Annotated in this window: 48 protein-coding genes (1 of these 48 cut by a window edge); 21 read left to right on the top strand and 27 right to left on the bottom strand. The window is 68.0% G+C overall.

The features are described from left to right. From ACF8NF_RS24225 to ACF8NF_RS24200, 6 genes are all read left to right on the top strand, one after another. Nucleotides 1-447, top strand: partial view of an FAD/NAD(P)-binding oxidoreductase gene (locus ACF8NF_RS24225; protein WP_392451403.1) — the end only. The gene continues 744 nt to the left of window position 1, outside the view; only the last 447 of its 1,191 coding nucleotides appear in the window; its start codon lies beyond the left edge, outside the window; its stop codon occupies nt 445-447. Nucleotides 448-498: 51 nt separating this feature from the next. After that, on the top strand, nt 499-927 hold the full coding sequence (locus ACF8NF_RS24220; RefSeq protein ID WP_012204259.1) for a DUF1641 domain-containing protein: 429 nt from the start codon (nt 499-501) through the stop codon (nt 925-927). 183 nt (nt 928-1,110) lie between these two features. After that, the gene (locus ACF8NF_RS24215; protein ID WP_013803501.1) at nt 1,111-2,022 is read left to right on the top strand and encodes an O-acetylserine/cysteine exporter; all 912 of its coding nucleotides are present in this window, start codon (nt 1,111-1,113) and stop codon (nt 2,020-2,022) included. Between the two features lie 255 nt (nt 2,023-2,277). Then, the gene (locus ACF8NF_RS24210; RefSeq protein WP_310037743.1) at nt 2,278-2,604 is read left to right on the top strand and encodes a DUF3649 domain-containing protein; all 327 of its coding nucleotides are present in this window, start codon (nt 2,278-2,280) and stop codon (nt 2,602-2,604) included. After that, nucleotides 2,601-4,244, top strand: coding sequence for a PepSY-associated TM helix domain-containing protein (locus ACF8NF_RS24205; RefSeq protein WP_392451402.1), 1,644 nt, complete (start codon nt 2,601-2,603; stop codon nt 4,242-4,244). The genes ACF8NF_RS24210 and ACF8NF_RS24205 overlap by 4 nt, the downstream gene beginning before the upstream one ends. Beyond that, nucleotides 4,241-4,573, top strand: a complete 333-nt coding sequence (locus tag ACF8NF_RS24200) for a DUF3325 family protein (RefSeq protein ID WP_392451401.1) — start codon at nt 4,241-4,243, stop codon at nt 4,571-4,573. Before ACF8NF_RS24205 ends, ACF8NF_RS24200 begins: the two co-directional genes overlap by 4 nt. 1 nt (nt 4,574) lies before the next feature. Here the strand turns inward: ACF8NF_RS24200 and hpaI are convergent, their stop codons facing one another. Genes hpaI through ACF8NF_RS24180 form a run of 4 tightly spaced genes read right to left on the bottom strand, consistent with a single transcriptional unit; the run spans nt 4,575 to nt 9,513 of the window. Continuing rightward, nucleotides 4,575-5,381, bottom strand: a complete 807-nt coding sequence (hpaI, locus tag ACF8NF_RS24195) for a 4-hydroxy-2-oxoheptanedioate aldolase (protein ID WP_392451400.1) — start codon at nt 5,379-5,381, stop codon at nt 4,575-4,577. A gap of 30 nt (nt 5,382-5,411) precedes the next feature. Next, complete coding sequence (locus tag ACF8NF_RS24190; RefSeq protein WP_392451399.1) at nt 5,412-6,911, bottom strand: NAD-dependent succinate-semialdehyde dehydrogenase; 1,500 nt, start codon at nt 6,909-6,911, stop codon at nt 5,412-5,414. 34 nt (nt 6,912-6,945) lie between these two features. After that, nucleotides 6,946-8,475, bottom strand: a complete 1,530-nt coding sequence (locus ACF8NF_RS24185; RefSeq protein ID WP_034398286.1) for a UxaA family hydrolase — start codon at nt 8,473-8,475, stop codon at nt 6,946-6,948. 42 nt (nt 8,476-8,517) lie between these two features. Continuing rightward, nucleotides 8,518-9,513 carry a Bug family tripartite tricarboxylate transporter substrate binding protein gene (locus tag ACF8NF_RS24180; protein WP_392451398.1) on the bottom strand — a complete coding sequence of 332 codons (996 nt, stop codon included), beginning with the start codon at nt 9,511-9,513 and terminating at the stop codon, nt 8,518-8,520. 137 nt (nt 9,514-9,650) lie between these two features. Between ACF8NF_RS24180 and ACF8NF_RS24175 the strand changes: the two genes are divergently transcribed. Both ACF8NF_RS24175 and ACF8NF_RS24170 read left to right on the top strand, forming a co-directional pair. Then, nucleotides 9,651-10,580: a LysR substrate-binding domain-containing protein gene (locus ACF8NF_RS24175; RefSeq protein WP_392451397.1), complete on the top strand. Its 930-nt coding sequence runs from the start codon at nt 9,651-9,653 to the stop codon at nt 10,578-10,580. Nucleotides 10,581-10,633: 53 nt separating this feature from the next. After that, on the top strand, nt 10,634-11,647 hold the full coding sequence (locus ACF8NF_RS24170; RefSeq protein ID WP_392451396.1) for a hypothetical protein: 1,014 nt from the start codon (nt 10,634-10,636) through the stop codon (nt 11,645-11,647). 411 nt (nt 11,648-12,058) lie between these two features. On the opposite strand, the gene ACF8NF_RS24165 is transcribed toward ACF8NF_RS24170, so the two are convergent. The 5 genes from ACF8NF_RS24165 to gorA all read right to left on the bottom strand — a co-directional run bounded on the left by ACF8NF_RS24165 (nt 12,059) and on the right by gorA (nt 17,012). Next, the gene (locus tag ACF8NF_RS24165) at nt 12,059-12,373 is read right to left on the bottom strand and encodes a 2Fe-2S iron-sulfur cluster-binding protein (protein WP_392451395.1); all 315 of its coding nucleotides are present in this window, start codon (nt 12,371-12,373) and stop codon (nt 12,059-12,061) included. Next, nucleotides 12,370-13,605: an FAD-dependent oxidoreductase gene (locus ACF8NF_RS24160; protein ID WP_343740842.1), complete on the bottom strand. Its 1,236-nt coding sequence runs from the start codon at nt 13,603-13,605 to the stop codon at nt 12,370-12,372. The genes ACF8NF_RS24165 and ACF8NF_RS24160 overlap by 4 nt, the downstream gene beginning before the upstream one ends. Continuing rightward, entirely contained in the window at nt 13,602-14,654 is a 1,053-nt protein-coding gene (locus tag ACF8NF_RS24155; RefSeq protein WP_288898828.1) for a xylose isomerase, read from the bottom strand. The genes ACF8NF_RS24160 and ACF8NF_RS24155 overlap by 4 nt, the downstream gene beginning before the upstream one ends. A 114-nt stretch (nt 14,655-14,768) precedes the next feature. Next, the gene (locus tag ACF8NF_RS24150; protein WP_343740844.1) at nt 14,769-15,023 is read right to left on the bottom strand and encodes a hypothetical protein; all 255 of its coding nucleotides are present in this window, start codon (nt 15,021-15,023) and stop codon (nt 14,769-14,771) included. 639 nt (nt 15,024-15,662) lie between these two features. Beyond that, the gene (gorA, locus tag ACF8NF_RS24145) at nt 15,663-17,012 is read right to left on the bottom strand and encodes a glutathione-disulfide reductase (RefSeq protein ID WP_043791040.1); all 1,350 of its coding nucleotides are present in this window, start codon (nt 17,010-17,012) and stop codon (nt 15,663-15,665) included. Nucleotides 17,013-17,399: 387 nt separating this feature from the next. Between gorA and ACF8NF_RS24140 the strand changes: the two genes are divergently transcribed. After that, a complete protein-coding gene (locus tag ACF8NF_RS24140) occupies nt 17,400-19,445 on the top strand; it encodes an Ig-like domain-containing protein (protein ID WP_392451394.1) in 2,046 nt (681 codons plus the stop codon). Between the two features lie 38 nt (nt 19,446-19,483). Here ACF8NF_RS24140 and ACF8NF_RS24135 read toward each other — a convergent pair whose 3' ends face one another. After that, the gene (locus ACF8NF_RS24135) at nt 19,484-20,572 is read right to left on the bottom strand and encodes a tartrate dehydrogenase (protein WP_016453805.1); all 1,089 of its coding nucleotides are present in this window, start codon (nt 20,570-20,572) and stop codon (nt 19,484-19,486) included. A 130-nt stretch (nt 20,573-20,702) separates the two neighbouring features. Here ACF8NF_RS24135 and ACF8NF_RS24130 point away from each other — a divergent pair, with 130 nt between their 5' ends. After that, nucleotides 20,703-21,617, top strand: a complete 915-nt coding sequence (locus tag ACF8NF_RS24130) for a LysR substrate-binding domain-containing protein (protein ID WP_017406911.1) — start codon at nt 20,703-20,705, stop codon at nt 21,615-21,617. 33 nt (nt 21,618-21,650) lie between these two features. Here ACF8NF_RS24130 and ACF8NF_RS24125 read toward each other — a convergent pair whose 3' ends face one another. From ACF8NF_RS24125 to ACF8NF_RS24115, 3 genes are all read right to left on the bottom strand, one after another. Further along, nucleotides 21,651-22,097 carry a GatB/YqeY domain-containing protein gene (locus ACF8NF_RS24125; RefSeq protein ID WP_392451393.1) on the bottom strand — a complete coding sequence of 149 codons (447 nt, stop codon included), beginning with the start codon at nt 22,095-22,097 and terminating at the stop codon, nt 21,651-21,653. 117 nt (nt 22,098-22,214) lie between these two features. Further along, nucleotides 22,215-22,427 (bottom strand): 30S ribosomal protein S21, encoded by a 213-nt coding sequence (gene rpsU, locus ACF8NF_RS24120; RefSeq protein ID WP_003052999.1) that lies wholly within the window; start codon nt 22,425-22,427, stop codon nt 22,215-22,217. A gap of 165 nt (nt 22,428-22,592) precedes the next feature. Continuing rightward, nucleotides 22,593-23,813, bottom strand: coding sequence for an NAD(P)/FAD-dependent oxidoreductase (locus ACF8NF_RS24115; RefSeq protein WP_133074114.1), 1,221 nt, complete (start codon nt 23,811-23,813; stop codon nt 22,593-22,595). Between the two features lie 69 nt (nt 23,814-23,882). On the opposite strand from ACF8NF_RS24115, the gene ACF8NF_RS24110 reads away from it, so the two are divergent. Beyond that, entirely contained in the window at nt 23,883-24,386 is a 504-nt protein-coding gene (locus ACF8NF_RS24110) for an acyl-CoA thioesterase (RefSeq protein WP_017406259.1), read from the top strand. Here ACF8NF_RS24110 and ACF8NF_RS24105 read toward each other — a convergent pair. The 5 genes from ACF8NF_RS24105 to ACF8NF_RS24085 form a co-directional block, all read right to left on the bottom strand. Next, the gene (locus ACF8NF_RS24105; protein WP_392451392.1) at nt 24,373-27,336 is read right to left on the bottom strand and encodes an ATP-binding protein; all 2,964 of its coding nucleotides are present in this window, start codon (nt 27,334-27,336) and stop codon (nt 24,373-24,375) included. The two genes, ACF8NF_RS24110 and ACF8NF_RS24105, sit on opposite strands and share 14 nt — an antisense overlap. Nucleotides 27,337-27,588: 252 nt before the next feature. Beyond that, a complete protein-coding gene (gene cobA / locus ACF8NF_RS24100; RefSeq protein WP_252652766.1) occupies nt 27,589-28,401 on the bottom strand; it encodes a uroporphyrinogen-III C-methyltransferase in 813 nt (270 codons plus the stop codon). Nucleotides 28,402-28,427: 26 nt separating this feature from the next. Continuing rightward, entirely contained in the window at nt 28,428-29,342 is a 915-nt protein-coding gene (gene ybiB, locus ACF8NF_RS24095; RefSeq protein ID WP_034367674.1) for a DNA-binding protein YbiB, read from the bottom strand. Nucleotides 29,343-29,440: 98 nt separating this feature from the next. Then, nucleotides 29,441-32,278, bottom strand: a complete 2,838-nt coding sequence (locus tag ACF8NF_RS24090) for a nitrate reductase (RefSeq protein ID WP_252652765.1) — start codon at nt 32,276-32,278, stop codon at nt 29,441-29,443. A 50-nt stretch (nt 32,279-32,328) separates the two neighbouring features. Continuing rightward, a complete protein-coding gene (locus ACF8NF_RS24085; RefSeq protein WP_252652763.1) occupies nt 32,329-33,591 on the bottom strand; it encodes an NAD(P)/FAD-dependent oxidoreductase in 1,263 nt (420 codons plus the stop codon). 414 nt (nt 33,592-34,005) lie between these two features. On the opposite strand from ACF8NF_RS24085, the gene ACF8NF_RS24080 reads away from it, so the two are divergent. From ACF8NF_RS24080 to ACF8NF_RS24070, 3 genes are all read left to right on the top strand, one after another. After that, nucleotides 34,006-35,694 (top strand): PAS domain-containing methyl-accepting chemotaxis protein, encoded by a 1,689-nt coding sequence (locus tag ACF8NF_RS24080; RefSeq protein ID WP_016449720.1) that lies wholly within the window; start codon nt 34,006-34,008, stop codon nt 35,692-35,694. A gap of 122 nt (nt 35,695-35,816) precedes the next feature. Continuing rightward, nucleotides 35,817-36,467: a DUF937 domain-containing protein gene (locus tag ACF8NF_RS24075; RefSeq protein WP_016449719.1), complete on the top strand. Its 651-nt coding sequence runs from the start codon at nt 35,817-35,819 to the stop codon at nt 36,465-36,467. A 122-nt stretch (nt 36,468-36,589) separates the two neighbouring features. After that, nucleotides 36,590-37,030, top strand: a complete 441-nt coding sequence (locus ACF8NF_RS24070; protein ID WP_016449718.1) for a CBS domain-containing protein — start codon at nt 36,590-36,592, stop codon at nt 37,028-37,030. A 60-nt stretch (nt 37,031-37,090) separates the two neighbouring features. Here the strand turns inward: ACF8NF_RS24070 and ACF8NF_RS24065 are convergent, their stop codons facing one another. The 4 genes from ACF8NF_RS24065 to ACF8NF_RS24050 all read right to left on the bottom strand — a co-directional run bounded on the left by ACF8NF_RS24065 (nt 37,091) and on the right by ACF8NF_RS24050 (nt 41,733). Beyond that, on the bottom strand, nt 37,091-37,897 hold the full coding sequence (locus ACF8NF_RS24065) for an ABC transporter ATP-binding protein (protein ID WP_017407363.1): 807 nt from the start codon (nt 37,895-37,897) through the stop codon (nt 37,091-37,093). Continuing rightward, the gene (gene ntrB / locus ACF8NF_RS24060) at nt 37,894-38,829 is read right to left on the bottom strand and encodes a nitrate ABC transporter permease (RefSeq protein WP_252652789.1); all 936 of its coding nucleotides are present in this window, start codon (nt 38,827-38,829) and stop codon (nt 37,894-37,896) included. The genes ACF8NF_RS24065 and ntrB overlap by 4 nt, the downstream gene beginning before the upstream one ends. A gap of 40 nt (nt 38,830-38,869) precedes the next feature. After that, complete coding sequence (locus ACF8NF_RS24055; protein WP_034367671.1) at nt 38,870-40,150, bottom strand: CmpA/NrtA family ABC transporter substrate-binding protein; 1,281 nt, start codon at nt 40,148-40,150, stop codon at nt 38,870-38,872. Nucleotides 40,151-40,467: 317 nt separating this feature from the next. Next, nucleotides 40,468-41,733, bottom strand: coding sequence for a nitrate regulatory protein (locus ACF8NF_RS24050; RefSeq protein ID WP_017407366.1), 1,266 nt, complete (start codon nt 41,731-41,733; stop codon nt 40,468-40,470). 294 nt (nt 41,734-42,027) lie between these two features. Here ACF8NF_RS24050 and ACF8NF_RS24045 point away from each other — a divergent pair, with 294 nt between their 5' ends. Both ACF8NF_RS24045 and tsaD read left to right on the top strand, forming a co-directional pair. Then, the gene (locus ACF8NF_RS24045) at nt 42,028-43,722 is read left to right on the top strand and encodes a putative bifunctional diguanylate cyclase/phosphodiesterase (RefSeq protein ID WP_392451391.1); all 1,695 of its coding nucleotides are present in this window, start codon (nt 42,028-42,030) and stop codon (nt 43,720-43,722) included. Nucleotides 43,723-43,812: 90 nt separating this feature from the next. After that, nucleotides 43,813-44,853 (top strand): tRNA (adenosine(37)-N6)-threonylcarbamoyltransferase complex transferase subunit TsaD, encoded by a 1,041-nt coding sequence (tsaD, locus tag ACF8NF_RS24040; protein WP_016449712.1) that lies wholly within the window; start codon nt 43,813-43,815, stop codon nt 44,851-44,853. 151 nt (nt 44,854-45,004) lie between these two features. Here tsaD and ACF8NF_RS24035 read toward each other — a convergent pair whose 3' ends face one another. Beyond that, nucleotides 45,005-45,385 (bottom strand): Hsp20/alpha crystallin family protein, encoded by a 381-nt coding sequence (locus ACF8NF_RS24035; RefSeq protein ID WP_016449711.1) that lies wholly within the window; start codon nt 45,383-45,385, stop codon nt 45,005-45,007. A gap of 97 nt (nt 45,386-45,482) precedes the next feature. Between ACF8NF_RS24035 and ACF8NF_RS24030 the strand changes: the two genes are divergently transcribed. After that, entirely contained in the window at nt 45,483-46,793 is a 1,311-nt protein-coding gene (locus tag ACF8NF_RS24030) for a branched-chain amino acid ABC transporter substrate-binding protein (RefSeq protein WP_313283696.1), read from the top strand. 27 nt (nt 46,794-46,820) lie between these two features. On the opposite strand, the gene mltB is transcribed toward ACF8NF_RS24030, so the two are convergent. Genes mltB through ACF8NF_RS24010 form a run of 4 tightly spaced genes read right to left on the bottom strand, consistent with a single transcriptional unit; the run spans nt 46,821 to nt 52,115 of the window. Further along, nucleotides 46,821-48,017, bottom strand: coding sequence for a lytic murein transglycosylase B (mltB, locus tag ACF8NF_RS24025; protein ID WP_392451390.1), 1,197 nt, complete (start codon nt 48,015-48,017; stop codon nt 46,821-46,823). Further along, entirely contained in the window at nt 48,014-50,164 is a 2,151-nt protein-coding gene (locus ACF8NF_RS24020; RefSeq protein WP_392451389.1) for a transglutaminaseTgpA domain-containing protein, read from the bottom strand. The genes mltB and ACF8NF_RS24020 overlap by 4 nt, the downstream gene beginning before the upstream one ends. After that, entirely contained in the window at nt 50,161-51,195 is a 1,035-nt protein-coding gene (locus tag ACF8NF_RS24015) for a DUF58 domain-containing protein (RefSeq protein WP_252652757.1), read from the bottom strand. Before ACF8NF_RS24015 ends, ACF8NF_RS24020 begins: the two co-directional genes overlap by 4 nt. Beyond that, nucleotides 51,195-52,115, bottom strand: coding sequence for a MoxR family ATPase (locus tag ACF8NF_RS24010; protein WP_016449706.1), 921 nt, complete (start codon nt 52,113-52,115; stop codon nt 51,195-51,197). The genes ACF8NF_RS24015 and ACF8NF_RS24010 overlap by 1 nt, the downstream gene beginning before the upstream one ends. Before the next feature lie 90 nt (nt 52,116-52,205). Here ACF8NF_RS24010 and ACF8NF_RS24005 point away from each other — a divergent pair, with 90 nt between their 5' ends. The 4 genes from ACF8NF_RS24005 to ACF8NF_RS23990 all read left to right on the top strand — a co-directional run. After that, complete coding sequence (locus ACF8NF_RS24005) at nt 52,206-53,111, top strand: histone deacetylase family protein (RefSeq protein WP_017406772.1); 906 nt, start codon at nt 52,206-52,208, stop codon at nt 53,109-53,111. Nucleotides 53,112-53,128: 17 nt separating this feature from the next. Then, complete coding sequence (locus ACF8NF_RS24000) at nt 53,129-53,938, top strand: enoyl-CoA hydratase (protein ID WP_046239650.1); 810 nt, start codon at nt 53,129-53,131, stop codon at nt 53,936-53,938. Nucleotides 53,939-54,030: 92 nt separating this feature from the next. Then, complete coding sequence (locus ACF8NF_RS23995; RefSeq protein ID WP_392451388.1) at nt 54,031-55,320, top strand: mechanosensitive ion channel family protein; 1,290 nt, start codon at nt 54,031-54,033, stop codon at nt 55,318-55,320. 209 nt (nt 55,321-55,529) lie between these two features. Beyond that, the coding region (locus ACF8NF_RS23990) for an electron transfer flavoprotein subunit beta/FixA family protein (RefSeq protein ID WP_392451387.1) at nt 55,530-55,897 on the top strand (368 nt) is incomplete at its 3' end.

Below are 55,897 nucleotides of genomic sequence, written 5' to 3'. Positions count from 1 at the left end.
GGCCAGGCCGAGGACTTCGACATCCTCATGGCCACGCCGCCCATACGCGCCGTGCAGGCCGTGCGCGACTGCGGCCTGTCGCAGGCGCAGGACGGCGAGGGCTGGCTGCCCACCGACCACGAGACCATGCAGGTGCTGGGCCAGAGCCATGTCTATGTGCTGGGCGATACGGTGGACCTGCCGGTGAGCAAGGCCGGCGGCGCCTGCCACAACCAGTCGCCCGTGGTGGTGAACAACATCGCCTCGCAGATCCGCTTCGGCCGCACCAGCGATGCCTACGACGGGCGCGTGGTGGCCATCGCCCAGATGGGCCTGGACGGCGGCATGCCGCTTTGGTACGACTACCAGGTCGACGTCAAGCCCACGCCGCCGACCAAGCTCGGCTCCATGATGCGCAAGGGCTTCAACCGCGGCATGTACTGGGCCGTGGCCCGCGCCCTGGTCTGAGGCCAGGGCCTTTGCATTGTCATTCCAAGCACGAAGACAAGGAGCACCGAGATGAACATCGCTTCCGACATTCCCGTGGCGCAGCCCGCCGCCGGCGGCCTGCTGCAGGACGACGCCGCGCTGCAGGGGCTGGCCGAACTGATGGGCAAGCTGGAGCCGCTGCTGGCGGGCCGGCGCCTGAACCGCGTGGTCGATCTGCTGTCGGCCACGGCGGACCTGGTGGACATGGCAGACGACTACATGGTCGAGAAGGTCGCCAAGGCCTTCGAGGATGGCGTGGGCGGGGCCTGGGCCGCGGGCAATGCCGCGCGCATGGCGGCGGCCCAGGTGCAGGCCATGGAGGAAACGCCCACCCTGATCGGCCTGATGCGCATGGCACGCGAGCCCGATGTGCGGCGCGGCCTGGCCTTCATGCTGGCCATGGCCGGCGCGCTGGGGCGCCAGCATGCCCACGATCCCATCGACTACGCGGCGGACTGAAACGCAGGGCCGAGCCACGGCCGCCCGGCAGCGCACGGGCTGCGGTGGTACAAACGCCGGGGGCGGATGTGATCCGCCCCTTTCTTTTTGCCCATTGCCCGCCATGCCTTCTTCCTGTTTCTTGCCGGTGCTGCCGGCCGCTGTCCCTGACCATTGCAGGCCCCGCTGCACCGAGGGCAGGGCATGACCGCGCAGCACCTGAGCCGTGGCGACTGGGCGCGTGCGCTGCTGGTCATCCTGATCTGGGGCACCAACTTCGTGGCCATGAAGTTCGGTCTGCTGACGCTGTCGCCCATGCTGCTGAGCGCGCTGCGCTTCGTGGTGGCGTCGCTGCCCTTTTTGCTGTTCGTGCGCCCGCCCAAGTCGGTGGGCTGGCGCTATCTGGCCGCCTATGGGCTGGTGCAGGGCGTGGGCCAGTTCGGCATGCTGTTCCTGGGCCTGAAGCTGGGCATGCCGGCGGGCATGGCCTCGGTGGTGCTGCAGACGCAGGCCTTCGTCACGCTGCTGCTGGCCGCCTTCCTGCTGGGCGAGCCCGCGCGCCTGTGGCATTGGCTGGGCCTGGTGGTATCGCTGGGCGGGCTGGTTGCCATTGGCAGCGCCCATGGCGAGGGCGACAACGCCATGACGCTGGCCGGCTTTTTGCTGACCGTGGGCGCAGCCTGCATGTGGGCCGTGTCCAACATGATCACGCGCTATGCGGCGCGCAGCGGCCCCTACGAGCCTTTCCCCTTCATCGTCTGGAGCAGCATCTTCCCCATTGCGCCGCTGATGGCCCTGGCTGTCTGGACCGATGGCGCGGATACGGTCGTGCAGCAACTGGCGGGGATCGACCTGACCGCCGTGGCCTCCATCCTGTACCTGGCGCTGCTGGCCACGCTGCTGGGCTACGGCCTGTGGACGCGCCTGCTGCAGCGCTATGCGGCCGGCACGGTGGCGCCGCTGTCTCTGATGGTGCCCGTGGTGGGCCTGGTCTCGGCCATGCTGCTGCTGGGCGAGCGGCCCACCTTCATGCAGTGGATGGGCACGCTGGCCGTGCTGGCGGGCATGGTGATCAACCAGTTCGGCGGGCGCTGGCTGGCGGGGCGGGCGCGATAGGGGAACAGGCGCCAGGGGGATGGTCGGGGCCGGTGGCAGCAGGCCGGCTTTGCATTTCTTTAAATGACTCGGGTAATAGAAATCATTATCATTACCGCTCTTTGAAAGGCGGCGTGCTCCAAGCGCGCGGCCAACGCCCGGCGCCGCACAGACCTTGAACTGTTGTGGCGCCTTTGTCCGTCCGGGCCTGCGCGCGGTGTCTGCAGCGGCCGCGGCGTCCATGACAGGCAACGATCCGCAAGAAAGGTCATCCCCATGCAAGCCTCGACCCCGGGAGGGTCCTCTCCATCCCTGCTGCGCTACCGCGTGGCCGTGGCCTCGCGCGCCTTGGCGGCGATCGGCGGCGGCTATCTGCTGTCGGCCGCCTGCGCCGCCACGGGCGCGCGCGCCATGGTCTGGCTGGGCGTGGAACGGGCCGATGCGGCGCTGGGCTCGACGCTGCTGGCCTTCATCATCTACGCCGTGGCGGCCATGTGGGCCTTTGGCTGCGCCAGCGCCTGGCGTGCCTGGGCCGTGATCGGCCTGCCGGGCGCGGGCCTGGGACTGCTGGCCTGGGTGCTGTCGAACGGAGCCGCCCCATGAGGGCAGACGGCAAACCCGAGGGACTGCGCCAGTCCATGTCCTGGCTGCACACCTGGAGCGGCCTGCTGCTGGGCTGGCTGCTCTACGCGGTGTTCTTCACGGGCACCCTGAGCTACTTCCGCGACGAGATCAACGACTGGATGCGGCCCGAGCTGCACGGCTCGGTGCAGGATGCCGATACCGCGCAGCGCGCACTGGAGGCCATGCAGCGCATCGCGCCGGAGGCCACGACCTGGACGCTGAGCCTGCCCGGCCCGCGCCAGGTGGCGGTGGCCGCATCCTGGCGCGAGCCCGGCGCCGCCACGGGCCGCGCAGGCACCAAGCGCGCCGAGATCGACGCCGCCACGGGCGAGAAGCTGGAGCCGCGCGATACACGCGCCGGCAACTTCTTCTACCGCTTCCACTTCGAGCTGCACGCCATGCCGCGCATCTGGGGCCGATGGATCGTGGGCTTCGCCACCATGCTGATGTTCGTGGCCATCATCACGGGCGTGATCACGCACAAGAAGATCTTCACGGACTTCTTCACCTTCCGCCCGCGCAAGGGCCAGCGCTCCTGGCTGGACGCGCACAACGCCACGGCCGTGCTGGCGCTGCCGTTTCACATCGTCATCACCTTCAGCGGACTGGTGCTGCTGATGTTCATGCTCATGCCCTGGGGCATACAGGCGGCCTACAACGGCGACACCAATGCCTACTTCGCCGATGTGCGCGGTGCACGCGGGCAGGCGGCCAACCAGGGCCCTGGCGCGCGTGGTGGCAAACAAGAGCGCCAGGCCGCCGCGCTGGCCGACATCGCGCCCATGCTGGCCGAGGGCGCGCGCCGCTGGCCCGAGCACGGCGTGGGCAGCATCACCGTCAACGCGCCCGGCACCTCGCGCGCGGTGGTCGAGCTGCGCGAAGGCGGCGGCATGAGCCTCATCAACCGCGGCCAGTCCGAGACCCTGCGCTTCGACGGCGTGACCGGCCAGTTGCAGGCCAGCCCCGAGGCGCCCGCCATCTCCTGGGTGCGCGCCACCGGCAACGTGATCACCGGCGTGCACCTGGGCCGCTTTGCAGAGCCCGCCACGCGCTGGCTGCTGCTGCTCAGCGGCGTGGTCGGCACCTTCATGGCCGCGTCCGGCATGGTGCTGTGGGTGGTCAAGCGCATGCCCGAGCGCCGCAAGCTGGGCCGCACGCCCTTCGGCCACCGTCTGGTGGAGGTGCTCAACGTGGGCTCCATCGCGGGCCTGTCGGTGGCCGTGGCCGGCTTCTTCTGGCTCAACCGCCTGCTGCCCGTGCCCATGCAGGCGCGCAGTGATTGGGAGATCAACGGCTTCTTCCTGATCTGGCTGCTGTGCCTGCTGCATCCGCTGCGGGTCTCGCACCGCAATGCCTGGCTGCAGCAGATGGCGCTGGCCGCCGTGCTGTATGCGCTGCTGCCTCTGCTCAACCTGCTGACGGGCGGCGCATCGCTGGTGCAGACCCTGGCCAACGGGCAGTGGAGCATCGCCAGCTTCGAGCTGCTGATGCTGGGCCTGGCCGCCATCCACGGCGTGGTGGCCTGGTGGCTGCTGCGCGGCAAGCCGGCAGCGGCTGCAGCCCCCCGCACGCAAGCCCGCGCCGCCAGCCATGCCTCCACGCTGGAGCGCGCGTCATGATGATTCTTGCCACCCTTTGCCTGGCCTTTGCAGGCTTTGCCGTCGTCGCCGCGACCATGGACCGGCACCAGGACCAGCTGGGCACCGAAGGCCTGGCGCCCGCGCGCCTGAAGGCCTGGCGGCTGGCCGGCCACGCGCTGCTGGCCCTATCGCTGGCGCCCTGCCTGCTGCGCTGGAATGCCTCGGTGGCCGTGGCCGCCTGGCTGGGCCTGCTCACCTTTGCGGCCCTGGCCCTGGGCCTGCTGCTGACCTATGCGCCGCAGCTCGCGCGGCGTGTGGCGGCCGCTGCAGCGGCGGCGGGGCTGCTGGCCTGGCTGGTGGCTGGCTGATTCAATAGGCGGCAGCTGCCTGCTTTGCAGGCGCGGCCACCGGCGAATCATCGAACTGCCCCCGCAGCCTGCGCGCCGCATTCGCAAACAGCAGCACATCCACGCCCACGGCCACGAAGCTGCAGCCCAGGTCCAGGTAGCGGCTGGCCAGGGCGGGGTCCGAGGTCAGGGTGCCGGCCGCCTTGCCGCTGGCGATGATGGTCTTCATGGCGCCCTCGATGGCGGCCTGCACTTCGGGGTGGCCCGGGTTGCCGCGGTGGCCCATGGAGGCGGCCAGGTCGGCGGGGCCGATGAAGACGCCGTGCACGCCGTCCACCGCGCAGATGGCTTCAAGGTTGTGCAGCGCGGCCACGGTCTCGGCCTGCACCAGCAGGCAGATCTCGTCGTCGGCCACCTGCAGGTAGTCGGCGCGTGCGCTCCACTGCGATGCGCGGCCCACGGCGCTGCCCACGCCGCGCACGCCCAGCGGCGGGTAGCGCGTGGCGGACACCACGGCGCGCGCCTGTTCGGCCGTGTCCACCATGGGCACTAGCAAGGTGGTGGCGCCTATGTCCAGCATCTGCTTGATCAGGGCCGTGCTGCCTTCGACCACGCGCACCACGGCCTGGGCCGGGTGCGGGGCCACGGCCTGCAGCGCGGCCAGGGTGCTGCGCACGTCGTTGGGCGCGTGCTCGCCGTCGATCAGCAGCCAGTCATAGCCGCAGGTGGCGGCCGCCTCGGCCAGGTAGGGGTCGGCCATGGACAGCCACAGGCCGATGCGAGGCTGGCCTGCGGCCAGGGCGGTCTTGAAGGGGTTATGGGCTGGCATGGTGTCCGGTGATTTCGTTGATGGAAAGATTCAGTCCAGCAGGCCCTGGCAGACGTACTTGGTGTGCAGGTAGTCGTCCAGGCCGTGGGTGGAGCCCTCGCGGCCGTAGCCCGATTCCTTGACGCCGCCGAAGGGCGCTGCCTCGGCGGCCAGCGCGCCTTCGTTGATGCCGACGATGCCGGTCTCCAACGCATCGGCCATGCGCCAGATGCGGCGTGCGTCATTGCTGTAGAAGTAGGCGGCCAGGCCGAAGGGCGTGTCGTTGGCGGCGGCGATGACCTCGTCCTCGCTGTCGAAGACGGTGAGCGGCGCCACGGGGCCGAAGGTTTCCTCGCAGGCGCAGGCCATGGAGGCATCGGCGCCCGTGAGCACGGTGGGCGCGTAGTAGTTGGCGCCCAGGGCATCCAGGCGCCTGCCGCCCGTGAGCACCCTGGCGCCGCGCGCCACGGCGTCCTGCACATGGCGCTCGATCTTTTCCACGGCGCGCGCGTTGATCATGGGGCCGATCTGCGAGGCCGGGTCGCTGGCCGGGCCCACGTGCAGCGCGGCCACGCGCGCGGCCAGCTTCTGTGCGAACGTGTCGTGCACGCTGCGGTGCACGAAGACGCGGTTGGGGCACACGCAGGTCTGGCCGCCATTGCGGAACTTGGCGGCCATGAAGCCGTCGACGGCGGCATCGATGTCGGCATCCTCGAAGACGATGAAGGGCGCATTGCCGCCCAGCTCCAGCGAGAGCTTCTTGAGCGTGTCGGCGCTGCGCCGCGCCAGGTGCTTGCCCACGGGCGTGGATCCCGTGAAGGTGATCTTGCGCACGCGCGCATCGTCCAGCCAGACATCCACCACCTCGGGCGTCTTCTCGCGCGAGGCCGTGACGATGTTGAGCACGCCGGCCGGCACGCCCGCCTCCTGGGCCAGCAGCACCAGGGCCAGCGAGGTCAGCGGCGTGTCTTCCGCGGGCTTGCAGACCACGGTGCAGCCGGCGGCCAGCGCGGGCGCGATCTTGCGGGCGATCATGGCGGCCGGAAAGTTCCAGGGCGTGATGGCGGCCACTACGCCCACGGGCTCGCGCAGCGCAAACATGCGCCGGCCCGGCACGGGCGCGGGAATGATCTCGCCGTTCATGCGCGTGGCCTCTTCGGCAAACCATTCGATGTAGCTGGCCGCGTAGGCGACCTCGCCCTTGCCCTCGGCCAGGGGCTTGCCCTGCTCGCGGCTGATGAGGCTGCCCAGGTCGTCCTGGTGGGCCAGCACCAGGCCGTTCCAGCGCTTGATGATGGCGGCGCGCTGTTTGGCGGGCGTCTTGCGCCAGGCGGGGAAGGCGGCATGCGCGGCGTCCAGCGCGGCGCGGGCCTCGGCGGCGCCGGAGTCGGGCACCTCGGTGATCAGTGCGCCCGTGGCGGGGTCGGTCACGGCCAGGCGCGGGGCGGGAGCGGCGGGCGTGGCAGTCGCAGTGGTAGTCGCGGTCGTCCATTGGCCGGCGATGAAGTTGGCGCTGCGCAGCAGCTCGGGGCGGGTCAGGGTCAGTGGCATGGAGTCGGTGGATGCAGGTGTTGTAAGGGGCGGCTCAGCTCACGATGCCCAGGTGCCAGGGTACGAACTCATGGTCGCCCAGGCCCAGGGCCTCGCTCTTGGTGGGCTCGCCGCTGGCGTGGCGCAGGATCTGCGCGAAGATGCGCTGCCCCATCTCGGGCACGCCGCATTCGCCGTCCACGATCAGGCCGCAGTTGATGTCCATGTCCTCTTCCAGACGGCGGTACATGGGCGTGTTGCTGGCCAGCTTGATGGTGGGCGCGGGCTTGCTGCCGAACATGGAGCCGCGCCCCGTGGTGAAGCAGATCAGGTGCGCGCCGCTGGCAATCTGGCCCGTGGAGGCCACGGGGTCGTAGCCCGGCGAGTCCATGAACACAAAGCCCGGCTCGGTGATGGGCTCGGCATATTCGTAGACGGCGCGCAGCGGCGTGGTGCCGCCCTTCATGGCCGAGCCCAGCGATTTCTCGAAGATGTTGGCCAGGCCGCCGGCCTGGTTGCCGTGGCCGACCACGCCGTTGAACTGCGCGTTCTGGCCGGCCGCGTAGCGCTCCCACCAGGCCAGGCGGTCCAGCAGCTTCTGCCCCACGGCAGGCGTGATGGCGCGGCGCGTGAGCATGAATTCCACGCCATGGATCTCGGGCGTTTCCGACAGGATGGCCGTGCCGCCGTGGCGCACCAGGATGTCCATTGCCGCGCCCAGGGCCGGGTTGGCCGTGATGCCCGAAAAGCCGTCCGAGCCGCCGCACTCCAGCCCGATCTTCAGGTGGCTGGCACTGACCGTGCTGCGCCGCGCAGCGTCGGCCTCGGGCAGCATCTCTTCGATGGCGCGGATGCCCGCCTCGATGGTCACGCGCGTGCCGCCGACCTCCTGCATCACCAGGGTGCGCATGAGCCGGCCTTCGCTCAGGCCCTGCGACTCCACGAGGGCATCGACCTGGTTGCGCTCGCAGCCCAGGCCCACGATGAGCACGCCGGCCAGGTTCGGGTGGCGCGCATAGCCGGCCAGCGTGCGGCGCAGCACGTCGAAATGCTCGCTGGGCGAGGACATGCCGCAGCCGCTGGTCTGGGCGAAGGCCACCACGCCGTCCACGTTCGGGAAGGCCGCCATGCGCTCGGCCGTGAAGTGCGCGGCAATGCGCTTGATCACCGTGGCCGAGCAGTTCACCGACGACAGGATGCCGATGAAGTTGCGCGTGCCCACGCCGCCGCCGGCGCGCACAAAGCCCTGGAAGCTGGCGCGCTGCGCCTCGGGCACATAGTCCACGGGCCGCACATCGGCGCCGAAGGCCGGGTCGCGGTAGTAGTCCACGATGCGCAGGTTGTGGCTGTGCACATAGTCGCCAGCCTCCAGCTCGCGCATGGCCACGCCGATCACGGTGTCGTACTTCTTCACCTGCTCGCCCTCTGCGATGCGGCGCGCGGCGATCTTGTGGCCCGCAGGCACCTGGGCGCGGGCGCGCACGCCCAGTTCGGGAATCTCCTGGCCCAGCGACAGAGCGGTCTTGGCGACCAGCACGTTGTCGTTGGGATGCAGGTGCAGGAGGGGGCTATCGGTGCGGGACATGCGGGACATGCGGGGCTTTCATCGGTGTGGGTTCGCGGGCTGTCAGCCCTTCATCAATTCGCGCAGCTTGAGCTTGTCGATGAGCACGGTCTCTTTTTGATAGACCGTGTTGACGTATTTCTCGTAGTCCGGGCCGTCCAGGTACAGCAGCGGCGCATCCAGCTTCTCGGCCACGGACTTGAACTCGGGGCTGGCCACGGCGGCGCGGAAGGCCTCGCGCAGCCTGGCCGCCACGGCCGGCTCCAGGCCACGCGGCGCGCCGATGCCGTTGGGCGCATCGACCACCACGTCGTAGCCGCATTCGCGCAGCGTGGGCACGTCCTTGAAGCGCGCCGTGCGCTGCTCGCCCCAGGTGGCCAGCAGGCGCAGCTTGCCGGCTTCCACATGGGGGGCCCAGGAGCTGGAGTCGGCCAGCGCATCCACATGGCCGCCCAGCACGCCCTGCAGCGCCTCGGCGCCGCCCTTGTAGGGCACATGGTTGAGCTGTATGCCGGCCACGCCCGCAAACTCCTCCATGCCCACATGCGTGGCGCCGCCCACGCCCGCATGGGCATAGGTCATCTGGCCGGGCCTCGCCTTGGCGGCGGCCACGAAGTCCTTGAGCGTCTTGAACGGCGAATTGGCGGGCACAGCAATGCCGAAGGTCTGGCCCGAGGTGCGCGCGATGTAGGTGTAGTCCTTGCGCGGATCGGCCTGCAGGCTGCCCAGTTGCGAAAAGCGCGTGACCGAGATGGGAATCTGGCCGATGGTGTAGCCGTCCGCCCTGGCCGAGGCCAGCGCCTTGGCGCCGATCATTCCCGAGGCGCCCGCGCGGTTCTCCACCGCGATCGGCTGGCCCAGCAGCTTGCCGGCCACGGTGCACAGCGCGCGCATGGACTGGTCGGCCGTGCCGCCCGCAGGCCAGGGGCAGATGAAGGTGATGGGGCGTTCGGGCCAGCTCTGGGCGAAGAGGGGGCCGGTGGCGGCCAGTGCGCTGGCGCCGAGGGTGGCGAGCACGAATTCGCGCCGGCTTGCATGGCGTGTGCGTGGGGTGTTCATCGCTTGTCTCCTGTATTGGCTTTTTGCAGCCCTGTGATCCGGGCCTTGGGCTGACTGGCGCGATTGTTCAGCGCCTGATCATGACAATCCAATGAAAAGATAGACTGGCTTCATAACCTCAAAGCTATGAAGCCCCCATGAGCAAGATAGACCGCGTGCTGCGCTCCAACCTCAAGCTGCGCCATCTGCAGCTGCTGGTGGCGCTGGACCAGTTCCGCCACCTGGGCCGCGCCGCCGAGTTCCTGGCCGTCACCCAGCCCGCCGTCTCCAAGACCCTGGCCGAGATCGAGCGCATGCTGGACATGACGCTGTTCGAGCGCTCCACGCGCGGCACCGAGCCCACGGCGGCCGGCGTCAGCATGGTGCGCTTTGCGCGCTCGGTGCTGGCGGGCTTCGAACGCACGCGCGATGAAATGGCGGCCGAGGCCAGCGGCACGCGCGGGCGCACCAGCGTGGGCGCCATGGTCGTGGCCACGCCCGTGCTGCTGGCCCGGGCCGTCGAGCAGTTGAAGGCGCGATCGGCCCAGACCACGGTGCTGGTCGAGGAGGGCGATCTCACGCGGCTGCTGCCCAAGCTGCGCATGGGCGAGCTGGACCTGTTCGTGGGCCGGCTCGAACCCGGCTATGCCTCGCCCGACCTGGAGACCGAAGCCCTGTACGACGAGCCCATGGTCGCCGTCGTGCGCCCCGGCCATGCGCTGCTGGCGCAGCACGCCAGCTGGCAGGCGCTGGCCGACATGCCCTGCGTCATGCCCCCGCCCTGGGCATCGCTGCGCGTGAAGCTGGAGCAGCAGTTCTTCGCCCACGGCCTGCATCCTCCGGCCGATCTGGTGGAGTCCGCCTCATTCCTGTCGCAGATCAGCTTCCTGCACCAGCGCGGCGCCGTGGCCTTCATGGCGCGCGGCGTGGCCGAGCATTTCGCGCAGCAGGGGCTGGTCGCCGTGCTGGACCTGCCCGTGCCCATCGACCTGCCGCCCGTGGGCCTGATCACCCTGCGCGGCCAGCCGATGACGGCGACGACGCGCTTGCTGGTGGAGTGTTTGCGGGCGGTAGCGGGTAGACGCTAAGACTGATGGAGTGTCAAATGTGGTGGGATTTAAATTTGGGATGAGAAAGAATTATGTTGAAGGTTTTTTGCGTTGTTTTGATTGTTTTTATTTATTTGTTGGTGAATGTGTTTCTTGCAGCTTGGATATGCAGGAGTTGGAGTTTTTACAGAAGGATGGCTTCTGTTATTTTTGAAAAACAGCTCAGATCAATATCTGGTACATGGGTCTGGATTATATCTTTTTTACATATTTCATCGATGGCTTTATTGTTTTTTTCTCTGAATAATTCGTTTAATCTATTTTGGTTTTCAGTGATTGTTCTGGGTTATGTTTTCTTGGTTTCTTCTTTGACCTTGTCTGTTTTTTCAAAAATAAATTTCTTCAGAATTCTCTGGGCTGATGTATTCTTTAGAATTGCTTTGTTGGTTCTTCCTGTATTTGTTGTTTATCTGGCCAGAGGTTATGCATCTGTAATGGTTGGCGATATTTTGAAAATTCATGCCTCAACTGTGCCTATGGCAAGTATTGCGGCAATATGTATTTTTTTGTTGACTTTTGTTTCTCTTTTATTGAGTATTTTTGCGTTGATGTTTGAGGTTGCCTTTCTTACTGTGTTTTCTAAAATAGGTGATAAGAAGCGAAAATCCACAGGTAAAATATTTCCTGTGTTGTTTTCTTTGAATAGATCAAGTGATGTCGGAATACTTGTTCATACACGGGTCCATTTGAGAAAGATCGGAATGGCTATTTTGCTGTTCATGAGTTTTTTGGCCTCTTATACAGGTGTGCACGTGGCAACAATGGGGTTTTCTAAAAATTTCGTAGAGATTATTCTGTCGGCAATAGTTTTTGAATTTGATGCTGGCCCAGCAAATAAGTGTGCTCTAACCGAAGAAGAAATGAAATTGGTAGTATCTACTGATCCAGTAATGAAAGTGATCCCTGTTCCTAGCAATCACGAGAGGGCCTTTTTGATAAGCAGAAAAAGCGATCTTTTTAGGAAAATCTCATGGAATCAGATGAAGGTAAAATCGGCAGAGCAAAGGGGAATTATTTTTCATAGAATGGTGGATTGCTATAAGTAAGGGCTAATGGTGTGGGTGAGTAGTAGATCCGAAAGAATCTAGGACTGTATGCGGGGCTTCATCAGTCGTCTTGCTCTAGGCAACGGGGTTGGGATTGCTGGTCACGGTGGCCTGAGTACGATATGGCTCAAGTCTCGAGTGCAGCAGTAGCGCCCTCTCTTAGTTGCAGAGCAGCGAGAGTCTAGATCTAGAATTCCAAATAGTTGAGTCGGCGTTTGACATGTTCAAGACAGTGGCTCCGGTGATGGCAGAGAGTGGGATTCTGCTCACGATAGCAGCAGCTATGTCTGTCTTGGTCGGTCTCTCACCCATTGCAATGCTAGTCAACGCGCAGGAATATCCAGCCATACGCGTTCAAAGGCATTTTCTGAAGATGCCTCCCGAATGCCGAGGGCGGTACCTGCGTCAGCTCTACGCCACCGGCATGCCCACCACCAGCCCGTCGAGCTGCGGCGATACCGTGATCTGGCAGGCCAGCCACGAGTCTCCGCGCACGTCGAGGGCGAAGTCCAGCATCTCCCTTTCGCCGCCCTGGGCCGGGCCCACGCGGTCCAGCCACTCCGGTTGTATGTAGACATGGCAGGTGGCGCAGGCACAGGCGCCGCCGCATTCGGCATCGATGCCCGGCACGCCGTTGGAGACAGCGGCGCGCATGAGGCTCTGTCCCTCCGTGGCCTGCACCGCATGCTCGCTGCCGCCGTGCTCCATGAAGGCAATGGAGATCATGACGTGAGTGGGGCTTTGGAGGGGAGCGTTGGGAAACCGGGGTCGGCGCAGTGCGTGGCGGCGATGGCCTTGCGCGCAGCCATGAATTCGCCCGGCGAATTCACGCATTCGGCGGCGCACAGCTGGCCACCGCGCAGGTGCAGGACGGCGAACCTGCCGCTGGCCGGGTTGCCGCGCAGCACGGTCTGGTCGCCCTGGCCGGGCAGGCCGGCGATCTGCAGCCTGGTGTCGTACTGATCGGACCAGAACCAGGGCGTTTCATGGGCGGGCAGTTCGCTGCCCGTGATGGCGCAGGCCGCGCGCCGGGCCTGTTCGAGCGCGCTGGGCACGCTTTCGAGCCGGTGCAGCCCGGGGTAGCCGGCCAGCGGGCGGCGCGTGGCATCGCCTATGGCGTAGATGCCGTTCATGGCGGTGCGGCCTTCGCCATCCACGGCAATGCCGTCGGCGCAGTCCAGGCCGAGGGATTGCGCCAGTTCCATGCAGGGCGCCGCGCCCACGCCGATGAGCACGGCATCGCACTCCAGTCGGGAGCCATCGGCCATCCACAGGGCCGTGATGCGGGTGGGGCTGTCTCCCTGGATGGCGGCGACCGCTGCATTGAAATGCACCTCCACGCCCTGGCCTGCATGCAGCTGCAGCAGATGCGCAGCCATCTGCGTCGAGGCGCTGCGCGTCAGCAGCCTGCCTTCGCGCTCGATGATCCGGACCTGCACGCCCAGCTTGCGGGCCGTGGAAGCGATTTCGAGGCCCGCATAGCCGCCGCCGATGATGGCCAGGCAGCGCGCGGTCTGCAGATGGCCCCGCAGCGCCTGCGCGTCTTCCATGGTGCGCAGGTAGGTGATGCCAGGCCGCTCATCCCCGGGCAGGACCAGCCAGCGCGGCGCGGAGCCTGTGGCAATGACCAGGTGTTCGTAGTGCAGCACCGATCCGTCGTTCAGCGCCACCTGCCGCGAGCCCGGCTCTATGGCCATGGCGCGCATGCCCGGGCGCAGGGCGATGGCCTGGTCCGCGGAGGCGCCGGCGGGCCGCGGCAACAGCTCGTCCGGGCCCATGGCCTGCTGCAGCCAGGCCCTGGACAGCGGCGGGCGCAGGTAGGGCGGCAGGTCCTCGCCGCCGACCACAGTGATCGGACCCGGGTGGCCGTACTGGCGCAGCAGGGCGGCCAGGGTGCCACCGGCGTGTCCGGCGCCGATGATGACGGCATGGCCTTGGGGGTGTTGTGCGGGGTTCATGCTGCACCTTCGCAGGAGGCCCGGAGTACGGGGCGGGCGCAGATCTCGTCCCAGGCTTGCCGCATGAAGCGCGCGGCCGCCACGTTCTGCTCCAGCAGGTCATAGCCTGCGCCCAGGCCGTAGTCGGGGAGATTGATGAATTCGGTGGTGAGGTAGCGCAGCGGGCTGTGCGGCTGCGCATGGTGGCAGGCCAGCACCTTGCGGATGGCCTCTTTGGAGGGCTCCAGCAGGTAGGCATGCCAGGGCGAATGCCATTCGCCGGGTCCGGGCCGCAGCATGGGGTACTGGATGCCCCGGCCCGGGCTGCCGTCCTCGTCGCGGTGCCACAGGTTCAGGGGCTGGTTGGGGCCGGCCGCGCGCAGCTGGGCCCAGCGCACGATGCCCATGTCCAGCCATTGTTCGCACAGCGAGCCGGGCTCGAACGGGTCCAGCACCAGTTCGCCGCGCTCGAGCAGCCCGCGCACGCCAGACCGGTCCAGCTCGGCCGGGTTGCCGATCTTGAAGTTCACATGGCTGTAGTCCAGCGTGAAGTGAAAGGGCACGCCGCGTGCCTGCACGCGCCCGGCCACGCTGCGCACGCGCAGGAAGTCTTCGGTCCACGTGTTCACATGCAGCGCGAAGCTGGGCTCCACGCCCAGGCCCATGGCGTCGTCATAGACCCGCAGATAGTGTTCGGCGATTTCCACATCGGACAGCACATGGCCGTTGCGGTGGTGCTTGAAGGTCATGATGTTGTGGCAGCGCACGCCGATCTCGCGGCAGATGCGCAGGTTGCCGGCCAGCAGGACCTCGTCCTCGCCCAGGCGGTAGAACCAGCTGGCGGTGTGCACGGGCAGCTTGAATTCGGCGATGGCCGACTCGTAGTCGGCCAGCTGGTGGCGCAGCGGCAGGCGGTCGAAGCAGTCGAACACGCCGGTCTCGCTGACGAGGCGGAACTGCTCGCGTATGGGCAGCTCCTGTAGGCCGATGGGCTGGTGGCGCGAGGAGCGCTGCACGCCACGGCCGTTGCAGCCGATGGGCGGGAGGGTGGGGCGGGGGGCTTCGTGCATGACCTGCTCCTCAGCCGCCCGTGGGCGCGCCCACGATCATGCGGTCCGCCGACAGAGGGTGGCCCGCGTTGCGCGACCCGGTCAACGGGGACCAGGTATCGAGTACATCGGTTGTCATGGATCTGTCTCCTTGTTGAGTGTGGTGTTGCGCCCCGGCCGCTGCTCAGCCCCATAGGCGCTGCGGGTCAAGAAGGCGTCATCGGCCAAGCGGCTCCCGGCACCGCTGCCCGCACGGTGGAAGGCCTCCAGCGCGAACACTGCTTTCAGCCTGCTGCCCAGCGCCTGCGTTTGCCGCAGGGGCCAGAAGCTGGCCTGCATGCCGCCTGGCGCGGGCTCGCCATGCCCTGTCTTCGAATGCAGTCTGGGCATGGGATGTCTCCTGGGCTCCGATCGCGGCTCTCGACCCATGGCTGCTGGGTTGATGTGGAAAATTAAGGTGTATGCACTCGAATTAAGTCGGATTGCCTACAAAGAAACACCAAGGCTTTCCATGGAGCAATGCCTCTTTTTCCCCGCGTACAAGGATTGTGAATTTTTCGATTTGACTTGACTATCGGGAAAATGCTTTATTTGTTTTTGACTATTGAATAGGGTGTTTGAGCGTAGGCGCTTGAAATTCCTGCGGTGGACGGATGTTTCCACCGGGCCAGCGTGGCGACGCAGGACCCTGGACGGTGGAAATGCACCGCAGGCAGCTGAAATGTCAGCCCATAGCCATGCAGGCAGCGGCGGCATGCAGGGGCAGGAGGTCCATGTCGGGGGAAGGAAAAGGAGAAGGAGAAGGAAAAGGAGAAGGAGAAGGAGAAGGAGAAGCGGAGCCGGCTGCGGATCGCGCGCAGCTTGCGGCTGCCACCAGCGTCCGCGAGGCTGGCGTCAGGAGCACGGCGCAGATCGGCCTGCTCACGGCCATTTCCGATGCCTTCGCCCACCTGGGCGGCTTCGCGCTCGCCCTGCGCGTGTCCTGCCCAGGGCGGTGGTCAACCGCCGAAGGCAGGTGGTGCGCGCCGTTCAGCGCATGGTCACGAACTCTTCTGCCGCCGTGGGGTGGATGGCCACGGTGTCGTCGAAGTCGCGCTTGGTGGCGCCCATCTTGAGTGCCACGGCAAAGCCCTGCAGCATCTCGTCCATCCCCAGGCCGATGCCGTGTATGCCCACGATGCGTTCCTCGGGGCCCACGCAGACCAGCTTCATGCGCGCGGGCTGGCGGTGGCGCGTGACCGCCGTGTACATGGCGGTGAAGGCCGACTGGTAGATCTTGACCTGATCGTCGCCAAATCGCTCGCGCGCCTGCGGCTCGGTCAGGCCCACGGTGCCGATGGGCGGGTGGCTGAAGACCACGGTGGGCACGTTGTCGTAGTCCAGGTGCTCGCCGGTCTTGCCGTTGAACAGGCGCTCGGACAGGCGCCGGCCTGCAGCCACGGCCACGGGCGTGAGTTCGATACGGCCCGTGATGTCGCCCACGGCGTGGATGCCGGGCACATTGGTGTCCTGGAACTTGTCCACCGCGATGTGGCCGCTGTCCTGCAGCGCCACGCCTGCGGCCTCCAGGTTCAGGCCCGAGGTGTCGGGCCTGCGGCCCACGGCCCAGACCACGCAGTCCACGGTGTGGCTGCTGCCGTCCTGCAGTTGCAGGTCCAGGCTGCCGTCTGCGTTGCGGACCACGGCCTTCGGGGTGGCCTGGCGGTGCACGGCGGGGCCTTCGGCCTCCATGATCTCCATCAGGGTCTGGCTCAGCAGCGGATCGAATCCGCGCAGTGCCGAGTTCTGGCGCAGGAACAGATGGGTCTGCGAGCCCAGCGCGTGCAGCACGCCGGCAATCTCCACGGCGATATAGCCGGCACCCACCACGGCCGTGCGCGCAGGCAGGGCCTTGAGGGCGAAGAAGCCGTCGGAGTCGATGCCCAGCTCGGCGCCAGGTATGTCGGGCCGTGCCGGGCGCGTGCCCGTGGCGATGAGGATGTGGTCGGCACTGAGCCGCTGGCCGCCCACCTCCACGGTGCGCGCATCCACGAAGCGGCCAAAGCCCTGGATCAGCTCGACCTTGTTGCGTGCCAGGCCGCTTTCATACGAGGCATGGATGCGGTCGATGTAGGCGCTGCGGCTGTCCAGCAGGCGCTGCCAGTCCAGGCGGTTGACGGTGGCATCCCAGCCGTAGTCGGGGCCGTAGCGGTGCATGGCCTCGCCGATCTGGGCCGCATGCCACATGACCTTCTTGGGCACGCAGCCCACGTTGACGCAGGTGCCGCCGATCTCGCCGGCTTCGATCAGCGCGCAGTGGCGCCCGTGCATGGCGGCGCGGTTGGCCGATGCAATGCCGCCGCTGCCGCCGCCGATGACGATGTAGTCGTAGTGCTTCATGGAGATTCCGTGCTGTGTCTGAGCGGCCCGAATGCCGCAGCCGGCCATCTTGCCCTGTTCGCCGGCCAGGGGTTGTGGCGGGGGCAATGCCGCCATCTCCGCGCCCAGACGACGGCCCGGTTGGCCGGCATATCGCCGCTTTGCAGGGCCGGGGGCAGCAGGCGTTTGGTGGCGAATGAACGGACGGTGGCGCGGCAGCCCGCGTTGCGCAGGGGGCGGGACGCACTGTCAAGAAAAGCGCAACGCGCAGTCAAGGCGCGGGCAGGTGCGGCCGCTAGGCTCCTGCATTGCCGGTACCCCCGGCACGGACCAGAAGAACAGCAAGTTGAAACGGGAGTGCATGTGAGAGAACGAGGCAGTCGCCTTCAGGCGGAATTTTCCAGGGCCATGATGCCGTGGGTGGTGGTATTCGGAGCCGGCCTGCATTGCGTCGCGGCCGTGGCCGCGCCGGCGCAGGGGCTGGTCATGACGGGCTACCAGACGCAGTCCAACGCTTGGTATACGTCCATGGTGACCGAATACACGTTCAGCGTGGGCGGCGTGGTGCAGCAAGGCGGCTCGCCGCCCTCCACTGCGGATTGGGTCACCCCTTCCAACTACTGGGATGACGGCTGGGGTCTCAACAGTTGGAACGAGGACTACACATACAGCTACCAGGGCCAGGTCCTGCGGACGAGCGATCCCATGGGAATTCCCGCAGCGGCAGCCTGGGCCACGATCAGCTCCTTTCAGATCGAGGGGTCCTCCCTCCCGCGCCCCATCGACAGCACTGTTTTCCACTATTCGCTCGATGGCATCCAGACCCTGCTCGCCATGGACGCATCGACCATCCCCGCCAATGCGGTCTGGGCGGGTCTGTCATCCCTGTCCGATGGGTGGCATGCAGCGCAAAACCCTGGGTTTGCCGGCTATGTGCTGGGCCGCCCGGTCTTCAGTCTGGCTCCCGTCGTCGACCCGCAGGCGGGCGGTGTGACGGCCAAGGCCCGCGTGGCGCTGGACCGGGACGGCACGGGCTACTGGCAGGTGCTTGCTGCGGCCGCCGCGGCGCCGGATGCCGCCACGCTGCAGGCCGGCGGCTCCCCGGTCGTCATGACGGCAGGCGTGGTCCACGATATCGATATCGGGGGGCTGGCGGTGAATACGGCCTACAGGCTGCACTTCATCGCCAGGGATGGCGCAGGCCGCGTGCAGCCGGATGTGGCCAGCGTGCCCTTCACCACGCTCAGGCTGGAGCAGAGCATCGACTTTGCGCAGCCGTCGGCGCAAACCTTCGGCACGACATTCACGCCCGTTGCAACGGCTACCTCCGGCCTGGCCGTGACGTTTTCCGCATCTGCGCCAGAGGTTTGCACCGTCGATGCCGCAGGGGTGTTCAGCTTCCATTCCGCAGGCACTTGCAGGATGACGGCCCGGCAGGGCGGCGACGCGACCTATGGTCCCGCCCCCGAGGTGGCTTACCCGGTGACGGTGCAGCCTGCTGCGCAGAACATCGTCTGGAGCATGCCGGCGCCCCTGGTCGTGGATGCACGGGTGGCTCTGAGCGCCGCCGGCGGTGGCTCGTCCCAGGCCGTGCAGTTCAGCTCCCTGACGCCGGCGGCGTGCTCCGTCAGCGGTGCCGAGGTGTCCGGCAGGCTGGCGGGTACGGACAACTGCCTGCTGGCCGCCGATCAGCAGGGGGATGCCAACCACCTGCCTGCGGCCCGGCAAGTCCTGTCCCTGAGCATCGGCAAGGGCGCGCAGGCCATTGCCTTCACTTCCGTGGCGCCAGCGGCCGCCAAGGTGGGCGATACCTATGCCGTGGCAGCAACGGGCGGGGCTTCCGGGAAGGCGGTGGTGTTCTCCGTGGATACGGCGACGGCTGCCCATTGCACCATCGCGGGCGGTTCTGTCTCCTTCATTGCGCCGGGACCCTGCCGCATCCTGGCAGACCAGGCCGGCGATGCGAACTACGAGGCGGCGGCAAGGCAGCAGCAAAGCGTGCAGATCGCCCAGGCCACAACCACCCTGGCGATCACCTCCACCCCCAACCCTTCCCGGCCCGGCGACGATGTGACCATCAGCGTTTCGGCCGTGACCGGGGCGCAGGACCGACGGGGGGCGCTGCGGGCGATGGCGGCGGCGCTCCCCTCGGGCAGCATCACGGTCTCGTACAACGGGGCGCAGCTGGGGTCGGCGCCCCTGGTTGGCGGCGCCGCCAGCATCACGGTCCGGCTGCCCGTGGCGGCCGGATCCCACGGCCTTGTGGTCGACTACAGCGGGGATGCAGTCCACGCCCCGATGAGCCAGGGCTTCACACAGGCCGTGGTGGCGGCGCCGGTGCCCACGCCTGTGCCGGCCCTGCACACCGTGGCGCTGGTCATGCTGAGCCTGCTGGCGGCCGGGATGGGGGCCGGCAGGCTGCCCAGGGGCCGCATGGGCCGCATGGGCCGGTAGGCCAGGCTGCCGGGCGGCATGAACCCCGGCGCGGCGCCTCAGGCGGCAGCGATGCGCCGGACGATGGCCTGGCCCACCTCGGTGGTGCTGGCCGTGCCGCCCAGGTCGGGCGTGCGCGGGCCGCTCCTGATGACTTCCTCGATGGCCGAGACGATGGCGTCATGGGCTGCGCGGCCTGCGCCCTGGCCGTGGGTCAGGAAGTCCAGCATCAGCGCCGCCGACCAGACCATGGCGATGGGGTTGGCGATGTTCTTGCCGTAGATGTCAGGCGCCGAGCCGTGCACGGGCTCGAACAGGCTGGGGAAGCTGCGGTCGGGGTTGAGGTTGGCCGAGGGGGCCAGGCCGATGGTGCCCGTGGTGGCCGGGCCCAGGTCGCTGAGGATGTCGCCGAACAGGTTGGTGGCGGCGACCACGTCGAAGCGGCCCGGCTGCAGCACGAAGCGCGCGGTCAGGATGTCGATGTGCTGCTTGTCCAGCGTGACTTCCGGGTAGGCCTTGGCCACGTCCTCGGCGCGCTGGTCCCACCAGGGCATGCTGATGGCGATGCCGTTGCTCTTGGTGGCCAGGGTGACGTGCTTGCGCTCGCGGCTTTGGGCCAGGTCGAAGGCGTACTTGAGCAGGCGCTCGGCGCCCTTGCGCGAGTAGACCGATTCCTGGATCACGATCTCGCGGTCCGTGCCCTCGTACATGATGCCGCCCAGCGAGGTGTACTCGCCCTCGGTGTTCTCGCGCACCACGTAGTAGTCGATGTCGCCGGGCTTGCGGCCGGCCAGCGGGCAGGGCACGCCTTCGAACAGGCGAACGGGGCGCAGGTTGATGTACTGGTCGAACTCGCGGCGGAACTTGAGCAGCGAGCCCCACAGCGAGACATGGTCGGGCACGGTGGCGGGCCAGCCCACGGCGCCGAAGAAGATGGCATCCATGCCGGACAGCTGCGCCTTCCAGTCGTCGGGCATCATTTTTCCGTGGGCCAGGTAGTAGTCGCAGTGGGCCCAGTCGAAATGGTGGAATTCGAGCTTGATCGCAAAGCGGCTGGCGGCAGCTTCCAGGGCGCGCAGGCCTTCGGGCATGACTTCCTTGCCAATGCCGTCACCGGCGATGACGGCGATCTTGAATGTGTCTTGCATGGTGTCTGTCCTTGGATCGAATGGATGGATATGAAGCGGCGCCGCTGACAGCCAGGCCGCATGCATGGCATTGTTGGCTGCGCCAGGGCTAAATACAATCGGCCAACTGTGGTTCCATTATTTACAGATCGTGAATAAACAGCCGTCTCCCGAAGACCTGCGCGTCTTCACCGTGGTGGCCCGCAAATCCGGCTTTGCCGCTGCGGCCGAGGAATTGGGGGCCTCGCCCGCCTATGTGAGCAAGCGCATCCGCCTGCTGGAAGAAGAACTGGGCGTGAAGCTGCTGCACCGCACCACGCGCCGCGTGGCCGTGACCGAGGAGGGCGAGCGCGTCTTCCACTGGGCGCAGCGCATCCTCGACGACATGGACCAGCTGATGCAGGAGGTGGCCATCACGCGCAGCGAGCCGCGCGGCCTGCTGCGCGTGAGCAGCAGCTTCGGTTTCGGGCGGCATGTGATCGCGCCCGCGCTTTCCAGGCTGGTGGAGCGCCATCCGGGGCTGCAGGTGCGGCTGGACGTGTTCGACCGGCTGGTGGATGTGGCGGGCGAGGGCTTCGATCTGGATGTGCGCGTGGGCGACGAGATCGCGCCCCACCTGATTGCGCGGCGCCTGGCCGACAACCACCGCGTGCTGTGCGCCGCGCCTGCCTACCTGGCGCGCCGTGGCACGCCGCGCACGCCGGCCGAGCTGTCGGCCCATGACTGCCTGGCCATCAAGGAGCGCGACCAGGCCTTTGGCGTGTGGCGGCTGCGCGCGGGCGCGGCCGAGCAGGCGGTGAAGGTCACGGGGCCGCTGTCGGCCAACAACGGCGAGATGGTGGTGCAGTGGGCCGTGGACGGTCGCGGCATTGCGCTGCGCTCGCTATGGGATGTGGGCGCCCATCTGCAGGCCGGGCGCCTGGTGCAGGTGTTGCCCGAATGGCGGCAGGAGGCCAATGTCTGGGCTGTGTATCCGACGCGGCTGCAGCTGTCGGCCAAGGTGCGGGTGTGCGTGGAGTTCCTGCAGGAACACTTCAAGAAGGAGTGGATGGCAGCCGCTCCCTGAGCGGGGCGGCTGCTGCAGCGGACTGGCCGGGGATCAGCCTGCCAGGGCAGCCTTCACTGCGGCGGAGACCTGGCCCATGTCGGCCTTGCCTGCCAGTTGCGCCTTGACCGCGCCCATGACCTTGCCCATGTCGCCGGGGCCGGATGCGCCCAGTTCGGCCACGATGGCCTTGACGGCGGTGGCCACTTCCTCGGCCGACATGCGCTCGGGCAGGTAGGCGGTCAGCACGGCCATCTCGGCCTTTTCCTTGTCGGCCAGGTCCTGGCGGCCCGCGCCCTCGAAGGCGGCGATGCTGTCCTTGCGCTGCTTGATCAGCTTGTCCACGATGGCGATGACGGCGGCGTCCTCCAGCTCGATGCGCTCATCGACTTCCTTTTGCTTCATCGCTGCCTGCAGCAGGCGGATGGTGCCCAGGCGCTCGCTGTCCTTGGCGCGCATGGCGGTCTTCATGTCTTCGGTGATCTGGGCCTTGAGGCTCATGGCTTTTCTCCTGAGGTGATGGCGTCGGAAAACACGGAACAAAAAAACAAAAAACCCGCGCCTGGCGTCCCGAGCGCGGGTTTTGCGGCTGACGAGAGCCGGCTGGTCAAGGGCTGATCAGTACAGCTTCTTGGGCAGCTGCATGCTGCGAACGCGCTTGTAGTGACGCTTGACGGCGGCAGCCTTCTTGCGCTTGCGTTCGGCAGTGGGCTTCTCGTAGAACTCGCGAGCGCGCAGGTCGGTCAGCAGGCCGAGCTTTTCGATGGTGCGCTTGAAGCGGCGCAGGGCAACTTCATAGGGCTCGTTTTCTTTTACGCGGATGGTGGTCATTAGCTAGATTTCCAGATATCTGTGCTGACAGCGGGTTCCCGGGAAGATCGGGCCTGAGAGCCATGTTCAGCGGTTGGTCCCCGTCCAAAGTTAACTAGTATTGGCCGACGGGGCGATTGCCAGCAAAGCGGGCGATTATACGCGAGACGAAAGCGGTCTGACAAATCAGGCAGAAGGCAAGGCCTGCGCACAGGCGTACCCACTGGCCCAGGCCCATTGGAAGTTGTATCCGCCGAGCCAGCCGGTGATATCCACCACTTCGCCAATGCAGTACAGGCCCGGCTGGGTCTTGCATTCCATGGTCTGCTGCGAGAGCGCCCGCGTGTCCACGCCGCCCAGCGTCACTTCCGCCTTCTTGTAGCCTTCCGTGCCCGTGGGCACGATCTCCCAGCGTGACAGGCGCTCGGCCAGCTGGTTCAGGGCCTTGTCGGAGGCTTCGGCGATGGGGCGCTGCCAGGCAGCATCCTGCTGCACCCAGGCATCGGCCAGTCGCGAGGGCAGCCACTGCGCCAGTTCATTGGCGATGAGCTTGCGCGAGCGCGACTTGGCCCTGAGCAGCTCGCCCTGCAGGTCCACCTCGGGCGCGAGGTTGATGCTCAGGGGCGTGCCGGGCTTCCAGTAGCTCGATATCTGCAGCACGGCCGGGCCCGACAGGCCCCGGTGCGTGAACAGCAGGTCTTCCATGAAGGCCATGCGCTCTTTCTTGCTGCCGGTGCTGATCTCCACGGGCAGGGCCAGGCCCGCGAGCTGGGCGTAGGGGGCCCAGGCGTCGCCATCGAAGGTCAGCGGCACCAGGCCCGGCGTGCGTTCGACCAGGGGCAGGCCGAATTGCTGGGCCAGGCGGTAGCCGAAGTCGGTGGCGCCGATCTTGGGGATGGACAGGCCGCCCGTGGCGATGACCAGGCTGGGCGCCTGCACGGCGCCCCGGCTGGTCTGCAGGCGGTATTGGCCGTCCGAGTGCGCCACGGAATCGACCTTGCAGGGCTGCCAGCGCTGCACGCCGCCGGCCTGGCATTCGGCCAGCAGCATGGCGATGATGTCTTCGGCCGAGCGGTCGGCAAACAGCTGGCCCTTGTGCTTTTCATGGTGGGCGATGCCGTGCCTGTCCATGAGCGCAATGAAGTCGGCCGGCGTGTAGCGCGACAGGGCCGAGCGGCAGAACTGCGGGTTGCCGCCCACGAAGTGCTTGTGGGGCGCGCGCACGTCCAGGTCGCGGTTGGTGAAGTTGCAGCGGCCACCGCCCGAGATGCGGATCTTCTCTGCCACCTTCTCCGCGTGGTCCAGGAGCAGCACCGACAGGCCACGCTGTCCGGCCTGGGCCGCGCAGAACAGACCGGCCGCGCCGGCGCCGATGACGATGGCGTCGAAAGAGAGGGAAGAGGTCACAAAAACGTCACTCGGGGGGCAAAAGGGCGCCCATTCTCGCGCAATGGCGCTTTTTCCTAGAATCCCGTGATGAATTTCCCATCGCACCAGCTGAGCATGACCGTGCTCATGTCGCCCGACATGGCGAACTTTTCGGGCAACGTCCATGGCGGCGCCGTTCTCAAGCAGCTCGACCAGGTGGCCTATGCCTGCGCCAGCCGCTACGCGGGCCGCTATGTGGTCACGCTGAGCGTGGACCAGGTGATGTTCCTGCAGCCCATCCACGTGGGCGAGCTGGTGACGTTCCTGGCCAGCGTCAACCACACGGGCAAGTCGTCGATGGAGATCGGCATCAAGGTGGTGGCCGAGGACATCCGCACCCAGGTGGTGCGCCATGTGAACAGCTGCTTTTTCACCATGGTGGCCGTGGACGAGAACAAGCAGCCGGCCGCCGTGCCGACGCTGGTGCCGTCCAACGACGAGGAAAGGCGCCGCTGGCAGGCTGCGCTGATCCGCAAGGACCTGCGCCGCGAGCTGGCCCAGCGCTTCGAGCAAAGCCGCGTGACGGCCAGCAGCACGGTCAGGCCGGGCTGAGCGTGGAGGGCGCGGCGGGCGGCGGATGCCAGGTGCCGGGCGTGCCGCCCTGCAGCTCGTTCCGCACCTGTTCGATGACGCGCCTGAGGTCTTCCATGGCAGCCGGCTTGGACAGCACCTCGTCGGCGCCGGCCTGCAGGTAGCGCAGCGCTTCGGAGGCTTCGGGGCTGGCGGTCAGTGCGATCACGCGGCAGCGGCGCAGCTGGTTTTCGGCCTCGCGCTGGCGCAGGCGCCGGATGAACTCGAAGCCGTCCATGAGCGGCATGCGTCCATCGGTGATGATGAGATCGAAGGACTCGACCAGGCAGCGTGCCCAGGCTTCCTGTCCATCGCCGGCCAGGCAGATGCCGTGGCCCAGCGCGGCCAGCTGGCTCTTGAGCAGCTCGCGGTTGAACAGATAGTCTTCCACGGCCAGGATTCTGAGGTCGGACCCGGACCCGGGTTGTGATGCGGGCAGGGGCTCGGCACTGGCCTGGGGCTTTCCTTGCAGCGCCACCGAGGCGGGCAGGACCAGGGGCAATATTCCCTCTGACGCGGGCGTGACGTCGGCCTGCATGCGGTGGTCCGGCTCCACCAGTGGCAGGCTCAGCCTGACCGTGAAGCGCGAGCCTCGGCCCGGTGCGCTGTCCACCGTGATGGTTCCCCCCATGTGCTCCAGCAGGCGCCGCGTGATGCTCAGGCCCAGGCCGCTGCCAAAGGCCCTGTCCTGGTGGGCGCCTTCCACCTGCGAGAAGGGCTGGAACAGCCGGGCCTGGTCCTGCGGCGCAATGCCGATGCCCGTGTCCTCGACCTCCATCTGCAGCAGAAGGCGGTCATGCCGGCTGGCGCCATGCGCGCGCAGGGTGACGCTGCCGCGCTCGGTGAACTTGATGGCATTGCTGAGCAGGTTGAACAGCACCTGCTTGAGGTGCAGCGGGTCGGCCGTCACGCTGTGGTCCACGCCGCTGCCCACTTCGGTGCGCAGCGACAGCCGCTTGCCGTGGGCCAGTCCTTGCAGCAGCGGGGCCATGTCTTCGATCAGCGGGCGCAGTGCCACGGGCTGGAGCGTGGAGTCGATATGGCCCGACTCGATGCGGTGCAGATCCAGCACATTGCCCAGCAACAGCAGCATGCCCTGGGCGGCCTTGTGGGCGGAGGCCAGCATATCGCGGTGGGGCAGGCCGAGCTTTTCCCGGTCCTGCGCCAGTTCCAGCAAGCCGATGACGGCGCTCAGCGGCGTGCGTATCTCGTGGCTGGTGGTGGACAGAAACAGGCTCTTGGCCTGGTTGGCGGCCTCGGCGCGCCGCTCGGCCCGGCGTGTCCTGCGCATCTGGCGGCTCAGGTAAAAGCCCCAGACCAGGGAGATGACCGTGACCAGGGCCAGCGCCCCGGCCAGCAGCAGCAGGCGCTGGCGGTGCTCGCGCCAGAAGCTCGCGCCGTTGCCGTTATGGTGCGGCGCCCAGTGGTGGACGATTTCGGCCACCTCTTCGGGTGCGATGGACAGTTGGGCCTTTTCCAGGATGCCCAGCAGTTCAGGTTCGGCGGCGTGTACGGCCAGGCTGATGGGGCGGGTGTAGTCGTCCAGGATGCCGGTGAGCTGCAGTCGGCTGCCCAATTGCTGGGCGTTGGCATAGCGCGCCGCGTAGTCGTTGCCCACGAAGGCATCGCTGTCATTGGCCGCCACGCTGGCCAGGGCCTGGGTCAGGTCGGCATACAGCTGCAGCCGTATGCTCGGATGTTCCCTGCGCACCGTGCTTTCGAGAAAGAAGCCCGCCACCATGGCCACGCGCTTGCCCTCCAGTCGCTGGAGGTGGTGTATGGGCTTGTCGCGCGGGGTGCCTGCGTTGGCCTCGGGCCGGGCCATCACCACGACCGTGCTGCGCAGATAGGGCGGCAGCAGCCTGATATCGGGCGAGGCCGTGGGCGGCGAGGTGTACGCCGGGGTGAGCAGGGCCTTGCCGGAGCCCAGCATGGTTTCGAGTTCGGAATAGTTGCGCGCGGCGATGTACTCGAACTGCAGGCCGGCGCGGCGGCTGATCAGGTCCAGGTAGTCGGGGCCTATGCCCTGGGCCTGGCGGTCGGCATCGAGCTGTCCCAGCGGACCCAGCGAGCCGTTGAGCACCACGGGAATGCGCGGATGGGCATCCAGCCACTGCTTTTCCGAGGGCGTCAGCGCCACGCGGTCGCCGCCCAGCAGCGGGCGGCGGCTTCCACTCCAGCTGCGCAGGATGTCGTCGCCGTGCTGCACGGTGATGCTGGGCAGGGCCTGGTCCAGGTAGGCCTTCAGCTGTGCATCGCCATGCCTCACCAGCATGCCGAAGCCACGGCTTTCTATGGGCGCAAAGCCCTGCACGCGCAGGTTGAGCAGGTAGTTGGCCTGGATCAGGTAGTGCACCGTGACCGTGTCGCCGACGAAGCCGTCGATCTCGCCCAGGCTCAGCGCCTCCAGCGCGCGGCGGGGTGTTTCATAGGTCAGCAGCTCGCTGAGGGGATAGGCGGCAGCCACCTGGGAGCGCAGCAGCTGGTCGGGCGTCATGGCCAGCCGCGCACCCCGGCGCCGGACGTCGAAGGGGGCATTCGACGGGGAGACCAGCACGGGCTGGCTGGGCAGGTAGGGCACGCTCAGGGCCAGGTCGGCGCGCTCGGCTTCCAGCTCGGTGCCGCCGCAGGCCAGGTCGATCTCGCCGCGGCGCAGCGCATCGAGCACGGCCGCACGCGATCCATAGGACTTGAAGCGCACGGGCGTGGGAAAAAGCAGGCCCAGGTGGTCGGCCGTGATGCCTTGGAAGCGATCGCCATCGATCATGCCCAGCGGCGGATGGTCCGGCGTGGAAATGCCCAGCGTCAGCGGCCCGCGCGCCTGCAGCCATTGGCGGTGCGCAGGCGTGAGCCAGGGCTTGGCGCCTGCCGTGACGCGCGTGGCCAGCACCATGTCGGCGCCGCTGGCCAGGCCGGGCATGGGCATGGCCATGCCAAGTGCGCAGCCGGCCAGCAGTTGGGCCGCCAGGTGTCGGCATGCCGGCCACCATGCCTGCGTCGCTGTGGAAGTGAGAGTACGGCTTGATGTTTTCATTGAATCCCCCGGTGGCGCTGCCGCCGTCCGGCGCAGCTGACGGCCTGCGAAAACGGTCTAGACGCTGTTTTCGGCAACCAACAGGGGATTTTTAATGAAAACTAATGATTTTATCTATCGATAGATTTTTTCTTTGTTGCAGCTCGGCACTCAGGCGGCAGCAACCGCAGGGTTGGGCTGCTCCTGGGGTTCGGCCATTGCCCGAATGCCATGGACCACATCTCCAACGACGATGACGCTGGGGCTGCCCAGTCCGGTGTCGGCAATGCATTGCACGAGCGTGTCCAGCGTGGCCAGTGCATGGCGCTGCTGCGGCAGGCTGGCGTGCTGGATCACGGCCACGGGCGTGGCGGCGGGCAGGCCGTGCAGCAGCTCGGCGCGGATGTGTTCCACGCTGCTCACGCCCATGTAGATCACCAGGGTGAGCCGGGCATCGCGCGCGGTGGCGGCCAGCTGGCGCCAGTCCGTGCCGCTGTCGCCGGGCTTGGCGTGGCCGGTGATGAAGACCACGCCGTGCGCCCGGTCGCGGTGCGTGAGCGGCGCGCCCAGGCTGGTGAGCCCGGCCAGGCCGGCCGTGATGCCGTTGACGACCTGGACCTCGATGCCGGCCTCGCGCAGATGCTCCACCTCTTCGCCGCCGCGCCCGAAGATGAAGGGGTCGCCGCCCTTGAGGCGCACCACCGTCTCGCCATCCTGCACGGCGGACAGCATGAGCTTTTCGATGAAGGCCTGGGGCGTGCTCTTGCAGCCGCCGCGCTTGCCCACGTAGACGATGCGCGCCGTGGGCGAGGCATGGGCCACGATGGCATCGCTGACCAGGTCATCGACCAGCAGCATGGTGGCCGTCTGTATGGCCTTGAGGGCCTTGATGGTCAGCAGCTCCGGGTCGCCGGGGCCGGCGCCGACCAGGGTGCAGCTGCCGCGCCGGGCGGTGTTTGCGGGGGTGGGGGACGGGGTCGTCATGGCGGGGCTCCGTTTTTCTGGGGTGTTCAGCGAATCTGATCGGCAAGGTGGACGATGTGTTCCACCTGGCGCGTGAGCGCCGGCGGCACGGGCAGGCGGCCCGCAAGCACGTCCTCGGTGTAGCGCGCCGTGGTGTCCACGTCGATCTCGGCGGGCAGGCCCGGGATTTCGGAGGCCGTGCCGCTTTGCTGCTCGGCCAGCAGCTGGTGGGCGCCTGCGACGAATCCGTCGTAGCGCGGCAGCCGGCGCGGGTCGGCCGCGACCTCGCCTTCCAGCCCGCGCGAGAGCAGCACATTCATGCCCAGCGTCCCGAAGGTGCCGTGCAGCATGGGCAGGTACTCGGGATGGGTGTAGGCCGTCACCAGCAAGGACGGGCCGTCGCAGGGCGCCAGCAGCTTGACCACGCTGTGGCCCGGATTGCGCAGGCCGATGACCTCGCGCACGGACAGCAGCCGGGCCAGCGCCGGATGCAGGTGTTCGGTATGCAGATGGGCCACCTGGCCGCCATCGAGTGCCTGGGGTGCCTGCAGCGGCGCAATGCCCAGCGCCTGCAGCACATCGCTGGCCAGGATGCGCCGCGCCTCGGTGCGCATGCCGTGCAGCAGCACGGGCAGGCCTTCGCGCGCCAGCAGCAGGGCCAGCAGGGGCGTGAGCACGGGCAGACGGCGCGCGCCGTTGTAGCTGGGCAGCACGATCACGGGGCGGCCATGGGCCGATGCGGGAAAGCGCGCGGCGCGCGCATGCACGGCATCCAGGAAGCCGCTCATCTCCTCGACCGTCTCGCCCTTGATGCGCATGGCGATGCAGAAGGCGCCGATCTCCAGATCGGTGACGCCCCCGTCCAGCACCTGGCCGAACAGGTCGGCGGCCTGCGCGCGCTCCAGCGCCTTGGCTCCGCGTGCGCCGCGGCCTATTTCCTTGATGTATTGGCTGATGCCCATGGCGTGGTGATCGTGGGTGGAATCCTGTGGGCGCATATTTTCCCGCAGGTTTCATTACTTTTCGCTATATATGCAAACCTGTCGTTCCATGGCCTCTTTCATGCCGCCTGCGGGCTGGGCGCAACGGGGATGTGGCGCACCAGGCGCTTGAGTTCAGGCAGGCAGGAGCCGCAGTTGGTGCCGCAGCGCAATTGGCCTTGCAAAGCGGCCAGGCGGGCATCGTCGCTGCCCTCGCAGCGCGCAAGCACGCCTTCGATGGCGGCCTCGTCCACGTCGAAGCACGCGCAGACCTGGCGCGTGCGCTGCGCCAGGGGCAGCGGTGCCGAGGCCGAGGACATGAGCAGCAGGCGCCCATAGTCCTGGGCCGGCAACTGGTCCTTCAGCAGGGTGCCCAGCCAGCTGCCGGCGCGCGTGTCTCCGGCCAGCAGCAAGGCTTCGACCGTGGTGGACAGGCTGGTGCGGTCCAGCCGCAGCGCACGGCTGTGCTGGCGGCGGCGGTCGCTGTAGCGCAGGGTGTCGGCGGCATCCAGGCCCAGCAGGGACTCGATCTGCGCGATGAGGGCGTCGTCGGGCGCCTCATGCGCGGCGGCGCGCAGCAGCACGCCGTGGCGGGCGCGGGCGGCGTCCTGCAGCGGCACGGCATTGCCGAAAGGCACGCAGCTGGCAAAGCCGAAGTGCGGCATGAGGGCGGACAACTGCTCGCGCACAGCCAGCACACGGTCCTCGGGCAGCCAGGCCATGGCCAGCAGGGTCCAGGGCAGAGCGGCCTTTTGCAGCTTGACGGCCGTGTGCTTGAGTTCAGGCTGCTTGGATGCGGGGCAGAAGGCCGGCGTGGTCAGTGCGTTGAGGCCCCCCGTAGCCGTGCCGCCCAGGTACTCGCCGCCCCAGTGCATGGCCATGAAGAGCTGGGAGGGCGCGAGCTTGGCATCGGGCTGCACCGGCACCAGCAGGGCACCGCGGCGGCTGCTCATCTGCACCAGGTCGCCCGCGCGCAGGCCGCGCTCGGCCATGTCCTGCGGATGCATCTGCACACTGGGCTCGGCAGCCTGGCCGAACAGTCGTCCCAGCTGGCCCGTGCGGCTCATGCCGTGCCACTGGTCGCGCAGCCGGCCCGTGGTCAGGCTGAAGGGGTAGCTCGCATCGGGCGACTCGGCCAGCGGCTGCCAGGGCAGCAGGGCAAAGCGGGCGCGTCCATCGGGCGTGGGAAAGCGGCCGTCTTCGTAGAGCCGTGCGCGGCCCAGGGCTGCGCCTTCGGGCAGCGGCCATTGCTGGGGGCCTTGCGCGTCCAGCAGATCCCAGGACAGGCCGGTGATGTCCAGGTCACGCCCGCGCGTGCTTTCGCGGTGCTCGTTCCAGATGGCTTCGGCGCCTGCGGCGGCGTCCTCGGTGTCGTAGGGGAAGAGGCTGGGCCGGCCCGGGCGCAGCCGCGTTTCCATGCGCCGTGCGCAGTCCACGGCGATGTGCCAGTCATGGCGCGCGGCGCCCGGTGCGGCCACGGCGGGGCGTACGCGCGAGATGCGCCTTTCGCTGTTGGTCACCGTGCCGATCTTCTCGCCCCAGGTGGTGGCGGGCAGCAGCAGGTCGGCGTAGGCGCAGGTGGCGGTGGTGGCGAAGGCCTCCTGCACGATGACGAATTCGGCCCGCTGCAGTGCGCGCCGCACCAGGGCCTGGTCGGGCATGCTTTGCGCGGGGTTGGTGCAGGCTATCCACAGCGCGCGGATCTCGCCCTCGGCGGCGGCCTCGAACATCTCCACGGCGGTCTTGCCAGGGCGTGGCGGCACGGCGTCCACGCCCCACAGGGCGGCCACTTCGGCGCGGTGGGCGGGGTTGGCCAGGTCGCGGTGGGCCGACAGCAGATTGGCCAGCCCGCCCACCTCGCGCCCGCCCATGGCATTGGGCTGGCCCGTGAGCGAGAACGGTCCCGCGCCTGCGCGCCCGATCTGGCCCGTGGCCAGGTGCAGGCCGATCAGCGCGGCGTTCTTGGCCGTGCCGTTGCTGCTCTGGTTCAGGCCCTGGCAGTACAGGCTGAGCGTTGCGCCACGGGCGGCGCCGTCCCGCGCATCTCCTCCCAGCGCGAACCACTGCGCGGCCTGGAAAAGGTCGTGGCGGGGCAGGCCGCAGACCTCGCTCACGCGCTCGGGCGTGGCCTCCCGCACCAGGGCCTGCAGGTCGGCAAAGCCGCTGGTGTGGCGCGCGATGTAGGCCCGGTCCAGCCAGCCTTCCAGCTCCATGATGTGCAGCATGCCGTGGAACAGCAGGGTGTCGCTGCCGGGGCGCAGCGGCAGGAAGAGGTCGGCCATGCCGGCCGTGTCGGTGCGGCGTGGGTCGGCCACGATGATCTTCATCTGCGGCCGCGCAGCACGCGCCTGCTCTATGCGCCGCGTGAGCACGGGGTGGGCCCATGCCGCGTTGCTGCCCACGATGAACAGGCAGTCCGCATGGTCCACGTCCTCGTAGCAGGCCGGCGGCGCGTCGGCGCCCAGCGTGGCCTTGTAGCCCGCCACGGCGCTGCTCATGCACAGGCGCGAGTTTGTGTCGATGTTGTTGGTGCCGATCAGGCCCTTGGCCAGCTTGTTGAAGACGTAGTAGTCCTCGGTCAGCAACTGGCCGCTCACATACAGGCCCACGGCATCGGGGCCGTGCTCCTGCACGATGGAGGCCAGCCTGCCGGCTGCCAGGTCCAGCGCGGCATCCCAGCTGATGTCCCGGGGCGCCGCCCCGCGCGTGGTGCGCAGGGCGGGCTGCAGCAGCCGGGTCTGCCGCGCCAGGGCGGGCGAGGCCGTCAGATGCAGCGTGCTGCCCTTGGTGCACAGGCGCCCGTGATTGGCCGGATGCGCCGGGTCGCCGCGCACGCCCGTGATGCGGGCGCCATCGCTTTCGATGATGACGCCGCAGCCTGTGCCGCAGTAGGGGCAGGTGGATCGGGTTTCTTGCATGGTGGGCCTGGGGTGGATGAGGGAAGGGCAGGGCACGGGGGCGGGCGCCGTCACGGGCCGCTGGCCGGGTCGGCCTGGCTGGCCTGGCTGGCTTGACTTTCGCCGAACATGAGGCGGTCGCGCAGTTCCTGCACTGCCACGCCATCGCGCAACAGGCGGAAGTACCAGCCACCGTCCTCGGTGTCGCCATACAGGCAGGCGCCGACCAGTCTGTCGCCGCGCAGCACCAGCTTGCGGTACACGCCCGCGCCGGGGTCGCTGAGCACGATTTCCTCCGTGTCGTCGTCGCCGCGAAAGTCGCCTGCGCTGAACAGATGAATGCCCGTGACCTTGAGCTTGGCCGAGGTCTGCGAGCCCGGGTAGCGGCCGATGCCGATTTCGGCCAGGTGGTTGGCCAGCACCTTGCCCTGCTCGAACAGCGGCGCCACCAGCCCGTAGGCCACGCCCCGGTGCGCCGCGCATTCGCCCACGGCATAGATGCGCGGGTCGGTCACGGTCTGCAGCGTGTCGCTGACCACGATGCCGCGCTGCACGTGCAGGTGCATCTGCTCGGCCAGCGCGGTCTCGGGTCGGATGCCCACGGCCATGACCACGAGCGAGGCCGGCGCATCGCGCCCGTCCTGCAGGTGCACGCAGGCCACGCGGCCCTGGCCGTCGCCCGTCAGCGCGCGGGTCTGGGCCTGCATCAGAAAGCGCATGCCGCGCTCGGCCAGCGAGGCCTGCAGCAAGGCGGCGGCGGTCTCGTCCAGCTGGCGGTCCAGCAGGCGCTCGCCCGCATGCACCACGGTAACCTCCATGCCGCGCTTCATGAGGCCGTTGGCGGCCTCCAGGCCCAGCAGGCCGCCGCCGATGACCACGGCATGGCGGTGGCTGGCGGCCGCCGCGATCATGGCCTGGGTGTCGGCAATGTCGCGGTAGCCCAGCACGCCTTCCAGCTCGCGCCCGGGCACGGGCAGCATGAAGGGGCGCGATCCCGTGGCCAGGATCAGGCGGTCGTACCCGGCGCTCACCGGCTGTCCGGCCGCGTCCACGGCGTGCACCACGCGGCGCGCCCGGTCCACCGCATGCACGCGGCAGCCTGCATGCAAGGTGATGCCGTGCCGGGCATACCAGGACCAGTCGTTGAGGATGATTTCGTCCAGCTGCTGCTCGCCCGCCAGCACCGGCGACAGCATGATGCGGTTGTAGTTGGGGTGCGGCTCGGCGCCGAACACGGTGATCTCGTAGAGGTCGGGCGCGATCCTGAGCAGCTCTTCCAGCGTGCGCACGCCGGCCATGCCGTTGCCCACCATCACCAGCCTGGATTTCTTCATTGCGCCCCCGCATCGGTTCGAAAAGCAAAAAGGCGTCATCCCCACTGCGCGGCTGCTGCCTGCGCGCGGGTTGACGCCTTTGTCCCTGGGGCAGCGGCACCTCGTTGCGCCTTGCCCCCATGGCCTGCAATGGCCACGCACGGGATGAAGCAAGCGGCATGCCAGGGCGCGCAGCCCTGCGCGGGCGCTGTCCTCGGGGCTGCCGCCCGGCGGCCGAGCCATGGTGGTGCGCCGCATGCCTCAAGGCGGTGCGCCCGCTATCGAGAGCGCGCAATCAGATGTCTGAATCGAATGGAGGTTTTGTGGCGATTTGTTTCAAATGCGACGAATCGGGGTACAACAAGCCACCGGGTCCTGCAGTAAGCCAGGGCCGCAATGACGTGAAGGATTTTTCTTCTTCAAGGGACCACGCCTATGAGAGTGAATCTGCCAGTCAGCACGCGTGAATACGCATTTCCCAAGGGCCAGACCCTGGTGTCCACCACGGACCTGAAGGGGCGCATCCTCTACTGCAACCCGATGTTCATCGAGGTCAGCGGCTACGAGCGCGAAGAACTGCTGGGCCAGCCCCACAACATGATCCGCCACCCCGACATGCCCGAGGAAGCCTTCCGCGACATGTGGGCCACCATCTCGGCCGGCCTGCCCTGGTCGGCGCCCGTGAAGAACCGGCGCAAGAACGGCGACTTCTACTGGGTCATGGCCAATGTCACGCCGCTGATGGAAGGCGACCGGCCCTCGGGCTACATGTCGGTGCGCACCGAGGCCACGCGCGAGCAGACGGATGCGGCCGAGCGCCTCTACGCAACCATGCGCGCCGAAAAGGACGCAGGGCGCAAGGTCCACGTGCTGCGCGCCGGCCATCTGGTGCGCAACAACCTGCGCGGACGCCTTGCCAGCGCGCTGAGCCTGGGCCTGGCAGGCAAGCTGGTGCTGATCTTCTTCCTGGTGGTGGCGGCGGCCTTTGGCGCGGCAATGGCGGGAGGGCACACGCTGGATGCATGGTCCGCGCTGGCCTGGCTGGCGGTCTGCATCTTCACGGGGCTGGCCGGGGCCTGGGCGTACCGGCTGACCGTGGCGCCGCTGGCGCAGATGGTGCTGCAGGCCAACCGCCTGGCGGCCGGCGACCTGACGCAGACCATACGCATCACGCGCAAGGACGTGGTGGGCGATCTGCAGAAGGCGCTGAGCCAGCTCAATGTGAACCTGCTGTCCATCGTGCGCGATGCGCGCGAGGAAAGCGACAAGATGCAGATCTCCACGCGGGAAATCGCGCAGGGCAACCAGGACCTGTCCGCGCGCACGGAAACCCAGGCCGGCAACCTGCAGCAGACGGCGGCCTCGATGGAGGAGATCACGGGCACGGTCAAGCACACGGCCGAGTCGGCGCGCCAGGCCACGGACCTGGCCACCCAGGCCAGCGAGGTGGCCGAGCGCAGCAGCGGCGCCGTCGACGGCGTGGCGGCCACCATGAAGCAGATCCAGGCCGCGTCGGGGCGCATCGGCGAGATCACGCAGCTCATCGACTCCATCGCCTTCCAGACCAACATCCTGGCGCTGAACGCCGCCGTGGAGGCCGCGCGCGCGGGCGACCAGGGCCGGGGCTTTGCGGTGGTGGCGGCCGAAGTGCGCAGTCTCTCGCAGCGCACGCAGGCAGCGGCCAAGGAGATCCGCGAACTCATAGACGACTCCGCCGCCAAGGTGCTGGATGGCAATCAGCGCACCGAGGTCGCGCAGAAAACCATGACCGAATCGCTGGACCTGGTGCGGCGCGTGAACCTGCTGATCGGCGAAATCCACAGCGCCTCCAACGAGCAGCTCAGCGGCATCTCGCAGGTCAACGCGGCCGTGGCGCATCTGGACAACATCACGCAGCAGAACGCGGCGCTGGTGGAGCAGAACGCGGCATCGGCCATGGCCTTGCAGGCCCAGGCGCAGACCGTGTCGGAGACCGTGCAGGTCTTCCGGCTGGACGCCACGGCCCGGGCACCGGCGGCCGTGGCCGACGCAGTGGCGCTGCGCCGGTCCATGAAGGCGCAGGCGCCGCTGCCGCCGCTGCGGCCGCCGCGCACCCAGCCGCAGCCGGCGCTGACCACGGGCTGAGCGCGATCCGGGCGCTGGAAAACATCGTTGACACTTGGGGCGCTGCGCCGCCATGCCCGCTGCACCGGCCGGCGCTACCATGTGACTTTGTGTTGACCGGGCGACCGGATGAAGGAACGACCATGAACTCCAGCTCTTCCCTGGCCGCCGAACTGATGGCCCAACTGCAGGGCGCGCCCATGCAGCAGATGGCAGACCAGATCGGCGCCAGCCCCGCTCAGACCGAAAGTGCCGTGGGCGCGGCCCTTCCCGTGCTGCTGGGCTCGCTGGGCCGCAATGCGGCCGATCCGCAGGGCGCGGCCAATCTCTTCGGCGCGCTGCAGCGCGACCACGGCGCGGCCAGCGGTGGCGCCGGCGGGCTGGATCTGGGAGGCCTGCTGGGCTCGCTGCTGGGCGGCGGCGCAGGCGCAGGCGGCAATGCGGGCGGCGGGCTCGACGGCGCAGCCATCCTGGGCCATATCCTGGGCGGCAACCAGCAGCGCGCGCAGGACGGCCTGGGCCAGGCCACGGGCCTGGGCAGCGGCGGCGCGGCCCAGCTGCTGCAGCTGCTGGCCCCCATCGTCATGTCCTTTCTTGCACAGCGCGTGAGCGCAGGCGGCATGGATGCCGGCGGCCTGGGCCAGGTGCTGGGCCGCGAGCATGCGCAGGCGCAGCAGCAGGGCGGCCTGGGTGGTGGTTTGCTGGGAAGCCTGCTCGATCAGGATGGCGACGGCCAGGTAGGTCTCAGCGATCTGATGAAGATTGGTGGCAGCCTGCTGGGCGGCCGCCGCTGAAGGGCCGCATTCACTGAATCGGGCAGGGCCGGTGCGTGTGCATACACGCGCTGGCCCTGTTGCTTTTTGGGCGCAGTTCGGATGACACTAGAACCGAATTGGCGAACGACTGAAAGGCACCCATGACAGCAGTTGCAGACATTCTCAAGTCCAAGGCCACCAGCGCGGTGTACAGCATCGCGCCTACCGATTCCGTGCTCGACGCGCTGCGGCTCATGGCCGACAAGGGCATTGGCGCCCTGCTGGTGATGGAGGGCAGCGAGATCGCAGGCATCGTCACCGAGCGCGACTACGCGCGCAAGATCGCGCTGCTGGGGCGCACCTCGGGCGCCACCCTGGTGCGCGACGTGATGACGCGCGACGTGCTCTTCGTCGGCCCCACCCAGACCACGCAGGAATGCATGGCGGTGATGACCGAGAACCGGCTGCGCCACCTGCCCGTGGTGGACGAGGGCGGCAAGCTGCTGGGCCTGATCTCCATCGGAGACCTGGTCAAGGACATCATCTCCGAGCAGAAGTTCATCATCGAGCAGCTGGAGCACTACATCTCGGGCCGGCACTGAGCCAGGGCTCGGCCTGCCCGCCATGGGCAGGGTCTCGAAGGCGGCAGGACCTGTGAAGGTTCAGGCCGCCTTTTCCACATGCCCCTGGCGGGTGTAGAGGAAATCGATCACGGCCTTGCGGCACTGGCGGTAGAGGTCGTCCTCGGCCAGCGCCACGCGGTTGCGCGGGCGGGCCAGGCCGACCTGCAGCACCTCGCCGATGGTGGCGGCCGGGCCGTTGGTCATCATCACGATCTTGTCGGACAGCAGCACGGCCTCGTCCACATCGTGCGTGACCATGACCACGGTGCTTTGCGTGCGCGCCACGATCTCCAGCAGCTCGTCCTGCAGCTTGGCGCGCGTGAGCGCATCGAGCGCGCCGAAGGGCTCGTCCATCAGCAGCACCTGCGGCTCCATCGACAGCGCGCGCGCAATGCCCACGCGCTGCTTCATGCCGCCCGATATCTCGCCGGGCCGCTTGTGCGCGGCATGGGCCAGGCCCACCAGTTCCAGCGCGGCCAGGGTGCGGGCCTTGAGCTGGGCGCGGCTTTCCGTGCGGCCATAGACGCGCTCCACGGCCAGGTGGATGTTGCCCTCGCAGGTCAGCCAGGGCAGCAGCGAGTGGTTCTGGAAGACCACGGCGCGCTCGGGTCCGGGGCCCTTGATCTCCTTGTTGGCGCACAGCAGCACGCCCGTGGTGGGCGTGGTCAGGCCCGCGATCAGGTTCAGCAGGGTGGACTTGCCGCAGCCCGAGTGGCCGATCAGCGAGACGAATTCGCCTCGCGCAATGGTCAGGTCGATATTGCGCAGCGCCGGAAACAGGCCCTTGGCGGTCTTGAAGCTCTGCTCCACGCCCTGGATCTCGATGAACTTGGACGATGCATTCATGCCTTCACCTCTTCGAACGTAAATGCCGTTGCCAGCTTGACCAGGGCCATCTCCAGCAGCAGGCCCACGATGCCGATCACGAAGATCGCGATGATGATGTTCTTGACGTTGAGGTTGTTCCACTCGTCCCAGACCCAGAAGCCGATGCCCACGCCGCCGGTGAGCATCTCGGCCGCGACGATGACCAGCCAGGCCGTGCCCACGGCCAGGCGCACGCCGGTCAGCATGTAGGGCAGCACGGCCGGGAACAGGATGGTGGTGGCGATCTTCCATTCGCTGAGGTTGAGCACGCGCGCCACGTTCATGTAGTCCTGGGGCACGCGCTGCACGCCCACGGCGGTGTTGATGAGCATGGGCCAGATCGAGCAGATGAAGATGGTCCAGATGGCCGCCGGGTTGGCGCCCTTGAAGACCAGCAGGCCGATGGGCAGCCAGGCCAGTGGCGACACCGGGCGCAGCAGGCTGATCAGCGGGTTGAACATGCGCGACAGGAAGTTGAAGCGCCCGATCACGAAGCCGGCCGGAATGCCGACCAGGGCCGCCAGGCCGAAGCCCACGGCCACGCGCTGCAGCGAGGCCAGCACGTTCCAGCCCACGCCCTGGTCATTGGGGCCGTTGCGGTAGAACGGGTCGCTGAAAATCTCCACCGCCTGCTGCCAGGTCGCCAGGGGCCCCGGAATGCTCTGGCCCGAGCCTGCGGCCACCAGGGACCACACGCCCACGAGCAGGCCGAGGCCGCACAGCGGCGGCAGCACGGCCAGCCATAAAGCGCGCGACAGCGCCGCCCAGTCGCGCGCAGGGGCGGGAGTCCTGGGCGTTGCCGGGGCAGCCTGCATGGCCGGGACCGGGGATGCAGCGGTGGGGGAAACCGGCGCAGGCGGGGCGGCGGCGGTGGAGGGCTCTGCCGGGAAGTGGAAGACGGCGCTGACCATGGTGTGTTCCTCGGTGGGATGGGTCTTCAAAGGGGATCTCTCAGGCCTTGATGGCGAAGCTGTCCGCGTACTTGCGCGGGTCCTTGCCGTCCCAGACCGTGCCGTCCATCAGCTTGCTGCTGCGCATCTCGCCCTTGGGCAGCGGGGCCTTGGCGGCGGTGGCGGCCTGCTGGTAGATGTCCAGGCGGTTGATGGAGCGGGCCACGCCCAGGTAGTCGGGGTGCTCCTTGAGCAGGCCCCAGCGCTTGTGCTGGGTGAGGAACCACATGCCGTCGGACAGGTAGGGGTAGCCCACGCTGCCGTCGCCGTAGAACTTCATGTGGTGGGGATCGTCCCAGGTCTTGCCCATGCCGTCCTGGTAGCGGCCCAGGATGCGCTGGTTGATGGCGTCCACGCCGGTGTTCACATAGGCCTTGCCGGCAATGGTGTCGGCCATGCGGGTCTTGTTGGCCAGGCTCTCGTCGATCCAGCGGCCGGCCTCGATGATGGCGGCCGTCACGGCGCGTGCCGTGTTGGGGTTCTGGCGGGCAAATTCGGCCGTGGTGCCCAGCACCTTCTCGGGATGGTCCTGCCAGATGGCCTGGGAGGTGGTGGCCGTGACGCCGATGCCGTCCATGATGGCGCGGTGGTTCCAGGGCTCGCCCACGCAAAAGCCGTCCATGTTGCCCACGCGCATGTTGGCCACCATCTGCGGCGGCGGCACGGTGATGACCTTGGCATCCTTGAGCGGGTGGATGCCGTTGGCCGCCAGCCAGTAGTACAGCCACATGGCATGCGTGCCCGTGGGAAAGGTCTGGGCAAAGGTGTATTCGCGCTTTTCGCTGGCCATCAGCTTGGCCAGGCCTGCGCCGTTGACGGCGCCCTTGTCGGCCAGTTTCTTGGACAGCGTGATGGCCTGGCCGTTGTGGTTGAGCGTCATCAGCACGGCCATGTCCTTCCGGGCGCCGCCCACGCCCAGGTGCATGCCGTAGACCAGGCCGTACAGCACATGGGCAAAGTCCAGTTCGCCATTGGCCAGCTTGTCGCGCACGCTGGCCCAGCTCGCTTCCTTGGAGGGAATGATCCTGACACCGTACTTCTGGTCGATCCCCAGCACCGAGGCCATGACCACGCTGGCGCAATCGGTCAGCGGAATGAAGCCGATGCGCACTTCCTTTTTCTCGGGCGCATCCGAGCCGGCCGCCCAGGCGCCGTGGTGGCCCAGCTGGGTGTAGAGCGCCGCGCCGCCTGCCAGCGTGCCGGCCTGGCGCAGAAAATCGCGCCGGGGCAGTGCCGGGCCGGAGGTGAGAGGGCCTGTGGTGGGCTGGGGCGTGGACGCCATGGCGGAACTCCTTCGATCGTCGGGAATGGAACACTTGCAAACCGGCATGTCCCAAGCAAAACGGCGTCCTCTCCGGCCGCGCTGCGCGGGGAGAGTGACGCCGTTGTCCTGGGGCCCTGAATCAAGACCGGGTTCCCGGCCGCCTTTGGCCGGGATTTGCCAGAGTCAATGCAGAAACCGTGCCAGGCGGCGTTCAAGGGGGACCATGCACTCCACCTGCCTTGCCGTCCGCGCCGGGCCACCTTCTGGTGCGCGACTTGCCGCAGCACTGCACCAAGTCGGTGCTGCGCTGCAACATGGCGCGCAGCGGCCCGGGTTCATGGGGCGGGCGGCAGCAGATCGGCCATGGAAAGCACGGCCTGCGCCACTTCGGCCAGGCGGCGGTTCTGGTTCATGGCGGTCTGGCGCAGCAGCTTGTGGGCCTCGCCTTCGCTGAGCTGGCGCCGTGTCATCAACAGGCCCTTGGCGCGCTCCAGCAGCTTGCGTTCCGTCAGCGTGGCGCGCACGGTCTCCAGCTCGGCCTGCATGGCCTGCAGCCGCTGGGACTGGTCCTGCACCAGGTCCATCACGGATCGGTCCAGCTGCGGGCCCAGACGCGCGGCCGGGGGCTGCAGCCCGCCCAGCGCCAGCGTGGCGGAGACGGGCGTGATCTCCATTGCCTGCGGCGCCTGCAGCAGCGTCTGCAGGGCGGCGCGCGCATCGACAATGCAGCGCTGGCACTGCTGCTGCAGCTCGGCCGTCAGGCGGGCCTCGACGGTGTGCAGCGCATCCATGCGCCGCGAGCAGCTGTCGAACCAGGGCTCGGCCATCTCCGGCGCCAGGGGAGTGCCCGGCGCGGCCGTGCAGCCCACGCGGCGCAGGCGTTCGATCACGGCCAGCGTGGCGTCGGCCGCGCTGCTTTCTTGCCACAGGGCCAGGGAATGGGGCGGCGCGAACTCCGCAAAGACCTGAAAGCAGCGCTCCTGCGAGGCGATCAGGTGCAGCCAGTGCTGCTGGCGCGGCGCATCGCTGACGCCCGCACCAAAGGCGGCCACGCCCGTGGCACGCTCCTGGCCCGCGAATTCCTTGCCCTGCATGAAGTTGAACAAGGCCACCAGCAGGCGCGAGATGCCGGGCTCGGGCGCGCTGTCGGCCGCCTCGAACACCACGGCCAGCAGGCCTGCCACCAGCTCGATGTAGATGGCGGTGGCCGCCTCCGGCGACAGGTCGTGGCTGGCGACGCGCTCGCGCAGCGCAGGCAGGGCGTCCAGGCACTGCAGCACATGGGCGATGCGGCTGAACAGTCGCGCGCCATGGCCGGGGTGCCCCGTGGAGTCTGTTTGGCCGGGCTGCATGTCCAGCCGGTCGAAGCCGTCAAGCGCCGCCGCGGCAATCCGGTCGCACTCGGCCATCTGCGCCAGCCGTGCCTCGCCGCCATGCGCGCCCGCGCTGGCCAGAAAGACGTTGGACAGGCCGCGCTCCTTTTGCAGCGCATGGATGAGGCGGCTGAGCAGATCCACCAGTGCGCTGGTGCGCTGCAGTTGCTCCAGCTCGCCGATTTCGCACTGGCGCGCGGCCACAAGAAAGTTGAGAGCGGTTTTCATGGGGGACGGGTCCTGTCTGCCTGCGTTGATGCAATTCCCATGCCGGGCCTGCCGTGGCGCAAAAGGAGAAGTAGAAGCAAGGCGCAGGGTTTGATAGAATTTTTCTAACGTTTTGAAATCGTCGATACAAATTTGGACGCGCGAATGTGTCGAGTATTTGCCGGGCGCCCTGCAGGAAAAGCCCGGCTTTCCGGCACACACGACAACCATGGCATAGCCATCCACAAGATCGGGCTGCGCAATGCGGCAGCGAGGCTGAATCAGCATGAGCTTGCAATATCACGAGAAGATCGGATGTCCCCCGTGCGCTGGCGGTTCATGACCCAGGCGGTGTTGCGGCGGACTGCTGTGCGCCGGCGTGGCCCGTCCCTGGCTGCGCTGCTGCTGGGCCTGGCGCAGTGCCGGGCACTGGCGGGGGGCGAGCTCCTGGCCGCGTCGGCGCCATCCGATGGCCAGGGAAGCTGGGCCGCGGGGTGGAGCGCTTTCGGCCTGTGGGGCGCCATTCCCGTTCTGATATTCCTGCTGGTTTCGCTGGTGGTCCATGTGCGCCTGCGCGAGAAGGCTCAGCGCCTGACGCAATCGCTGCAGCAGACCAATGAAAAGCTGCTGCGCGCCAATGTGAAGCTCAAGCGCATCGCCTTCAGGGACCCGCTGACCGGCACGGCCAACCGTGCGCTGCTCGAGTACCGGCTTGGCCGGGCGATTGCGCGCGCCGACAGCTCGGTGGAGCAGCCAGGGCCCGGCGGACCGGTGCGCGTGGGCCTGCTGTACATCGATCTGGACGGATCCAAGCCCATCAACGACGTGGAGGGCCATGCCGCAGGTGACGCGCTGCTGTGCCAGGTGGCCGTGCGCCTGAACCGTATGACGCGCAAGTCGGACACGCTGGCGCGCGTGGGGGGCGATGAGTTCGTGCTGCTGCTGGGCTGCCTGGCATCGGAGGACGATGCCGTGGCCATGGCCGGCCGGGTGCAGAAGGTTTTGGGCCAGCCCTTCGATCTGCCGGGAAAGTCCATCTCCATCGGCAGCTCCGTCGGCGTGGCCATCTATCCCGATCATGGCCAGAAGGAAAAGCTCATGGCGGCGGCCGACCTCGCCATGTACACGGCCAAGCGCGCCGGCGGGAATTCCTGCGCCATCTTCAAGGAAAGCATGCGCAAGGATGTGGCCGTGCAGTTCGACCTGCAGCAAGCCCTGCGCCGCGCCGTGGCAAGCCAGCAGCTGGTGCTGTTCTACCAGCCCAAGATCGATGCCCGCACGGGCCGCATCCGCAGCGTGGAGGCGCTGGTTCGATGGAACCATCCCCGATTCGGCCTCATCAGCCCCCGCGTGTTCATTCCGCTGGCCGAGCGCTTCGGCCTGATCAGCGAGATCGGCGACTGGGTCATCGACGAGGCCTGCCGCCAGACTGCCCAGTGGACGCGCCAGCGGCGCTTCATGCGCGTCTCCATCAATATCTCGGGCTATCAGCTCTTTCAGACGCGGCTGGCCCAGTACATCGGCGAAGCGATCGAGCGGCACCGCATTCGGCCCGAGCAGCTGGTCTTCGAGATCACCGAGTCCGTGGCCATGGAGGACGACAAGACCACCATGGCCGTGATTGCCGAGTTGACGGGCATGGGCGTGCAGATTTCCATCGACGACTTCGGCACCGGCTACTCCAGCCTTGCCCTGCTGCGCCAGCTGGGCGCCGACGAGGTCAAGATCGACCGCAGCTTCGTGCGGGACGTGGCCATCAAGAGCGACGCGCGGGCCGTGGTCGATGCCATCGTGCGCCTGGCCCATGCGCTGGAGCTGCGCGTGGTGGCCGAAGGCGTGACCGACCAGCAGCAGCGCGAAGTGCTTCAGACGCTGGGCTGCGACGAGCTGCAGGGCTTTTACTTCGCTCGCCCCATGAACGCCCAGGCGCTGATCGCCAGCGAAATCTGGACCTCCGACGGCATCGAGCCCGTGCAGTTCTCGCGCTCGTCATACCTGGACAACCTGTAGCGGCCCGCCGGCCCCGCAACTGCCCGCCGGCCAGGGGCCATTGACGCGGGCGGCCGTGCGCCGCGCCCGCAGGTTCTACACTTCAGTCCCATGAGTTTGCTGATTCTGGGGATCGAATCCTCCTGCGATGAAACCGGCGTGGCCCTGGTCGAGGCCCCCGATGGCACGGGCGTGCCCAGGCTGCTGTCCCATGCGCTGCACAGCCAGATCGACATGCACCGCGCCTATGGCGGCGTGGTGCCGGAGCTGGCCAGCCGCGACCACATCCGCCGCGTGCTGCCGCTGACCGAAAGCGTGCTGGGCGAGTCCGGCCGCACGCTGGACCAGGTCGATGTGATCGCCTTCACGCGCGGCCCCGGCCTGGCCGGCGCGCTGCTGGTGGGCGCGGGCGTGGCCTGCGCCATGGCTGCGGCGCTGGACAAGCCCGTGCTGGGCGTGCACCACCTGGAAGGCCACCTGCTGTCGCCCTTCCTGAGCGCCGATCCCCCCGAATTCCCCTTCGTGGCCCTGCTGGTCTCGGGCGGCCACACGCAGCTGATGCGCGTGGACGGCGTGGGCAGCTACGCCATCCTGGGCGAGACCATCGACGACGCGGCCGGCGAGGCCTTCGACAAATCGGCCAAGCTCATGGGCCTGCCCTATCCGGGCGGCCCCGTGCTCTCGCGCCTGGCCGAGGGCGGGGACGCGCAGGCCTTCAAGCTGCCCCGGCCGCTGCTGCATTCGGGCGACCTGGACTTCTCGTTCGCCGGCCTGAAGACGGCCGTGCTGACCCAGGCGAAGAAGCTGGGCGATGACCTTGAGGCGCGCAAGGCCGACCTGGCCGCCAGCACGCAGGCGGCCATCGTCGAGGTGCTGGTCAAGAAGACGCTGGCGGCGCTGCAGCAGACCGGCATGAAGCGCGTGGTCGTGGCCGGCGGCGTGGGCGCCAACCGTCTGCTGCGCGCCCAGCTGGATGCGGCCTGTGCCAAGCGCAAGCTGCGCGTGCACTACCCCGAGCTGCACCTGTGCACCGACAACGGCGCCATGATCGCCATGGCCGCCGCCATGCGCCTGCAGGCAGGCCGCGAAATGGCGAACAGGCACTACGCGTTCGACGTCAAGCCGCGCTGGCCGCTCGATTCGCTGGCCTGATGGTCCGGGGCCGCGTGCCCGGCCTGCACGGCGGGCGCAAAAAAAGCCCGGCGCGGGCCGGGCTCTGGAAACGGGCTGTCACCTTGCCAAGAGGATGGAAGAAAGGATGGTTGACAGCCCGGGTGCACAAACGCGCTGGCCGTGACCGGACTTACTGGATGCTCAGCATGGTGGCCTTGCTCTGGGGTTCCAGGCGGGCCAGGGACAGCGTGAGCACGCCGTTTTCCAGCTTGGCGCTGCTGGCGGCCGTGTCGATTTCATGGTCCAGCTCCCAGGCACGCTGCACCTGGCGGGGCGCGCCCTCGACGCTGGACAGACGGACCACGGCGCCTTCGATGCTCAGCTGCAGCTGCTCGCGGGACAGGCCGGGCACATCCAGCTGCAAGGTCGTGGCCTTTTCATCGCGCTGAACCTGCACCGACGAGAGCGAAGGGGCCGCGTTGCCCAGGGTGCCTTGCAAGAAGCGCTGCAGGGCCAGATCGGCGGCTTGGGGAGCGAAGGCGTTGCGGCGGAGAACAGGCGTGAAGATCATGGTGGGTTGGCTCCTATAAACTGCGCGGCTTCATCGAAGTTGTCGCCGCATGGAGCCTAGTTAAGCGGTGTTGAACGCATTTCAAGAGGAAAAAGCCATGAATAAATTGCGCCGCAAGGTCTTGAAAAGCGGCGCCATGGCGCTATTTGCGGCGCCCGCGCTGCTGGCCCGTGCGTCAAGCGGACACGACCGGCCCGTGTCGCCGCCGCGCGGCGAGCCGATACGGCTGGCGCTGATCGAAAGCCTGTCCGGCCCCTTTGCCAACACGGGCGAGGCCGTGTTCCGCAACCTGCTGTGGGCCGCCGAGCGCGTGAACGCGCGCGGCGGTGTGCTGATGCCGGCCGCGCAGGGCGGCGCCCGGCCCTTGGCCATCGAACGCCATGACAGCAAGGGCCAGAACGAGGAGGCGCTGTCCGCGCTGCGCGCAGCCATCGACGGCGGTGCGCGCGTGGTCATGCAGGGCAATTCTTCGGCCGTGGCCGCCGTGCTGGTCGATGCCATTGCCAAGCACAACGAGCGCGATCCGGCCCGGCGCGTGCTGTACCTGAACTACTCGGCCGTCGATCCTGCGCTCACCAACGAGCGCTGCAGCTTCTGGCACTTTCGCTTCGACGCCCATGCCGACATGCGCATGGCCGCGCTGATGCAGGTGCTGCGCGAGGACGGGGCCGTGCGCAGCGCCTACCTGATCGGGCAGGACTACAGCTTTGGCCAGGCCGTGCTGCGCGAGGCACGGCGCCAGCTGGCCGCGCAGCGGCCCGATGTGGCCATCGTGGGCGACGAGCTGCACCCCGTGGGCCGCGTCAAGGACTTTGCGCCCTATGCCGCCAAGATCAAGGCCAGCGGCGCCCAGGCCGTGATCACGGGCAACTGGGGCAACGATCTGATGCTGCTGGTCAAGGCCGCGCGGGAGGCGGGTTTTGACGGCCGCTTCTACACCTTCTACGGCAATGCGCTGGGCGCGCCAGCCGCCCTGGGCGAGGCCGGCGTGGGCAAGGTGCTGGCCGTTGCCGACTGGCTGCCCAACGTGCCGGGGCCCGACAGCCAGGCCTTCTACAAGGCATTCCGCGAGCGCTTTCCCAGGCCGGCCGATGACTATGTGCACATGCGCATGCAGCTGATGATCGAGGCCCTGGCCCAGTCCATGGCGCGCGCGGGCAGCACGGACACCGTTGCCGTGGCGCAGGCGCTGGAAAGCGCGGACGTGACCCTGGCCGGACGCAGGGGCCGCATGCGCGCGGCCGACCACCAGTTCCAGCAGGCGCTAGTGGTCGGCGTCATGGACAGGCAGGGCGCGCCCGGCGTGCCCTTCGATGTGGAAGGCTCGGGCTACGGCTTCCGCGTGGTGCGAGAGATCGAGGCCGCGCGTGCCGAGCAGCCCGCGATGTGCCGCATGCGCCGGCCCTGACCGCCTCGACGGTTTGGATGGCCTGGATCAGCGGCCCATGGCTGCCGCGACTTCCTGGCCCAGCTCGATCACGGACAGCGCGTAGTAGCTGGACCAGTTGTAGCGCGTGATGGCATAGAAGTTCTCCGTGCCCGCGATGTACAGCGGCTGGCCCTGCGCGCCGTTTTCCAGCTTGACCAGGGCCAGCGGCCCCGGGTGCGCGGCGCCGTCGCCTGGCAACTGCACGCCGCGTGCGGCCATCTCGTCGGCCGTGAACTGGGGAAGGATGTCGGGCGCCAGCAGGGCGGCCAGGTCGGCGCCCTGGGCCTGCATGATCACCGGGTAGTGGGTGGGCATGCCGCTTTTCCAGCCATGCGCGACAAAGTAGTTGGCCACCGAGCCGATGGCATCGGCCGCGCTGCCGAACAGGTCGATGCGGTCGTCGCCGTCAAAGTCCACGGCCCACTTCACCCAGCTGCTGGGCATGAACTGGCCCATGCCCATGGCGCCTGCGTAGCTGCCGCGCAGCGAGAACGGGTCCGTTGCGGCGCGGTGCGTGAAGCGCAGGAACTGCTCCAGCTCGCCGCGGAAGTACTCGGTGCGTGCCTGCGCGCGGGGGTGGGCTGCGGGGAAGTCGAAGCTCAGCGTGGCCAGGGCGTCGATCACGCGGAAATTGCCCATCTGCTGGCCGTAGATGGTCTCCACGCCGATGATGCCGACGATGATTTCGGCCGGCACGCCGTACTGCTTTTCGGCACGCGCCAGCGCGGCGGCATTGGCCTGCCAGAAACGGGTTCCGGCGCGTATGCGCACGGGCTCGACAAAGCGGCTGCGGTAGACGCCCCAGTTCTTGGCCGTGCCCTGGGCAGCCGGCGTCATCAGGCGGGGAACCTGGGGCAGAAAGCGCGCCTGGGCGATGGTGTCGCGCACCCAGTCCACCGGCAGGTCGTGGCGCATCGCAATGTCGGCGGCCATCTGCATGGCATCAGGCCGTTCGCCGTAGGGCGTGCTGCCCTGCACGGTCCTGGCCACGGCGGCGCCGCCAGCGGCCGTGGCGGCGGCAGCAGCGGCCGTGCGCTTTTTCGTGGAAGGTTTGGCCGTGGACTTGGTCGTGGTTTTAGCCGAGGTTTTGGCCGTGGCTTGGGCGGCAGGGCTGGCTGCCGGCTTGCCGGCCAGCGCGCCGCAGGGCACGGCCGCGGCCGCGAGCAGCAGCAGGGCGCAGGGGATCAGTCGTTGCTTGGTCATGGTGTGCTTGTCGTGGGGCCGGCAGCGGCGGCTTGTGGCCGTGGCTGCGGAGTGCGTGGCCAGTCCAGCGCCCGCCATTGGCGTCGCAGGGCGGGCAGGCCGGGGGTGTCGGGTGCGGATGAGGATGGGGATGGCCGTGCGTAGCGCTGGCGCTCCATGCCCAGGAGCCAGTCGTGAAGGGCCTGGGCCGCCTTGGCATCGTCCCGGCCCCAGCGGTCCATGATCTGGGCTGCCAGCGCACGTGGGGGCAGGCTGGCGTCGGCGTCCAGGCCGATGCGCCGCAGCCGGGCGCGGGTCCTGTCCATGAGGCGCAGCCATTCGTCGCGACTGGTGCGCTGGGCGCGGGCCATCCAGGCCAGCCAGGCCAGCGCGGCCACGCCGGCCAGCGCGCCCAGCAGGCGCAGCATGTCCACCCACGAGGGCGATTGCACGCCCAGGTTCTTGAGCAGGTCCAGCTGGCGGCTTTGCGTGTAGTTCAGCACCCACTGGTTCCAGCCGTTGTTGACGGCCTCCCACACGGCGCGCATCTGCTGCAGCATGCCCACGCCCACGAAGTTGCCCATGGCTCCGGCGATGGCGCCCTGCGGCGCGCGCAGGCGCTGGAACTCGCCCACGCGCGACGGGGCCACGGCGCCGGTGGGGTCGATGCGAACCCAGCCCTCATCCTCCAGCCACACCTCGGTCCAGGCATGGGCGTCGGCGTTGCGCACGGTCCAGTAGCCGTCGACCGGGTTGCGCTCGCCACCCTGGTAGCCGGTGACGATGCGGGCAGGCACGCCCATGCCGCGCATCAGCACGGCGAAGGCGGAGGCGATGTGCTCGCAGAATCCCTCTTTGCTGTCGAACCAGAAGTCATCGGCCGTGTGCACGCTGTCCACCACGCCGGGCTCCAGCGTGTAGGTGTAGCCGCCCGTGCGCAGGCGCGCCAGCGCGGCCTGTACCCAGGCGCGGGGCTGGGCGTCGGCCAGTTGCGGGTCGGCGCGCATCTGCCGGGCCAGCTCCAGCGTGCGCGGGTTGCTGCCTTCGGGCAGCTGGGTGTAGCGGCGCAGGGCGCGCGTGGGCTTGAGCGGGCCGTAGCTGAACTGCACATGGCTTTGGGCGCTGATGCGCACCACGTCGGTGATGGGGCGCCAGGTCAGCCATTGCAGCTGCGGCGTCATGCGGGCGCTGCCCATGCCCGGGGGGAGCTCGGGAGCTCTGGCCGCGGCGTCCAGCAGGGGCAGCCAGGGGCGGCGGCTGGGCTCGATGGTCATCTGGTAGCTCACGCCCTCGCCGGAGACGCGCAACTGCGCGTCCTCCAGTACGGCCTCCGTGTCCATCTGCCATTCCTGCCCGTCAAAGCGCGACAGAACGGGCCCCCGGAAATACAGGGTGTTGGCAGGCGGAGGAGCACCATCGGGCGTATCGAAGCGCAGGCGCAGGGCCACGTTTTCGTCCAGCACCAGCGAAGCCATGGAGCCCACGCGCATGTTTTCCGACAGGCCGCTGCGGCCGGCCAGGTCGTTGCTGGGCACACCCCACAGCGGCGCCATGCGCGGGAAGAACAGGAACAGCGCCACCATCACCGGCGTACCCCACAGCGCCAGCAGGGCTGCCGTGCGCAGCGCCTGTGTCAGCGGCGGGCGGCCGGCGGTCATGTGGGCATTGACCAGGGCCGTGAGCAGGCCCAGCAGGCCCAGCACCATGGCCAGGGCCAGCAGCAGGGACTGCGAGTAGAAGAAGTTGGCCAGCAGTGCGAAGAAGCCCAGGAAGAACACCACCATGGCATCGCGCCGGGCGCGCAGCTCCAGCGTCTTGAGCGCCAGCAGCAGCACGATCAGGGTCACGCCCGCATCGCGCCCGATAAAGGTGCCGTGCGAGACCCAGGTGGCGCCCACGGCCAGCAGCAGCAGTCCGCCCAGCAGCCAGCGGCCGGGCAGGGGCTGGCCGCGCCAGGCCAGCAGGGCGCGCCACAGCAGCAGGCCGGCCACGAAGACCATGGTCCACCAGGGCGTGTGGGCGGCCTGGGGCATCAGCACCCAGGCCACCACGGCCAGCAGGAACAGGGTGTCGCGCGCATCGCGCGGCAGGGCGGCCAGGCGCTGGCGCCAAGTGGCCGCGGGCTGCGCAATGGCTTGGAAGGAGGAGGGCATGGACGTGCGATTCATGGGCAGGCCGCCAGGGCTTCCAGGCAGAGCGTGGCGTGGGCCGCGCCCTGGTCGGGGGCGATCTCGCGGCCGTCGGGCAGGCGCAGGCCCCAGGTCAGGTCCTGCTGGCGCGCGGCCAGCACCCAGGCGGTCAGGCGGCTGAGGCGGGCCTCGGGGTCGGCCAGGCCGGTGGCCTTGGCATCCAGCCACAGGCGGTGCTGCTGGGACAGCGGGCGGTCGCGGCTCACCAGCTGGTTGCTGCCCGTGGCAAAGGCCTGTGCAGCCTTTTTCCAGACCACCAGCTTGAGCGGATCGCCGCGACGGTAGGCCCGCACACCGTCGAACTCGTCGCCGTGCCGCGTGGCGGCCGCGCTGCGGCCGCCAGCATCGGCGCTGGCCGGTGGCAGGGGTGGCGGATTGTGCTCGGGCGCCGGGTAGATCCAGGCCTGCGTCTGTGCGCGCCACAGCGCCCAGACGCGGAAGGTGCCCAGCGGATAGCGGGTGGCCGCCGTGATCGTGGGCAGCGGCTGCCGTCCCCGGCGCAGCGGCGTGAAGGCCAGCTGTGCCGTGGTGCTGCCCTGTGCCGGTACATCGATCCAGGTCCAGTCGTTGGCCGGGGCATCGCCCTGCACGGCCAGGCCTATGCCCCAGCGCGTGCTGCGGCGGCTGTTGTGCAGCACCACGTCGAAGCGGCAGGGCTGGCCGGCAAAGCTGCCGGCCGGCGGCACCAGGTGCATTGCCAGGCCGCGCAGGTTGCCGTGGCCGACCACCATGCCCGCAGCCGCGCTTCCGGCCAGCAAAAAGGTCAGCAGGTAGCCCAGGTTGAGCTGGTAGTTGATGGCCGCCACCAGCAGCACGCACAGCGTCAGCGCCAGGGCCCAGCCTGCGCGCGAGGGCATGATGTAGACATTGCGCTGGGTCAGCCTGAGGCTGTCGGTGCGCGGCAGGCGGGCATGCCACCACTGGCGCACGCGCCGCGCAGGAGACCAGCGCTGGCGCAGCGATGCCCCCGGCTGGGCGGCGCCGGGCGAGGACGCGGGAGCGGCCGGCATCAGCGCAGCGCCACGGCGTCCAGCATGGCGCGCACCTGCTCCACGGCACCCCGGCCGCTGGAGCCTATGGGCACCAGGCGGTGGGCCGCCGTCTGCGGCAGGATGGCCTGCACATCGTCGGGCGCCACGTAGTCACGCCCCTCCATCAGGGCCACCGCCCTGGCCGCGCGCAGCAGCGCAATGCCCGCGCGAGGTGACAGGCCCTGCACGAACCACTGGCCCGAGCGCGTCGCCTCCAGCAGGTCCTGCACATAGTCGAGCAAGGCATCGCTGGCATGGACCTGCAGCACGGCGGCCTGCAACTGCTGCAGCTCGTCCGTGGCCAGCAGCGGGAGCAGTGCATCGGCCTGGGCGCGCCGGCCATTGCCGGACAGCAGGGAGCGCTCGGCCGCGCGGTCGGGATAGCCCAGGCTGATGCGCATCAGAAAGCGGTCCAGCTGGCTTTCGGGCAGCGGGAAGGTGCCCAACTGTTCCTGCGGGTTCTGCGTGGCGATCACGAAGAAGGGCTCGGGCAGGCGGTGCGTGCGGCCTTCGGACGAGACCTGGCGCTCTTCCATGGCTTCGAGCAGGGCGCTCTGTGTCTTGGGGCTGGCGCGGTTGATCTCGTCGGCCAGCAGTACCTGGGCGAAAACGGGACCTGGATGGAAGACGAAGGACTCGCTGCTGCGCTCATAGATGGACACGCCGGTGAGGTCGCTGGGCATGAGGTCGGCCGTGAACTGCACGCGCGAGAACTGCAGCCCGAAGCTGTGCGCCAGCGCATGGGCCAGCGTGGTCTTGCCCACGCCGGGAACGTCTTCCAGCAGCAGGTGTCCCCCGGCCAGCAGGCAGGCCACGCTGTCGCGGACCTGAGCCGGCTTCCCTACAACCACCGTGTTAAGCTGATCCAGAAGCGCCTTGATCTTGTGTGTAGCTTGCATGGCGCGACGTTATCCTAAAAAAAACATCGCGGAGACATCACTGTGGGCAAGACGGGTTATTTCACCCATAGGGAGTGCTGGCGGCATGAGATGGGGCCGGGGCACCCAGAGTGCCCGGCCCGGCTGGACGCCATCGAGGACCGGCTGCTGGTGACCGGCGTGGCCGATGCGCTGGAGCGGCACGAGGCCCCCCAGGCCTCGCTGGCCGACATCGAACTGGCCCATGACCGCATGCATGTGGCCGCGCTGCAGGGCCTGACCCAGCGCCTCATCGAGGAGCAGCAGGCCGGCGGCCCCGAGTACTCCCAGATCGACACCGACACCTCCATCAACAGCCACACCTTCTCGGCCGCGCTGCATGCGGCCGGTGCCGCGCTGGCGGCCACCGATGCGGTGATGGCCGGCGAGCTGGAGAACGCCTTTTGCGCCGTGCGCCCTCCCGGCCACCATGCCACGCGCCACCAGGCCATGGGCTTTTGCTTCTTCAACAACGTGGCCGTGGGCGTGAAGTACGCGCTCAGCCGCCACCACCTCAAGCGCGTGGCCGTGATCGATTTCGACGTGCACCACGGCAATGGAACGGAGGACATCCTCTCCGGCGACGACCGCGTGCTCATGTGCGGCATCTTCCAGCACCCCTTCTATCCCTTCAGCGGCGACCAGCACCCGGCCGCCAACATGGTCAACGTGCCGGTGGCCGCCTATACCAAGGGCATGGACATCCGCGAGATCGTCGAGATGATGTGGATCCCGCGACTGGAGGCCTTCAAACCCGAGCTGATCTTCATCAGCGCCGGCTTCGACGCCCACCGCGAGGACGACATGGGCCAGCTGGGCATGACCGAGCAGGACTTCACCTGGATCACCTCGCGCATCAAGGACATTGCGCGGCGCTTCTCCAAGGGGCGCATCGTCTCCTGCCTGGAAGGCGGCTACGTGATGGGGCCGCTTGCGCGCAGCGTGGAAGCGCACGTGCGCGTGCTGGCCGACCTCTGAACCCGATCTGGAGCACCATGAACGCGAGCACCCATCCTTCTGAAGCCAGCCCCCTGCTCGACGTGCAGCGCGACGCGCGCGGCGTCGTGCGGCTCACGCTCAACGATCCGCAGCGCTTCAATGCCCTGGGCGAGCAGATGCTCACGCAGCTGCAGCAGGCGCTGGACGATGTGGCGCGTGACGAGTCGGTGCGCGTGGTCGTGCTGGCTGCAGCCGGCAAGGCCTTTTGCGCCGGACACAATCTCAAGGACATGGCGGCCCATCCGCAGCTGGACTACTACCAGAAGCTGTTCGCGCAGTGCAGCCGCATGATGCTGTCCATCCACCGGCTGCCCGTGCCCGTGATCGCGCGCGTGCACGGCATTGCCACGGCCGCGGGCTGCCAGCTCGTGGCCCAGTGCGATCTGGCCGTTGCTGCGCAGGCGGCACGCTTTGCCACCAGTGGCATCCACTATGGCCTGTTCTGTGCCACGCCCAGCGTGCCCTTGGTGCGCAATGTGCCGGCCAAGCAGGCCATGGAGATGCTGCTCACGGGTGACTTCATCGACGCGCAGCAGGCGCTGGACCAGGGCCTGGTCAACCGCGTGGTGGCCGAGCAGGCGCTGGACGATGCGGTGGAGCACTTCGTGCAGTCCATCGTCAGCAAGCCCCGCGCGGCCGTGGCCATGGGCAAGGCCCTGGTCTACCGCCAGCGCGAGATGGGCATCGAGGCCGCCTACCAGCTGGCCGGCCAGACCATGGCCGCCAACATGATGGATGCCGACGCCCAGGAGGGCGCCCAGGCCTTCGCCGCCAAGCGCGAACCGGCCTGGAAGACGGGCCGCTGACCGACCTGCATGTAGGCCCCGGTCCGGTTGGCCTGTCCTGGATCTGCGCGATGATGGCGGCCTGCGCCCTTGCGGCGGAACGGCCCTGATCCATGGATATCTTCGACAAGCTCATCAACGACTTCCAAAGCTCCAGCGCCTGGCTTGAGTTCTCCGTTCTCATCGGCTGCCTGCTGTTGGCCTATGGCGCCATGCGCGGCCTGCATGCGCGCTACGGCCATCTCAACGATGGCAAGCCCTCCGTATGGATTGGCCGCCATGCGCTCGATGGCGCACTGTTCCCGCTGCTGGCGCTGGTGCTGGTCTTCACCAGCCAGGAGATCCTGGCGCGGTTTTCCACGGTGTTCTGGTTGCGCGTGGCCGTGTCGCTGCTGGTGTCCCTGTCGGTGATCCGCTTCGTGGCGCGGGTGCTCAGCCGGACCTTCCCCCACTCCACCGTGGTGCGCCTGATCGAGCGCATTTTTTCCTGGCTGGCCTGGGGCGCGGCGGTGCTGCACAGCATCGGCCTGCTGCCGCAGGTCATGGAGGAGCTGGAGGCCCTGCAGTTCAACATCGGCAAGACGCCGGTCAGCCTGCTCAACCTGATCGAGGGCACGCTGTCGGCGGGGCTGATGATGGTGGCCGTGCTCTGGCTGTCCACGCTGTTCGAGCAGAAGGTCATCAACCAGTGGGTCAGCGACCTGTCCATGCGCAAGGTGGCCATGAACATCACGCGCAGCGTGCTGATCCTGGTGGGCCTGCTGGTCTCGCTGTCCATGGTGGGCGTGGACCTGACGGCGCTGTCCGTCATGGGCGGCGCCATCGGCGTGGGCCTGGGTTTCGGCATGCAGAAGATCGCCTCCAACTACGTCAGCGGCTTTCTGGTGCTGATCGAGCGTGCGCTGCGCATCGGCGACAACGTGCGCGTGGACGGCTTCGAGGGCCGCATCACTGATATCCGCACGCGCTACACCATCATCCGCGCGCTCAACGGCCGCGAATCCATCGTGCCCAACGAGACGCTGATCACCCAGCGTGTGGAGAACCTCACCGGATTCGACGTCAAGTTCGGCCTGTCCACCAACATCGTCGTGGGCATGGACAGCGATGTGGAGCAGGTGCGCGGCATCCTGCTCGAAGCCGCAGCCGCGCAGCCGCGCGTGCTCAAGACGCCCGCGCCTTCGGTGGCACTGGTTGACTTCGTCGAGCAGGGTCTGCAGTTCAGTCTCAGCTACTACATCAACGACCCGCAAAATGGCCAGGGCAATGTGCGCTCCGAGGTGAACCTCGCCGTGCTGCGCGGCCTGCGTGCGGCGGGCGTGAGCCTGCCAGTCCCCAAGCAGGTGGTGCAGATCACCGAACGCGGGGGCGTGGTGGCCCAGGCAGCAGAGAAAAGCAGCTAGGATTATTCCTAGGTGCATACCCTGAGTTCAGGCTGTTCCCCCGCAGGAAATCTCAAGGGTCGTGCTTAAAATGGCACGATCGTTCTTTTTTGTGAGCGCGCATGCGGCCCTCGGCCGTCAGGGAAACCTGCCTCAGCTGCTGCAGCGCCGCATACAATGATTTCGGTTTACGTAAACGTCAATCTATCAATCAATCAGGAGCCGCTGCAATGAAGGTTTTGGTCCCGGTCAAGCGCGTGGTGGACTACAACGTGAAGGTCCGCGTGAAGTCGGACGGCACGGGCGTGGACATCGCCAACGTCAAGATGAGCATGAACCCCTTTGACGAAATCGCCGTCGAAGAAGCCGTTCGCCTCAAGGAAAAGGGCGTGGTCACCGAAGTCATCGCCGTCTCCTGCGGCGTGGCCCAGTGCCAGGAAACCCTGCGCACGGCCATGGCCATCGGTGCCGACCGCGGCATCCTGGTGGAGACCACCGAGGAGCTGCAGCCCCTGGCCGTCGCCAAGCTGCTCAAGGCCCTGGTGGACAAGGAGCAGCCCGGCCTGATCATCCTGGGCAAGCAGGCCATCGACGACGA

Source organism: Delftia sp. WSY_22, assembly GCF_043104185.1.
GTDB lineage: Bacteria > Pseudomonadota > Gammaproteobacteria > Burkholderiales > Burkholderiaceae_C > Comamonas > Comamonas tsuruhatensis.
This window is presented reverse-complemented; position numbering and strand designations above follow the sequence as displayed.

Coding starts and splice junctions, on each gene's coding strand:
- ACF8NF_RS24185 (WP_034398286.1), bottom strand. CDS start 8,475: ATGTCCCGCACCGATAGCCCCCTCCTGCACCTGCATCCCAACGACAAC.
- ACF8NF_RS24200 (WP_392451401.1), top strand. CDS start 4,241: ATGATGATTCTTGCCACCCTTTGCCTGGCCTTTGCAGGCTTTGCCGTC.
- ACF8NF_RS24155 (WP_288898828.1), bottom strand. CDS start 14,654: ATGCACGAAGCCCCCCGCCCCACCCTCCCGCCCATCGGCTGCAACGGC.
- hpaI (WP_392451400.1), bottom strand. CDS start 5,381: ATGCCAGCCCATAACCCCTTCAAGACCGCCCTGGCCGCAGGCCAGCCT.
- tsaD (WP_016449712.1), top strand. CDS start 43,813: ATGAGTTTGCTGATTCTGGGGATCGAATCCTCCTGCGATGAAACCGGC.
- ACF8NF_RS24175 (WP_392451397.1), top strand. CDS start 9,651: ATGAGCAAGATAGACCGCGTGCTGCGCTCCAACCTCAAGCTGCGCCAT.
- ACF8NF_RS24190 (WP_392451399.1), bottom strand. CDS start 6,911: ATGCCACTGACCCTGACCCGCCCCGAGCTGCTGCGCAGCGCCAACTTC.
- ACF8NF_RS24020 (WP_392451389.1), bottom strand. CDS start 50,164: ATGAATCGCACGTCCATGCCCTCCTCCTTCCAAGCCATTGCGCAGCCC.
- ACF8NF_RS24050 (WP_017407366.1), bottom strand. CDS start 41,733: ATGAAAACCGCTCTCAACTTTCTTGTGGCCGCGCGCCAGTGCGAAATC.
- cobA (WP_252652766.1), bottom strand. CDS start 28,401: ATGACGACCCCGTCCCCCACCCCCGCAAACACCGCCCGGCGCGGCAGC.
- ACF8NF_RS24055 (WP_034367671.1), bottom strand. CDS start 40,150: ATGGCGTCCACGCCCCAGCCCACCACAGGCCCTCTCACCTCCGGCCCG.
- ACF8NF_RS24080 (WP_016449720.1), top strand. CDS start 34,006: ATGAGAGTGAATCTGCCAGTCAGCACGCGTGAATACGCATTTCCCAAG.
- ACF8NF_RS24135 (WP_016453805.1), bottom strand. CDS start 20,572: ATGCAAGACACATTCAAGATCGCCGTCATCGCCGGTGACGGCATTGGC.
- ybiB (WP_034367674.1), bottom strand. CDS start 29,342: ATGGGCATCAGCCAATACATCAAGGAAATAGGCCGCGGCGCACGCGGA.
- ACF8NF_RS24090 (WP_252652765.1), bottom strand. CDS start 32,278: ATGCAAGAAACCCGATCCACCTGCCCCTACTGCGGCACAGGCTGCGGC.
- rpsU (WP_003052999.1), bottom strand. CDS start 22,427: ATGACCACCATCCGCGTAAAAGAAAACGAGCCCTATGAAGTTGCCCTG.
- ACF8NF_RS24065 (WP_017407363.1), bottom strand. CDS start 37,897: ATGAATGCATCGTCCAAGTTCATCGAGATCCAGGGCGTGGAGCAGAGC.
- ACF8NF_RS24220 (WP_012204259.1), top strand. CDS start 499: ATGAACATCGCTTCCGACATTCCCGTGGCGCAGCCCGCCGCCGGCGGC.
- ACF8NF_RS24030 (WP_313283696.1), top strand. CDS start 45,483: ATGAATAAATTGCGCCGCAAGGTCTTGAAAAGCGGCGCCATGGCGCTA.
- gorA (WP_043791040.1), bottom strand. CDS start 17,012: ATGAAGCACTACGACTACATCGTCATCGGCGGCGGCAGCGGCGGCATT.
- ACF8NF_RS24215 (WP_013803501.1), top strand. CDS start 1,111: ATGACCGCGCAGCACCTGAGCCGTGGCGACTGGGCGCGTGCGCTGCTG.
- ACF8NF_RS24165 (WP_392451395.1), bottom strand. CDS start 12,373: ATGATCTCCATTGCCTTCATGGAGCACGGCGGCAGCGAGCATGCGGTG.
- mltB (WP_392451390.1), bottom strand. CDS start 48,017: ATGACCAAGCAACGACTGATCCCCTGCGCCCTGCTGCTGCTCGCGGCC.
- ACF8NF_RS24085 (WP_252652763.1), bottom strand. CDS start 33,591: ATGAAGAAATCCAGGCTGGTGATGGTGGGCAACGGCATGGCCGGCGTG.
- ACF8NF_RS24005 (WP_017406772.1), top strand. CDS start 52,206: ATGGGGCCGGGGCACCCAGAGTGCCCGGCCCGGCTGGACGCCATCGAG.
- ACF8NF_RS23995 (WP_392451388.1), top strand. CDS start 54,031: ATGGATATCTTCGACAAGCTCATCAACGACTTCCAAAGCTCCAGCGCC.
- ACF8NF_RS24035 (WP_016449711.1), bottom strand. CDS start 45,385: ATGATCTTCACGCCTGTTCTCCGCCGCAACGCCTTCGCTCCCCAAGCC.
- ACF8NF_RS24170 (WP_392451396.1), top strand. CDS start 10,634: ATGTTGAAGGTTTTTTGCGTTGTTTTGATTGTTTTTATTTATTTGTTG.
- ACF8NF_RS24125 (WP_392451393.1), bottom strand. CDS start 22,097: ATGAGCCTCAAGGCCCAGATCACCGAAGACATGAAGACCGCCATGCGC.
- ACF8NF_RS24180 (WP_392451398.1), bottom strand. CDS start 9,513: ATGAACACCCCACGCACACGCCATGCAAGCCGGCGCGAATTCGTGCTC.
- ACF8NF_RS24160 (WP_343740842.1), bottom strand. CDS start 13,605: ATGAACCCCGCACAACACCCCCAAGGCCATGCCGTCATCATCGGCGCC.
- ACF8NF_RS24210 (WP_310037743.1), top strand. CDS start 2,278: ATGCAAGCCTCGACCCCGGGAGGGTCCTCTCCATCCCTGCTGCGCTAC.
- ACF8NF_RS24205 (WP_392451402.1), top strand. CDS start 2,601: ATGAGGGCAGACGGCAAACCCGAGGGACTGCGCCAGTCCATGTCCTGG.
- ACF8NF_RS24070 (WP_016449718.1), top strand. CDS start 36,590: ATGACAGCAGTTGCAGACATTCTCAAGTCCAAGGCCACCAGCGCGGTG.
- ACF8NF_RS24045 (WP_392451391.1), top strand. CDS start 42,028: ATGTCCCCCGTGCGCTGGCGGTTCATGACCCAGGCGGTGTTGCGGCGG.
- ACF8NF_RS24075 (WP_016449719.1), top strand. CDS start 35,817: ATGAACTCCAGCTCTTCCCTGGCCGCCGAACTGATGGCCCAACTGCAG.
- ACF8NF_RS24015 (WP_252652757.1), bottom strand. CDS start 51,195: ATGCCGGCCGCTCCCGCGTCCTCGCCCGGCGCCGCCCAGCCGGGGGCA.
- ACF8NF_RS24140 (WP_392451394.1), top strand. CDS start 17,400: ATGATGCCGTGGGTGGTGGTATTCGGAGCCGGCCTGCATTGCGTCGCG.
- ACF8NF_RS24150 (WP_343740844.1), bottom strand. CDS start 15,023: ATGCCCAGACTGCATTCGAAGACAGGGCATGGCGAGCCCGCGCCAGGC.
- ACF8NF_RS24110 (WP_017406259.1), top strand. CDS start 23,883: ATGAATTTCCCATCGCACCAGCTGAGCATGACCGTGCTCATGTCGCCC.
- ntrB (WP_252652789.1), bottom strand. CDS start 38,829: ATGGTCAGCGCCGTCTTCCACTTCCCGGCAGAGCCCTCCACCGCCGCC.
- ACF8NF_RS24000 (WP_046239650.1), top strand. CDS start 53,129: ATGAACGCGAGCACCCATCCTTCTGAAGCCAGCCCCCTGCTCGACGTG.
- ACF8NF_RS24010 (WP_016449706.1), bottom strand. CDS start 52,115: ATGCAAGCTACACACAAGATCAAGGCGCTTCTGGATCAGCTTAACACG.
- ACF8NF_RS24105 (WP_392451392.1), bottom strand. CDS start 27,336: ATGGCCATGCCCATGCCCGGCCTGGCCAGCGGCGCCGACATGGTGCTG.